The organism is Patescibacteria group bacterium, from assembly GCA_041675205.1.
GTDB lineage: Bacteria > Patescibacteriota > Patescibacteriia > GWA2-46-9 > GWA2-46-9 > JBAYUF01.
Window position 1 is genome coordinate 1 of sequence record JBAYUF010000001.1, and the last position, 57671, is coordinate 57671.

49 protein-coding genes and 4 tRNA genes (1 of these 53 running past the window's edge) are annotated in these 57671 nt (G+C 49.1%); 37 read left to right on the plus strand and 16 right to left on the minus strand.

Annotated features, from left to right (window positions below; genetic code table 11):
• Together WC052_00005 and WC052_00010 are read left to right on the plus strand one after the other, a co-directional pair.
• Positions 1–1675: sodium-translocating pyrophosphatase (locus tag WC052_00005; protein MFA7286044.1), on the plus strand; the 1675-nt coding region annotated here is incomplete at its 5' end.
• A gap of 137 nt (positions 1676–1812) precedes the next feature.
• Entirely contained in the window at positions 1813–2283 is a 471-nt protein-coding gene (locus WC052_00010) for a hypothetical protein (GenBank protein ID MFA7286045.1), read from the plus strand.
• A 72-nt stretch (positions 2284–2355) separates the two neighbouring features.
• Here the strand turns inward: WC052_00010 and WC052_00015 are convergent, their stop codons facing one another.
• From WC052_00015 to WC052_00060, 10 genes are all read right to left on the minus strand, one after another.
• Positions 2356–2772, minus strand: a complete 417-nt coding sequence (locus WC052_00015) for a hypothetical protein (GenBank protein ID MFA7286046.1) — start codon at positions 2770–2772, stop codon at positions 2356–2358.
• Between the two features lies 1 nt (position 2773).
• The gene (locus WC052_00020; GenBank protein MFA7286047.1) at positions 2774–3187 is read right to left on the minus strand and encodes a pilin; all 414 of its coding nucleotides are present in this window, start codon (positions 3185–3187) and stop codon (positions 2774–2776) included.
• A gap of 4 nt (positions 3188–3191) precedes the next feature.
• Entirely contained in the window at positions 3192–3644 is a 453-nt protein-coding gene (locus WC052_00025; protein ID MFA7286048.1) for a hypothetical protein, read from the minus strand.
• Positions 3645–3648: 4 nt separating this feature from the next.
• Positions 3649–4062 (minus strand): hypothetical protein, encoded by a 414-nt coding sequence (locus tag WC052_00030; protein ID MFA7286049.1) that lies wholly within the window; start codon positions 4060–4062, stop codon positions 3649–3651.
• 4 nt (positions 4063–4066) lie between these two features.
• Positions 4067–4498 (minus strand): hypothetical protein, encoded by a 432-nt coding sequence (locus tag WC052_00035; GenBank protein MFA7286050.1) that lies wholly within the window; start codon positions 4496–4498, stop codon positions 4067–4069.
• A gap of 65 nt (positions 4499–4563) precedes the next feature.
• On the minus strand, positions 4564–4986 hold the full coding sequence (locus WC052_00040) for a hypothetical protein (GenBank protein MFA7286051.1): 423 nt from the start codon (positions 4984–4986) through the stop codon (positions 4564–4566).
• A gap of 97 nt (positions 4987–5083) precedes the next feature.
• A complete protein-coding gene (locus WC052_00045; protein ID MFA7286052.1) occupies positions 5084–5527 on the minus strand; it encodes a pilin in 444 nt (147 codons plus the stop codon).
• Positions 5528–5530: 3 nt separating this feature from the next.
• Complete coding sequence (locus tag WC052_00050; protein MFA7286053.1) at positions 5531–6772, minus strand: extracellular solute-binding protein; 1242 nt, start codon at positions 6770–6772, stop codon at positions 5531–5533.
• Positions 6773–6946: 174 nt separating this feature from the next.
• Complete coding sequence (locus WC052_00055) at positions 6947–7807, minus strand: UTP--glucose-1-phosphate uridylyltransferase (protein ID MFA7286054.1); 861 nt, start codon at positions 7805–7807, stop codon at positions 6947–6949.
• A 22-nt stretch (positions 7808–7829) separates the two neighbouring features.
• Positions 7830–10700 (minus strand): lamin tail domain-containing protein, encoded by a 2871-nt coding sequence (locus WC052_00060; protein MFA7286055.1) that lies wholly within the window; start codon positions 10698–10700, stop codon positions 7830–7832.
• A gap of 122 nt (positions 10701–10822) precedes the next feature.
• On the opposite strand from WC052_00060, the gene WC052_00065 reads away from it, so the two are divergent.
• The 18 genes from WC052_00065 to WC052_00150 all read left to right on the plus strand — a co-directional run bounded on the left by WC052_00065 (position 10823) and on the right by WC052_00150 (position 22909).
• Positions 10823–10909, plus strand: a tRNA-Leu gene (locus tag WC052_00065).
• Positions 10910–11185: 276 nt separating this feature from the next.
• Positions 11186–11860, plus strand: coding sequence for a hypothetical protein (locus WC052_00070; protein ID MFA7286056.1), 675 nt, complete (start codon positions 11186–11188; stop codon positions 11858–11860).
• A 15-nt stretch (positions 11861–11875) separates the two neighbouring features.
• Positions 11876–12274, plus strand: coding sequence for a DUF1761 domain-containing protein (locus WC052_00075; protein MFA7286057.1), 399 nt, complete (start codon positions 11876–11878; stop codon positions 12272–12274).
• 338 nt (positions 12275–12612) lie between these two features.
• Positions 12613–12738 (plus strand): hypothetical protein, encoded by a 126-nt coding sequence (locus WC052_00080; protein ID MFA7286058.1) that lies wholly within the window; start codon positions 12613–12615, stop codon positions 12736–12738.
• Between the two features lie 162 nt (positions 12739–12900).
• On the plus strand, positions 12901–13500 hold the full coding sequence (locus WC052_00085; GenBank protein ID MFA7286059.1) for an MBL fold metallo-hydrolase: 600 nt from the start codon (positions 12901–12903) through the stop codon (positions 13498–13500).
• A 2-nt stretch (positions 13501–13502) separates the two neighbouring features.
• Positions 13503–13859 (plus strand): hypothetical protein, encoded by a 357-nt coding sequence (locus tag WC052_00090; protein ID MFA7286060.1) that lies wholly within the window; start codon positions 13503–13505, stop codon positions 13857–13859.
• A 2-nt stretch (positions 13860–13861) separates the two neighbouring features.
• Entirely contained in the window at positions 13862–16351 is a 2490-nt protein-coding gene (gene gyrA / locus WC052_00095) for a DNA gyrase subunit A (GenBank protein MFA7286061.1), read from the plus strand.
• 33 nt (positions 16352–16384) lie between these two features.
• Positions 16385–16621, plus strand: a complete 237-nt coding sequence (rpmF, locus tag WC052_00100) for a 50S ribosomal protein L32 (protein MFA7286062.1) — start codon at positions 16385–16387, stop codon at positions 16619–16621.
• Positions 16622–16633: 12 nt separating this feature from the next.
• Positions 16634–17098, plus strand: coding sequence for a transcription antitermination factor NusB (gene nusB / locus WC052_00105; protein ID MFA7286063.1), 465 nt, complete (start codon positions 16634–16636; stop codon positions 17096–17098).
• Positions 17095–17787 (plus strand): ribonuclease III, encoded by a 693-nt coding sequence (rnc, locus tag WC052_00110; protein ID MFA7286064.1) that lies wholly within the window; start codon positions 17095–17097, stop codon positions 17785–17787. The genes nusB and rnc overlap by 4 nt, the downstream gene beginning before the upstream one ends.
• A gap of 9 nt (positions 17788–17796) precedes the next feature.
• The gene (locus WC052_00115) at positions 17797–18837 is read left to right on the plus strand and encodes a type IV pilus twitching motility protein PilT (protein MFA7286065.1); all 1041 of its coding nucleotides are present in this window, start codon (positions 17797–17799) and stop codon (positions 18835–18837) included.
• Between the two features lie 65 nt (positions 18838–18902).
• Positions 18903–18976, plus strand: a tRNA-Arg gene (locus tag WC052_00120).
• A gap of 184 nt (positions 18977–19160) precedes the next feature.
• Positions 19161–19237, plus strand: a tRNA-Lys gene (locus WC052_00125).
• A 95-nt stretch (positions 19238–19332) separates the two neighbouring features.
• Positions 19333–19887, plus strand: a complete 555-nt coding sequence (locus tag WC052_00130) for an MFS transporter (protein ID MFA7286066.1) — start codon at positions 19333–19335, stop codon at positions 19885–19887.
• 159 nt (positions 19888–20046) lie between these two features.
• Positions 20047–20607, plus strand: a complete 561-nt coding sequence (locus tag WC052_00135; GenBank protein MFA7286067.1) for a LemA family protein — start codon at positions 20047–20049, stop codon at positions 20605–20607.
• A 26-nt stretch (positions 20608–20633) separates the two neighbouring features.
• Positions 20634–21503, plus strand: coding sequence for a TPM domain-containing protein (locus tag WC052_00140; protein MFA7286068.1), 870 nt, complete (start codon positions 20634–20636; stop codon positions 21501–21503).
• Between the two features lie 260 nt (positions 21504–21763).
• Positions 21764–22510 carry a hypothetical protein gene (locus WC052_00145; GenBank protein ID MFA7286069.1) on the plus strand — a complete coding sequence of 249 codons (747 nt, stop codon included), beginning with the start codon at positions 21764–21766 and terminating at the stop codon, positions 22508–22510.
• A gap of 63 nt (positions 22511–22573) precedes the next feature.
• Positions 22574–22909, plus strand: coding sequence for a hypothetical protein (locus tag WC052_00150; GenBank protein MFA7286070.1), 336 nt, complete (start codon positions 22574–22576; stop codon positions 22907–22909).
• 11 nt (positions 22910–22920) lie between these two features.
• On the opposite strand, the gene WC052_00155 is transcribed toward WC052_00150, so the two are convergent.
• On the minus strand, positions 22921–24087 hold the full coding sequence (locus WC052_00155; protein MFA7286071.1) for a hypothetical protein: 1167 nt from the start codon (positions 24085–24087) through the stop codon (positions 22921–22923).
• Positions 24088–24157: 70 nt separating this feature from the next.
• Between WC052_00155 and WC052_00160 the strand changes: the two genes are divergently transcribed.
• Both WC052_00160 and ruvB read left to right on the plus strand, forming a co-directional pair.
• Positions 24158–24730, plus strand: a complete 573-nt coding sequence (locus WC052_00160) for a class IV adenylate cyclase (protein MFA7286072.1) — start codon at positions 24158–24160, stop codon at positions 24728–24730.
• A 341-nt stretch (positions 24731–25071) separates the two neighbouring features.
• Positions 25072–26091 (plus strand): Holliday junction branch migration DNA helicase RuvB, encoded by a 1020-nt coding sequence (gene ruvB / locus WC052_00165; protein ID MFA7286073.1) that lies wholly within the window; start codon positions 25072–25074, stop codon positions 26089–26091.
• Positions 26092–26206: 115 nt separating this feature from the next.
• On the opposite strand, the gene WC052_00170 is transcribed toward ruvB, so the two are convergent.
• From WC052_00170 to tig, 3 genes are all read right to left on the minus strand, one after another.
• Positions 26207–28153 carry a SpoIID/LytB domain-containing protein gene (locus WC052_00170; protein MFA7286074.1) on the minus strand — a complete coding sequence of 649 codons (1947 nt, stop codon included), beginning with the start codon at positions 28151–28153 and terminating at the stop codon, positions 26207–26209.
• Positions 28154–28307: 154 nt separating this feature from the next.
• Positions 28308–29165, minus strand: a complete 858-nt coding sequence (locus WC052_00175; GenBank protein MFA7286075.1) for a deoxyribonuclease IV — start codon at positions 29163–29165, stop codon at positions 28308–28310.
• A 5-nt stretch (positions 29166–29170) separates the two neighbouring features.
• Positions 29171–30469, minus strand: a complete 1299-nt coding sequence (gene tig / locus WC052_00180) for a trigger factor (GenBank protein MFA7286076.1) — start codon at positions 30467–30469, stop codon at positions 29171–29173.
• A gap of 230 nt (positions 30470–30699) precedes the next feature.
• Between tig and WC052_00185 the strand changes: the two genes are divergently transcribed.
• Both WC052_00185 and ruvC read left to right on the plus strand, forming a co-directional pair.
• Positions 30700–31416, plus strand: coding sequence for a YebC/PmpR family DNA-binding transcriptional regulator (locus tag WC052_00185; GenBank protein ID MFA7286077.1), 717 nt, complete (start codon positions 30700–30702; stop codon positions 31414–31416).
• Positions 31391–31894, plus strand: coding sequence for a crossover junction endodeoxyribonuclease RuvC (gene ruvC, locus WC052_00190; protein ID MFA7286078.1), 504 nt, complete (start codon positions 31391–31393; stop codon positions 31892–31894). The genes WC052_00185 and ruvC overlap by 26 nt, the downstream gene beginning before the upstream one ends.
• A 12-nt stretch (positions 31895–31906) precedes the next feature.
• Here the strand turns inward: ruvC and WC052_00195 are convergent, their stop codons facing one another.
• The gene (locus WC052_00195; GenBank protein ID MFA7286079.1) at positions 31907–33202 is read right to left on the minus strand and encodes a peptidoglycan DD-metalloendopeptidase family protein; all 1296 of its coding nucleotides are present in this window, start codon (positions 33200–33202) and stop codon (positions 31907–31909) included.
• An 85-nt stretch (positions 33203–33287) separates the two neighbouring features.
• Between WC052_00195 and WC052_00200 the strand changes: the two genes are divergently transcribed.
• The 11 genes from WC052_00200 (at position 33288) to WC052_00250 (ending at position 55017) form a co-directional block, all read left to right on the plus strand.
• On the plus strand, positions 33288–34235 hold the full coding sequence (locus WC052_00200; GenBank protein ID MFA7286080.1) for a DNA recombination protein RmuC: 948 nt from the start codon (positions 33288–33290) through the stop codon (positions 34233–34235).
• A gap of 2 nt (positions 34236–34237) precedes the next feature.
• A complete protein-coding gene (locus WC052_00205; protein ID MFA7286081.1) occupies positions 34238–35155 on the plus strand; it encodes a hypothetical protein in 918 nt (305 codons plus the stop codon).
• Between the two features lie 5 nt (positions 35156–35160).
• Positions 35161–36504, plus strand: a complete 1344-nt coding sequence (locus tag WC052_00210; protein MFA7286082.1) for an O-antigen ligase family protein — start codon at positions 35161–35163, stop codon at positions 36502–36504.
• Between the two features lie 104 nt (positions 36505–36608).
• Positions 36609–36902, plus strand: a complete 294-nt coding sequence (gene groES / locus WC052_00215) for a co-chaperone GroES (protein MFA7286083.1) — start codon at positions 36609–36611, stop codon at positions 36900–36902.
• A gap of 21 nt (positions 36903–36923) precedes the next feature.
• Positions 36924–38561, plus strand: coding sequence for a chaperonin GroEL (groL, locus tag WC052_00220; protein ID MFA7286084.1), 1638 nt, complete (start codon positions 36924–36926; stop codon positions 38559–38561).
• Between the two features lie 77 nt (positions 38562–38638).
• Positions 38639–39070, plus strand: a complete 432-nt coding sequence (locus tag WC052_00225) for a hypothetical protein (protein ID MFA7286085.1) — start codon at positions 38639–38641, stop codon at positions 39068–39070.
• A gap of 15 nt (positions 39071–39085) precedes the next feature.
• The gene (locus WC052_00230) at positions 39086–39442 is read left to right on the plus strand and encodes a DUF4870 domain-containing protein (GenBank protein ID MFA7286086.1); all 357 of its coding nucleotides are present in this window, start codon (positions 39086–39088) and stop codon (positions 39440–39442) included.
• A 155-nt stretch (positions 39443–39597) separates the two neighbouring features.
• Positions 39598–45093 carry a hypothetical protein gene (locus WC052_00235; protein MFA7286087.1) on the plus strand — a complete coding sequence of 1832 codons (5496 nt, stop codon included), beginning with the start codon at positions 39598–39600 and terminating at the stop codon, positions 45091–45093.
• A gap of 139 nt (positions 45094–45232) precedes the next feature.
• On the plus strand, positions 45233–50860 hold the full coding sequence (locus WC052_00240; protein ID MFA7286088.1) for a hypothetical protein: 5628 nt from the start codon (positions 45233–45235) through the stop codon (positions 50858–50860).
• A gap of 134 nt (positions 50861–50994) precedes the next feature.
• Entirely contained in the window at positions 50995–51444 is a 450-nt protein-coding gene (locus WC052_00245; protein MFA7286089.1) for a hypothetical protein, read from the plus strand.
• Positions 51445–51480: 36 nt separating this feature from the next.
• Positions 51481–55017: a fibronectin type III domain-containing protein gene (locus tag WC052_00250; protein ID MFA7286090.1), complete on the plus strand. Its 3537-nt coding sequence runs from the start codon at positions 51481–51483 to the stop codon at positions 55015–55017.
• A 3-nt stretch (positions 55018–55020) separates the two neighbouring features.
• On the opposite strand, the gene WC052_00255 is transcribed toward WC052_00250, so the two are convergent.
• Positions 55021–56073 (minus strand): sugar phosphate nucleotidyltransferase, encoded by a 1053-nt coding sequence (locus WC052_00255; GenBank protein ID MFA7286091.1) that lies wholly within the window; start codon positions 56071–56073, stop codon positions 55021–55023.
• A gap of 139 nt (positions 56074–56212) precedes the next feature.
• Between WC052_00255 and WC052_00260 the strand changes: the two genes are divergently transcribed.
• Both WC052_00260 and polA read left to right on the plus strand, forming a co-directional pair.
• Positions 56213–56287 (plus strand) — tRNA-Cys (locus tag WC052_00260).
• Positions 56288–56311: 24 nt separating this feature from the next.
• Positions 56312–57671, plus strand: partial view of a DNA polymerase I gene (gene polA, locus WC052_00265; protein MFA7286092.1) — the 5' portion only. It continues 1355 nt past the right edge of the window; the window shows 1360 of its 2715 coding nt (coding positions 1–1360); the start codon lies at positions 56312–56314; its stop codon lies off the right edge, out of view.

The following is a 57671-nucleotide window of genomic DNA, read 5'->3' on the forward strand; positions in this document are numbered from 1 at the left end:
AGCCGAGGCGGCGAAGGTAAACATGGGCAGCGCTTTTCAAGTAGCTGTTCGTGGCGGTGCTGTAACCGGATTCTTTGTAGTTGGTCTTGGGCTACTAGCACTGGCTGGCTTTTATCTAATTACGGGAGACATCTATGCGCTCCTGGGTCTTGGTTTTGGTGGTAGTTTGATATCGATTTTTGCCCGTGTTGGTGGGGGCATCTTTACTAAAGCAGCTGACGTTGGGGCAGATTTAGTTGGAAAAGTTGAAGCGGGTATTCCTGAAGACGACCCAAGAAATCCAGCAGTTATCGCTGACAATGTGGGTGACAACGTGGGGGATTGCGCGGGTATGGCGGCAGATCTTTTTGAGACGTACGTCGTTACCTCTGTAGCCGCAATGTTGTTGGCCGCACTATCATTCCCCTCACACCCAACGGTGGTGTTATATCCAATCGCTCTTGGTTCTGTTGGTATCATCGCCTCTATTGTTGGCAGCATTTTTATTCGACTGCGCGGTACTAAAATAATGGCCGGCTTGTATCAAGGGCTTGGTGTGGCTGGGGTGCTGGCTGCTATCGGTTTTTGGCCAGTAACGCAGCGCATGTTGGTTGGTGTCGCGGAGTTATCGGCAATGAACGTGTATCTCACAGCCATCATTGGTTTGCTCGCCACAGCGCTTCTCATTGTCATTACCGAGTACTATACCAGTACGACGTACTCACCAGTGCATAAACTAGCAGAGGCTTCAGAGGGCGGTCATGGCACAAACGTTATTGCCGGTCTTGCCCTCTCCATGCGAGCTACAGCCGCACCCGTTATTGTTATCGTTGGTGCGACGTTGTTGGCGTTTCAACTTTCTGGTTTGTTTGGTGTTGCCATAGCGGCCATGGCCATGCTCTCGCTCGCTGGCATTATTGTTACTATCGACGCTTATGGTCCTATTACGGACAACGCCGGTGGTATTGCTGAAATGGCTGAGCTGCCAGAATCTGTGCGAAGCATCACTGATCCGCTCGATGCAGTTGGCAACACAACAAAGGCAGTAACCAAAGCGTATGCCATTGGTTCAGCGGGACTGGCGACGCTCGTGTTGTTTGGTGATTACCTGCATGCGGTGGACGCCGCTGGCGCGCAACTTGATTTTGCCATTGGCACCCCAGCTGTTATTGCCGGGTTATTTGCTGGCGGTATTGTGACGTACTTATTTGCTGCTATGTCTATGGAAGCGGTGGGTCGGGCAGCGGGGAGTGTAGTTGCTGAAGTGCGTCGACAGTTTAAAGAAATTCCAGGCATCATGGATGGCACCGGCAAGCCAGACTACGGCACAGCCGTAGATATCGTTACTAAAGAAGCGATTCGTCGAATGATTCCACCAGCGCTTCTAGCGGTGTTTGCACCACTAGTGATTGGCTTTGGTTTAGGGGCCGAGGCTTTAGGTGGGCTACTCATTGGTTCCATTACAACAGGTCTTTTCATGGCGATAGCCATGACCACTGGTGGCGGTGCGTGGGATAACGCCAAGAAATATATTGAGTCCGGTGCGCATGGCGGTAAAGGTTCATTTGCACACCAAGCTGCCGTTACAGGAGACACCGTGGGGGATCCCTACAAAGACACAGCCGGCCCGGCTATTAACCCGATGATTAAGGTGCTCAATATCGTGGCTCTGCTGATTGTTTCGTTTATCATCTAAGACCTAATTTTCACGTTCGGTTTTTTACAACGCTGCCCTAATGGGCAGCGTTGACTTTTGGCTCGTTTTTGGCTAAGATGTGAAACTCTCTAAACAAAGGGGTCGCTCGCACAGCGTTACCGTGCAGGAGGTTTCCCATGAACGTCAGAGTGCTCATTTTTGTCGCCAGCTTGTTCGCGGTCGGCTGCGCTGGTCGGGTGACCACCGTGGCCATCGACGGCCGGCTGCTGACGCCCCACGCGCCAGTGTCGTCCGAGGACAAGAGCGTCGCGGAGAAGCTGTTTCTCCCGGTCGTTCCTGTCGCCAGCGGGTCAGAGGCAGCGGTGAGCTGTTACACGACCGGGTTTTTTTCCACTGGCGCCAAGTCGTGCGCTGCGGCTGGACAGGCAATCGCCGTCACGACGGCATGTCTCGAACCCGGCAACGCTGCACTGCCGCAGTGCGTCGAGTTCATATCCTCTCAGGGCGCTCCCGGCATGGAGAGTCATGAGAAGAAAGCCGACGGGGCGAGAATCGACACTCGAGTGAGAGGCAGCGGCTCCACAGGAGGTGGGGGCTCGAGGTCGTCGTTCGACCCCATGGCCTACCGGGCGCGCTGGCACTACTGACGAGTGCGCCAAAAAAGAAACGAACGGGAGCGACCAACTGGCCGCTCCCGTTTCCCGTTATTTTAGAAATTTTTAGCTGGTCGTTTCACGCAGCAGCAAGCTAATAATCGTGGCGGTTAAAGCGTACGAAGCGATGATTATAACTAGACCAATGCCGGCGTTTTGTAATGTATCGCGAGCGGTTTGTACGAGGTCTTCGTTCCCACGGGCGGTCATCCATCGGGCCCCAGCGTAGACGATAAGTACAACGAAGATGATGCCGAGTAACGTAAGGGCTGCTCGAATAACACTGGCGACTCGTCGGATGAGCTCTTGTTGGGTGTTCTCTGTTTCAAGTAAGTTTCCCTGATTGTAGACTCGCCCCACAGGGTCGAGCCATTGGTACATTGAATCAAGTGGGGCGACGGCTGCGTTCGTTATGACTGGTATGACAGTGAGTGAAGCGCAGGTGAGAATAGTTGCCGAGAGAGTAAGAAAGAATGTTCGCATATTAGTAGAATAGTGGGTCAAAGGCAGCCTCGCCAATTCGTTGGACAACAAAGGCAGTAATGAAGTAGGCGAGGAATATAATAGTGGCTCCAATAACTGATTGAATGATAAGTTCTCGAGCTTTTGTTGCCTGTTCCTCATTTCCTCGGGCGGTCATCCAGAGGTAGCCTGCATAAATCATCAATATTACAAAAATTATTCCAACAAGACTAAGAGCAATTTGAATGATATTCGCCACAATTAGTTCCGGTGGTTTAGTGTTGCCATCGCCAACCGCCGTATCTTGAAGTAAATCGTAATTTTTAATGACTCGCTCAAAGGCGCTTGGTGTTTCTTCGGCGGCTACTGCCGGCAGTGGCATCACAAAGTTTAGAACAAGTAATCCAACCGATAGCGTTGTTAGTAGTCGCCGCATAGAATTAAAAGCCGATGGCACCAGAGGTAACTGCATTCGTAACTTGGAATAGCGCATATTGCGTTATGGTGAAAGCGGCAAAGGTAATGATGATGCCAATGACGGCATTTCGAATATACTGCTGCGCTTGTTGCGCCTGTTCCTCATTTCCTCGGGCGGTCATCCAGAGGTAGCCTGCGTAAATAATGAGAATCGTAAAGATAACACCGGCGAAACCAAGGATGACATTAATGACATTCCCAACAATAATGATAATTGCATCTTCGGTGGGGGCGTCATTTTGATAACTTGCTAGTAGTCCAGCATCACAGGCAACACGATTTAAAATGTCACCAATTTTTGGTTTGTATTCTTCAGGCCAGAGACAGGCTTCATTTACTGCCAGTGCTGCTGGTGCTGCTAGAAAACCAAGAAACACAAGAGCGACGACAGCGCGGTGATAGAAAGCGAGTGGCATAGAACTAGACTTGAATTTCGAGCGATTCACCAACGAAACGAATGATGAATGCGGTGACAATATAGGCAGACAAAATAATACCCGCGCCAATTGCACCACTGATAACCTTGTGTCGAGCTTTTGTAATCTGTTCTTCATTCCCTCCAGCCGTCATCCAAAGAAAACCACCATGGATTACCTCAACAATGAATAGGATACTTAAAAAACCAACTATTGTGCTGAGGTATGTACCAAAGACTTCAATAGGTGAGATTCTGTCAGTACTGGCTCCACTGCGTAGTTCTGAAATATCGCCGACTTTTTGAAAGTTTTTTGTGACGATGTCTTTCAGTGTGCCATCACCTTCTGCTGCGTAGACTGGAATAGTTGCAAGAAAAGTGTAGAAAGTAAAAATGAGTAGCCGTATTTTTTGATACATAAAATTAGGCGCTACCAAGTGATTCGAGCAATAGGGTGAGTAAGTAGTTAGTGCCAATATAGGCGCTAAAAACAATGAGCAGGCCTACCGCGGCATTAAAAATTGATTCCCGTGCTTTAGTAATTTTTTCTTCATTTCCTTCAGCGGTCAGCCAGACTTGGCCGGCTCGAAGTAGCATGCCCATAAAGAGCATGCCCGTAAGGCCAAGGACCGTTTTGATAAGTGTTCCAATGATGAGGTTGAGATTTTCCTGCCCCTTCTTGTTTGTATCGGTTACTAATCTCGCTGCTGTGGCTGTTTCTTTAAGCCCATAGAGACCCTCGCTGCTTGATGGTTCTGCTGCCAAAATATTTTTTGGCGCCACGCCAATGACCAGTGCGCCCAAGATGGCGATCGTAAGACAGGGGAGGTAAAGTGTCCTGAATAATTGCATCATGCAACATAAATACTACACCCCCAGGCCATAAATGGCGAGGGGGTGTAGGTGAAACTAATCAGTACTTAGGCTGCTGAACTAGTCTCAGAAAGGAGTGTCGAGATGATGAAGCTGGCAATGGCGTAAGCTGAAAGGATGATAATCAAACCAATCAAACCTGCCGTGAGAGTAGCGCGAGCCGAAGAGACGCGCTCTTCGTTGCCGGCTGCTGTCATCCATTGAAAGCCGCCGTAGAGAACGATCAACACCGCAATGATACCGAGGAATCCGAGAAGTACACGGACAATTCTCGCGATAACAGTCTTAATATCTCCGTCTTGTCCGCCAAGTCCGATATTCTCAGATATTGTTCCGCCCTCGTTTATTCCGAGTTCAGTGTCAGTGATTGGACCGGTGTTGCCAAACTCTTGTGCGAAGGCCGCAAAAGGAAGAATCAGTGCTGCCACAGCGCCAGTCGCGGCGAGTCGTTTAATGAAATGTTTCTGCATGGTATCACCCCCTTTCACAATTCCCTTACGGGAGGTAGATAAAACTATTTACTTGTGCGTATTTTACCAGGTACACAGTACCCCGTAAAGGATTTTTTTAACCACCCGGTAATTGAAGAGGCGCTCGTTCTTCTTCACCATCAGGGAATAGCTTCGTTTCTTGCCCGAGTGGTGTACCGGTGAGTGACGCGACGACGAAGTTAATGATGAGCCAAGAGCCAAAAATAAGGGCAAGACCAGCTAGGGCTCCTTCAAAAACTTTTTTTCCATGCTCAACGCGTTGTGAATTGCCACCAGAGGTGAGCCAGACAACGCCCCCGTACATGAAAATTGCAAGCGCTACACTGCCAACTATACCAAGCAGGTACTCGTAGATATTGACACCAACTTGGAGAAATGAAGAAATGTTGTTGCACCCCGAAGCGTCACCAGTTGCACATTCAGGAGGAATAATATCCTGACCCAGGACCAGCGACGGTAGGGTGAGCGTAAAGACCGTGAGCGTGACAAGACTTAAAAATGTACGACTACGCGACACCATACATTAACGGATAGTTTGATTAATGCGCTGCACCGCCGTTCCTACAATTGTTTTTAGGTCAGTCGGCTTTTCTAGAGTGGGAATAGCCGCTACGAGATCACGAAAAGCTTTTTCGGCGGCGGCGGCATCTCGACCGCGGTACCAACTTTTTGCGGTAAGCAATTGCGAGGTGAAGGGGCCACGGACTGGATCACTTTGGTACTCACCAATGAGTGAACGCAGCGCAGGAGGTTTACCAGTTGCGTCGAGATAGGTTTTGGCCTGTTCATTTTTTGCCGCGAATTGTAAGAAGTCCCAAGCGACCTCTTGGTTGGGTGAGCTCTTCGCAACCACTTCCGTCCAATAGTTTGCAATGTTCACTGTATTATTGGCGCGGTCTGCTTGCGGTAATTGGGTGACGCCCCAGTGAAGTTGCGGCGCACGGGCGCGAATGGTTGGAATTTGATAACTGTAGCCGAAGAAAAAAGCGCTACGACCAGTGATGAATGCTTCTAAGGCGTCAGGCATTTCATCATTCCAACTGTATGCTTCACGGGTCGGATTAGCGAAGTCTGTATAGAAACGAAGTGCTTCAAGGCCAGGTGAGAAAGAGCGGTCCGGGAATCGGTCTGGGGTGATATGAAAAGTAACAAAACCGTTGGCATCGATCATGTCAGCGCCATTCTGCATCATGAGCGCAGCAATAATATCGGAAAAACGAGGGATATTGTCGGCCGTTCCAAGTGAAGCGCCGGAAACAATTATTTGTCCTGAGGGGTCGAGTCGTGAAATTTTAGCAACAGCTGCCAAGAATTGCTCCCAATCCGTTGGTGGGGTGGCGATGCTGTTACTGTTTAAAATGTCTTTATTATAGAACAGCGCTAATGTGTCGACCGCTAAAGGTAAACCGTAGACGGCCTCTGTTTTTGCTTCGTTCTTTCGAATAACATCATTTCCAACAACGTCAATAAATGCTTGCCGGACGTCGCTCGGTGTTAGTGACCGATTACTCCGTTCTTCAAAACCAGCTTTACTAAAATATGATTCAGCGGCAATGATTTCTGCCGTTGTTGTAGTGGCCGGGAGTGCCGCCAGCCGTGATTGATATTCGCCGAACCACGTGTTGTGAATTGAAAACAAATCAGGGCCGCGGTTTTCCGCCATGGCCTGCAGGAGCTGCTGCTCGTACTCTTCATAGCGAAGGAGGCGATAGTCGATAGTAACGTAAGGATGGGCTTGGCGGTAGGCACTTATAATGGGCGCCATTGTATCCTCGCCATCAAACACCCGCCAGTATTTTAAAGTGACCGGTTCTGGGGTGACTCGTTGCTGGCACCCTAACCCTAGTAGTGGGAAAGCAAGCAGCAGCAAACCGAGAAACAAGTAGCCACGTGTTTTTTGGGAGCTGGAATGGTTTGCTGAAAATAGCATGGCTTCAGTTTATCGCTGCTTGAGGTATTGAGCAAAATCTTTTCGAGTTTCTTTATTGGCGAGGGCGATATCGACCGTAGCTTTCAAGAAACCCAGTGGCGTGCCGCAGTCGAGGCGAGTACCGCTGTGCAGGTGCGCATATAGAGGATGTTTTTCTAAGTATGGTTGAAAGGCATCAGCAATGCGAAGTTCTTGATGTGGCTTTCGGGGTAGTCGTTTCAATGTAGATAGAAGCGCTGGGGTAATGATGGCGCGACCAATATTTGCGTAGGTCGATGGCGCACGTGATGGCGACGGCTTTTCAACAAAGCGAGTTACCCGTTGGAGGTTTTTTCGTACTGGTTGACCACCAATAATGCCGAAGCGAGATACGTCTCGTTTCGGAACTTTTGTTACCGTAATAACGGGTGCTTCAAATTCTTCATAAATGCGAATGGCTTCAGCTAGCGTTGGTGTATCGCTTAAAATTATTTCGTCGCCATACAGCATTGCAAACGGCTCATTTTTGAGCAGACTATAGGCCTCCAGAATGGCGTGCCCATCACCGAGGGGTTCTGGTTGGCGAATGTAGATGAAATTTGCTAGATCTGAAATGCGACGAACTTCTTTGAGTTGTTTTGTTTTCCCTGCTTTCTGTAATCGGGTTTCCAGTTCAAAATTACTGTCGAAATGATCTTCGATGGCTCGTTTTGATTGCCCCGTGATAATTATTATGTCAGTGATGCCAGCCGCTACAGCCTCTTCAACCACGTATTGGATAACTGGTTTGTCGACGAGGGTGAGCATTTCCTTCGGCTGCGCTTTTGTCGCCGGTAAAAAACGAGTGCCGAACCCTGCGGCAGGTATGACAGCTTTTGTAATGCGTTGCATGCGACCAGTGTAGCAAATTTTTTTATTCGCGTCCGTTTTCAATGACAAACGGTAGGTCCGCAATCTTTCGTTGACGGAGTCGCCAGACAATAATGAGCAGTACCCCTGCCAGACCAGCAACAGTAACTGGTAAGTAATCTAGCTGGCTAGTAGCCGGTACTATCGGCGCATTTTCATTTTTAAGCGGCGCAGCATCTACGGTTAAGTCCTCTATACCTCGCGCCAATAACCGAATGCCGGCAGCTGTTTGGCTGAGCAGGCCGACAGCAGTCACCGTTGTCGCTGGTGGAAAGGGCTGTCGGTCACTTACTTCAGCGGGTAAAATAACTCGAAAAGTTTCACCATCGTCAGTTTCTAAGTAGAAGCCACCGGTGGTTCCTTTCCCAACTGTTCCATGCACGCTCACTAATCGACCAAGATGATCTGCTGGGGTGAGTGCTGCCAGCGGAACTGGAACTATGGGAGTATCGTCAACGCCAAGGGGCGAGATAGTTTCTGCGGTTAGTCGTGCTTCGCCAGCTACAGTTTTAAGAGTGCCGCTAATTTGTAGAAGATCGTTGCTCGCTATACTGGCTGCCTCGGTTGGCGCTATGTCGATACGCAGATTTTCTGGAATACCGGTTGCAGAAATACGACCCAAGTAGAAAAATGTGTCACTCAGCGTGCCCGGTGCTGCCGTAACAGTTCCCGCAACCGTGACTTCGCCACGGAGGAGTACCGGTGGTGGTGCATCGCTACTGTTTGGTTTGTTTGGTGTTGGTTCCGTTGTCCATTGCCATTCGTCGTCTTCGTTTCGGCTGTAGCTAGCAGCTGAGTCGGCAGAATCGTACGTCACTTCGTCTACATCGTCTTCAGCTTCATTACTGAGTGTCAGGCTGTCGCCGGTGTTGTTGAGGGAAATTTTCGTTTTGGTTTTTTCCAAAACAAGAAATCCTCGGGCTGGCAGCGTGTCGTTTTCAGTGAAAGCGTACCGATGACCACCTTTGTCTTCTATGGCCCAGCCGAGAAGGTTGACGGGTGTGTCGTCGGCGTTCCAAAGTTCAATCCACTCTTCCCCAGTTGCTGGTCGTGGGAGAAGTTCATTGAGGCGCACCATTATTTTTTCAGTGCTGCGCCCGAGCACTTTTCCCTCGTTCCCAATGGTGAGGGTATGTTCCGTTGTTGCCGTTTCGCGCCGTGCTGTAGTGGCGGTTACTTCCACTGTATAGACGCCGGGCGAAGCGTACGTATATACAACCGTTCGGCCGGTGGCAGTTGACCCGTCGCCAAGTTGCCACGTAAACCAGAGTTGCTCATGGAGGTCATCTGTTGTGTCTTCAGTACTAAGGATAATCGGTGTCCCAACCGGTGCCTGTGCTGGAGCATCAAGATGAAGGTGAAGATTACTTTTCGTAACGGGTGCCACGGTTGCTGCTATATTTGGCGTTGGGTCATGCCATTCCCAATCGGTTATTCCTTTGGTGTAGGCCTTTCCAAGTGGTGCCGCAACAGTGTAGCGGACCGTTTGGCTTGCTTTAGTGCGGTTTGGCGGCGTAATGGTGACGGTGTCACCCAAAAAATTGTTGAGGGCAATGTTGGTTTCTGACCGGTACAACGTCACATAGCTATGAGGAGGCAGCATGGCAGGAATCGATTTTGAAGGCTGCAAAGTGAAGCGAGTCGTTGCGTCGGCGAGCACCCAACCGGCAAGCGGCACCGGTGCGTCGCTTTCGTTGAAGAGCTCAATAAACTCACCATCGTCGTCACCCAGTGGGTTCGGAAAAATTTCCGTAATAATAATTGCTGTGGGCAGAGGTGCAGCGTCCTTACTTGTCACCGTGCTCACCCCATTCGCCTCACCCTTGGTGGGGTTTGTGGCTACAGCGAAATCAACAGCGTCATTCCCTGTACTAACACCATCAGCGTTGCGTGCAATGCTTTGGCCGTCACTTGCCGTTGGTGCAGTTTTATTTGAATCGTCATTCGCGTTACCGTAGGTAACTGCGTCAATGACACGACCAGTTGCGTCGCGGAGCGTGATAGTATCGCCAGCGTTGTTCAGTTGGCCTTTTGGATTTGTCACAATTATGAATCGCTTTTCGTCAGTGCCAATGACACCGGTCAGATTTGTGATAGCGCGAGATGCATCAGTTAACGTCCAGCCAGTAAGCGACAATTCAGACGACGTCGTATTGATGAGCTCAACCCATTCGTCATCATCCGATTCGGGGTCAACAACAAGTTCATTGATGCGAATGTCTCCCCCGTTGTACTGCGCTGTCCCACTGCTGCCACTGCCACCACCAGTAGCCGGTGGTGGACTAGCTGGCGGCGGCGGTGTTTCTGTTGGTGTTAGCGTGACGACACCGGGGGTTGAAGGAACAATGGAAAAATCTGCGGCGTTATTATCGGTATCAGTGATGCCTGTTTCGGTTGCGGTGCGGGTGAGGCCAAAATTTTCGTCAGGGTTCGGTGCGGCGGCAGTCTCTACAATGCTGGCTGCGCCAAGGCCAAGTATGTCAACGATTGTTTCGCCAGCGTCGCTGTAGAGAACGATACTATTGTCTTTAGCGACTGAGGTTTGTGTTGAGTACGTAGCATCCGCCGGTTTTGAACCGGTGTAGCCAGTTGGATGGGCAATTAAAAAAACGCCGCCGGCTGGTAGCGTTACGTCAGGAAAAGCAGTCAGTAGATTTGATGCCGTACCACTGGCGGTGTGGCGAGTGAGCCGCCAATTGAGAAGTGAAACAGCCGTACCACCCGCATTATAGAGTTCAACAAATTCATCCGTACTGGTTGCGCCAGAAATTTGCACCTCATTAATCACTACATGTGGTGAAGCGGCCGTAGTGAATGACGCACCAAGGAACAGGAGGAGCACCCCAGTCGTTATAGAGAAGACTATTTTTTTCATGGTAACCCCAATACCATGCAGAGTAGTATATAGGTCGGAATAAATTTTTGAAATGGGAAAACAGCTCAGGCTTGCAGTGTGTATTTGTTTCCTCGCTAGCCGCGAGCTATACTCGTCTCGTCGCCGGAGTGGTGAAATTGGTATACACGCAAGGTTTAGGACCTTGTGGTCGCAAGACCGTGTGGGTTCGAGTCCCTCCTCCGGCACCAATAACGTTCATTATGACGAAGTCATAATGTATATAATGTCCGTAGTCTCGCGCAGGCGGGACACCAAGGAGCTGTCCGTAGTCCCGCGCAGGCGGGACACCAAGGAGCTGTCCGTAGTCCCGCGCAGGCGGGACACCAAGGAGCTGTCCGTAGTCCCGCTACATAAACTTTATTCCTGCTTGGCAGGAATGGATATGAAATCAGTTGTCCCGCGCAGGCGGGGCGCAGGCGGGACACCAAGTGAGCTGTGTTAGTCCCATTCAACCTCTTCGATTCATGAAATATCATAAGGAACTTACTGCGGCAGAGCGTGTACAGTACTTTTTGAGTTTGCTATTGCAAACGTCATTGCTCGTTGCCATTGGGTATGCTTTGGTGCTGAATAATTGGCATGTGCTTTTTATTTCCACTCTTTCATATTTTCTAACACTCCTCCCGGCGTTTATCAGTCGGAATGTCAGTATTCATCTACCGCTCGAGTTTGAGCTTGCGCTTATTGCTTTTGTCTACACCGCTATCTTCCTTGGCGAAGCAGGTAATTTTTATGCACTTTTTTGGTGGTGGGATGTGTTCTTGCACACACTGTCTGGACTTTTTTTTGGGTTCGCTGCGTTTCTCATCCTCTACACATTGTGGGTTTCAGGTCGGCTGGTGGCGAAACCGTATATCGTCGCAATTTTTGTTTGTGCCTTTGGTTTGGCGCTCGGCACTTTATGGGAAATATTTGAATTTTTTATTGATGCCACGCTCGGCACGTTTACCCAGGGCGGGAGTCTGCATGACACAATGTGGGATTTAATAAATGACTTTCTTGGTGCCATTACTTCTTCGCTCGTAGGGCTACTGTATATGAGGCGAGAAGGCATGTCTCGGGGTTTTTTTCATGTGCTCGTCCAGAAGTTCATTACTCGGAATCCAGAGTTGGTTCGTCTCATTGAAAAGAATTTATAGAAAGGAGGTGATTACATGCAGGTAAATATTTTCGCCGTTATCGCCGCGGCCATGGCAAATATGGTCATTGGTTATGCGTGGTATTCAACGGCACTCTTTGGTCAAAAGTGGATGGGGGCACTTGGATTGAACAAAGAGGTTGCTAAGGCGGGTATGGGAAAAGCCATAGCCCTTGGTTTTGTTACCGCCCTCATCACGTCGTACGTCTTAGGGGTGGCGATGATTTTGGCTGGTATCACGACGGCTGCGACTGGCGCGTTGGCTGGCTTCGTTATCGCAATTGGTCTCGTGGTAACCACAATGTACGGTGCAGTTATTTGGAGTGGTCGTTCACAAACGGCTTTTATAATTGAAGCCGCCTATCAACTCGTTACGTTCGCAGCTATGGCCTCGCTACTCGCCGTTTGGGGTTAAAATTTTTCGCGCAGAACTATTGAAGCAGCCCTGACAACAGGGCTTGCTTTTTTGTTCAGTTTTTATCATAATACCGACGTTCCCAGTTAGGAGGATACGTTGAAAAGCAACAAGAGTGGCCCTTAAAAAGGCCGAGTAGAAGAATCCAATCAGCGGGTAGTGGCAGAAGTTGAAGAGGAGTCGAAGGATTGGAAACGCAAGAGTCGCCCGGTACTTTGCCGGGCATTCACAATCGGGGTGAGATTCCCCGAATTGTCATGGCCCTGAGTGGTTCAAACGCCACGAAGGGGTGGGCTAGGTTCTATCGTGTCGGTTGCGGCGGCCAGATGGCTGTTGAAATGAGCGTTGAAGACGCTCGGGCTAAAGCCGCGATGATACTCAGTAGCTGGCCTTTTGGTGGTGAGGTTATCGAAGAGCGTCGAGAACGCCGTTTTTATCTCTTCATCATCAAGAACCAGCCGTAGGTCTGAGCCCTACTATAGGGGGCTCTGGGGGATGCGCACGGAGGAACTCCTCCACTCGTGCGCATCCCCTCAAAATTTAGTAATTTTTTATTTGGTTTCTCCCTTTCAGTTGTGCGTCGGATGTGGTAAAATTGACTCATTCGTTGAACTAGAAAATTACCTATGACACTCACCTGGCTTGGCCAGAATTGTTTTAAAATTGAAGGGAAATCAGGGAGTCTCGTCTTGAATCCGTTCATAAGCACGAAGACTCAACGGCTGCCTAAAAATGCGGATGCCTTTTTATTCGTTCGACCAATGCCTGAGAAAGATGTCGCTGCTATCACCGGTGAATCACTCAGCATTACAACACCGGGAGAATATGAAATTAAGGAACTGTTAATCGCTGGACAGCCGGCCGGGGACAAAGGGGAAACAGTTTTTCGCATTGTGGCAGACGGTGTGCACGTTGGGTACATTGGCGAACAAGCAACATTTGACGAGGCCGCGGCCGATCTACTGGAAGGCGTTGACGTGCTTGTCTTGCCAGTTGGGGGAGGGGTAGTGCTTGATGCCAGTGGCGCGGGTGCGGTAGTGAGTAAAATAGAGCCGCGCATAGTTGTTCCCATTGAAACCGCTGAAATGGTTGGCGGGAAGCAAGCGTCAGTTGAGCAGTTCTGCAAGGAGTTAGGCATTACAAAGCCTGATGCAGTAAAGAAATTGTCATTGCTTCGAAAAGATTTGCCAGCAGACGAGACCATGCTCGTTCTTTTTGAATCCTAGGTATGCCGACAGTAGTCAAAGGAGACAATGAAGCATCTCGTCGCATGGCCGTATGGGCCGCTGCGGCAGTTTCTATGTTTCTCGTTGTAGGAGGCTGGGCGTGGTCTTTTCAAACAAGTATTCCAGAAGCTTCAACCACAGTTGACCAACCATTTGCGGAGTTGAATGCAGATTTATCCACACTCTTTGCTGAAACGAATGGTGCGCTAAATTCGCAGAACATCAGTGAACAGTTAGACGAAGCATCGGGTAATACTTCTTCAGTGGCAATTGACCCACTGGTCATTGAAATGTTGAAAGAGAAGGTTCAAGCACCAACACCCACGACTACATTACCTGTGCAAGAAACAAAAGAATAACTATGGCAAAACGAGAAGCAAAACAGACGGAAGAGGACATAGTGGCCCATGGTCAAATTGAACCACGTGGACTCGTGGTGGAAATGGAAGAGTCATACCTCGACTACGCTATGTCGGTCATCGTTTCGCGCGCCTTGCCTGATGTGCGAGATGGGTTGAAGCCGGTGCAGCGTCGAATTCTTTACGCCATGTGGCAGACCGGACTTCGCGCCAGTGGCAAAACAAGAAAATCAGCGACGGTGGTTGGTGAAGTCATGGGTAAGTATCACCCACACGGTGATAGTGCTATTTATGACTCTTTGGTTCGATTGGCGCAGCCGTTTTCAATGCGTGAGCCGCTCGTCACGGGCCAAGGTAACTTTGGCTCTATGGATGGCGATAGCGCAGCGGCCATGCGTTATACCGAGGCCAAGCTGTCGGCTATTGCTGAAGAACTGTTGCAAGATATTGAAAAAGAAACAGTAGCGTTTGTTCCAAACTACGACGGTTCACACGAAGAGCCGCGGGTACTTCCAGCAAAATTGCCGAACCTGCTCATTAACGGCACCACAGGCATTGCCGTTGGTATGGCCACTTCTATTCCACCGCACAACATTGGGGAAGTTGTTGACGCCGCCGTACACCTTATTGATCATCCCGAGGCCACCGCCGAAGATCTATTCGCTATTGTGCCGGGCCCAGACTTTCCTACTGGTGGAATTATTTACGACGCAAAGGCTATTCGGGAAGCATACGGGACCGGCCGTGGTGCCATTGTAACGCGCGGTAAGGCGGAAATTGAGGAAGAATCAAATGGTGCGTTCCGCATCATTATTACGGAGATTCCGTACCTCGTGAACAAGGCAACACTCGTTGAGCGGATTGCCACCTTAGTGCATGAAAAAAAGATAGAAGGCATTCGTGATTTGCGTGACGAATCAGACAAAGCTGGTGTACGGGTTGTGGTTGAGCTGAAGAAAGATAGCTATCCAAAGAAAATTTTAAACCAGCTCTACAAGCATACTGAGTTGCAGCAGACGTTTCACTTGAACATGCTGGCCCTTGTTGATGGGGTGCAGCCGCGCGTGCTGACATTGAAGTCAGTGCTGGAAGAGTATGTGAAGCATCGAGAAGTTGTTGTGCAGAAGCGTGCCGAGTACGACCTGGAAAAAGCAAAAGACAGAGCGCACATTTTGGAAGGACTGAAAATTGCCGGTGACAACATTGATGCGGTTATTAAACTCATCAAGCAGTCGGCCGACAAAGACGTTGCTCGGTTAGCCCTCATGAAGAAGTTTAATTTGTCTGAGCGTCAAGCCGTGGCAATTCTTGAAATACGGTTGCAGCAATTGGCCAACCTGGAGCGCATGCGAATCGAAGAGGAGTTAAAAGAAAAGCGACTTCTCATTAAAGCACTCACCGAGTTACTGGCTTCGGCAAAAAAAATTCGCACCGTTGTGAAAGATGAATTACTAGCGCTTCGAGAGCGCTACACCTCACCTCGTCGTACGGCAGTGGTAAAAAATGCTGTTGGTGAATTCACGTCGGAAGATCTTATTCCTGACGAGCCTACTGTCGTGACCGTCACCGCCGCTGGGTACGTAAAGCGCATTCCACCGGACACCTTCCGAACGCAAGCCAGAGGTGGGAAGGGCGTTGTGGGACTCACCACAAAAGAAGATGACTTCGTGGCACACCTTGTTTCTACCAGAACGCATGCCGACTTACTTTTCTTCACTACGTCTGGCCGTGTCTTTCAAATCAAGGCGTACGAACTGCCGGTTTCATCTCGTACCGCCAAAGGGCAAGCCATTCAGAATTTCTTACAGCTCGCACCAGAAGAAACAGTTACCGCCGTTCTCCCATTAGCGACCGATCGTTCAACCACTCGCTACCTTGCAATGGGTACGGCACGTGGTGTGGTGAAGAAAGTACCGGTGGATCAATTCGAGAATGTTCGTCGTTCAGGGTTAATAGCCATACGACTACACAAGACCGATACGCTTCGTTGGGTGCTACCAACAACCGGACAAGACGAGTTCATTTTCGTTACCAAGCGGGGGCAATCGATACGCTTTAAAGAAAAGAGTGTGCGGGCAATGGGTCGCTCAGCTGCCGGAGTCATGGGAATTCGGCTAAAAACCGGAGACGATATTATGTTGATGGAAGTGCTTCCTTCCGGGAAATCAGCCAACGCCGCAGAACTTGTGGTCGTCAGTGAGCATGGTTTTGGTAAACGAACTAAACTTTCGCAGCACAAGGTGCAGGGTCGCGGCGGTAGTGGGGTGAAGGCGGCGGATGTCAGTAAGAAAACTGGTTCGTTGGTTGGTGGAGCAATTGTTGTGCCAGATGGGGAGTTAGTACCGGACCTCATCATCATCTCTAATGCTGGTCAGGTTATTCGCATACCGTATAAATCGGTCAGCCTGCTGGGTCGGGTAACCCAAGGGGTGCGAATCATGCGATTTAAAGGGGATGCTGACCGGGTTGCCTCAGTAACGATTGTCGGGTAAGATAGCCGAACTTCATTCCCCTTATATTTTTCTATGCCAGTACCGTCATTTCGTCGCAGTAAATCACATGGTCGTCGTCGTCGCAGTCATGACGCCCTGAAACGGCAAACGCTCACAACGTGTGCTAAATGTAAGCAGCCAAAACCACAACATCAGGTGTGCCCGAGCTGCGGGACATACCGTGGTCGTCAAATTATGCCTGCCGCTTCAACAAAAACAGCCAAGCGTTCTATTCGTCGCACGAAGGCCGTGTCTGAGAAGAAAGCGTAGCTTACCAGTTGCATGTCGAACCGGCACCTGGCCCGTACGGTCGCAATGCAGACATTGTACGAGGTGGACTTTAATCGACCATTTGCCGGTCGATCGGCCACACCTGCAGACATTCGTGAAGTTGACCAATTGGTGCACGTGAACTTTGAAGAGTTTGCTCCCGGTGCCGAGGATGAACGGTTTTCCCTGGCGGTAGTTCATGGTGTGCTTGAAAATCTAGCCGCTATTGATCCATATCTCACCAAGTACGCGACGGAATGGCCCATCGAACAGATTACTGTAGTAGACCGAAACGTTTTACGTATCGGCATCTTCGAGCTAGTAGTTGGTAAAACCGTGCCGGCGAAAGTTGCTATTAATGAAGCCATAGAACTCGCCAAAGCGTTTGGCGGTGAGTCTTCCGGTCGGTTTGTGAACGGTGTACTCGGTGCTATTTATAAAGATATGCCCAAAGTGGCAGTTGCAGGCGTCGTATGACAAGGGACCTATCAAAACTTGAAACTATCTTAGGGGTAAGCTTTAAAAATAAAGATTTATTAGAGCAGGCGCTGGTGCATCGGTCGTATTTGAACGAGAACCCAGCATTTCCTTATGGCAATAACGAACGTCTAGAATTCTTGGGTGACGCCGTGCTTGAGCTGGTCGTTACCGAATACCTTTACGATCAGTATGAGAATCCAGAGGGGGACCTCACCAATTGGCGCGCGAGTTTGGTGAATACAAAAATGCTCGCTGATGTGTCGCGCGGTCTATCAGTGAATGATTTTTTACGGTTGTCGCGTGGCGAAGCGAAAGAAGATCAAGCGAAGGCTCGCACGTATATTTTGGCGAACGCTTTTGAGTCAATTGTTGGCGCGCTCTACCTTGATCAAGGGTATGACGTTGTAAGGGCGTATTTGCATCGGGTACTGCTCCCTCGATTGCCGCATATTCTGGAGCACGAATTATATCGCGACCCAAAGAGTACGTTTCAGGAAGTATCGCAAGAAAAAGTTGGGGTTACTCCTAATTATAAGGTGCTCGGAGAAACAGGACCGGATCATGCAAAAATTTTTACCATAGGCATTTATTTGGGGGACGAGATTGTTGCAAAGGGGGTTGGCGCAAGTAAGCAGGAAGCGGAAGAGGCAGCGGCGCGTGCAGCATTGAAAGAAAAAACGTGGTAAACTTTTTCCATGGCAGCTATTGATGCATTTCTAAAATCAACCGTTGAACGAAAAGCATCTGACCTTCATTTGGCGGTTGGTGTTTCTGCTATGCTCCGCATTGATGGCGAACTAGTTTCACTAGACGAGAAGGTGCTTACCCAGAAAGATGTTGAAACGTTAGTGTACGGAATGATAACGAGTGCGGCGAAGCAGCGGTTTACAACGGAGCGGGAATTAGATTTTGGTTATTCAGTCGTTGGTGTCGGTCGCTTCCGAGTAAATATTCATTTCGAAAAAGGAAACATTGGCCTCGTGGCTCGGGCTATTCCGTCTGAGATACCTTCAATGGAGGCGCTTGGAATGCCGTCAGTGCTTTTTGATCTGGCCCGAGAAGAGCAAGGTTTGGTGCTGGTGACTGGTCCAACTGGACAAGGGAAATCAACAGCGCTCGCCGCAATGGTAGAACTACGTAATACGGAACGGGCAAATAATATCGTGACGCTTGAAGACCCAATTGAATTCGTGTTTACACCAAAGAAAAGCATTGTGAAGCAGCGAGAGCTCGGCGTAGATATGCTTAGTTTTGCCGAGGGTTTGAAGCACGTGCTTCGCCAAGATCCCAATGTCATCATGGTTGGTGAAATGCGTGATCTGGAAACTATTGCCGCAGCTTTAACCGTTGCGGAAACAGGGCATTTGGTGCTCGCGACATTGCACACCTACAGCGCCGCTCAAACAATCGACCGCATTATCGACGTGTTCCCACCGCATCAGCAAGAGCAGGTTCGTATGCAGGTGTCGATGGTTTTGAAGGGTGTTATTTCGCAACGCCTGCTTCCTAAAAAGGACGGGGGGCGAGTAGCGGCACGAGAAATCATGTTAACCACGCCAGCCGTTGCGACACTCATTCGTGATAATAAAGTTTCACAACTTAATACCGCCATGCAAACTGGCCGGGCTGGTGGTATGCAAACTATGGACGCTGACCTGGCACGACTTGTTTCTGAGGGGGTAGTAGAAGCGGCGGTTGCTAAGCGGTACCTGTCTGACCCAGACGTTATTAAGTAGACTCGACATAGTGGTGGGCTTCACGGTATAGTGTTCGCTACTCGTGGTATGCACCACGACCATATGCGCTCGTAGCTCAGCTGGATAGAGCACTAGGCTTCGAACCTAGGGGTCGGGAGTTCGAATCTCTCCGGGCGCAGAGACCTTTAAGGAAAACCTCCCGTTTTTCCTTAATATTCCTTTCCCTCAGCAAAGGGCGTTCAAAAATTATTCCGTGCGTCAGCGAACAGAAGTTCTACGGCCGACGTACTCATAATTTTTTCACTCGCCGAAAACTTTTCTTTCCTAGCCATTTGCTATAGGCTATTTGCAATTTGCTACATGGGTCGCTAGCTCAATTGGTTAGAGCAGATCCCTCTTAAGGATAAGGTTCCGGGTTCGATTCCCGGGCGACCCACCAGAAAAAAGTGAGTGCCCTTGCGGCAGTCACTTTTTTCTTTGTGCCTTGTTAACGATCGGGTCAACCATCGTTTCATGATATAATACCAAAGTCGTATGCAGATTTTACAAAATAAAATTGTTGGAACATTGCTTGCTGCTGAAAGTGTTTGGTCTTTTGGAGCCGGTTTATTTTTCCCAATCTTTGCAATCTACAGCACAAATCTTGGCGGCGATATTACGGACGCAGGGATTGCTGCGGCTATTTTTATTTTTGTTACTTCAGCGCTAGAATATCCAATTGGCAAACTGCTCGATCGTTACCACGAGAAATTTTTCATTGTAGGAGATTATTTTCTCGAAGCGGCGGTGTTCATTGGTTATATTTTTGTCGAAAACACTTTTCAACTCTTTTTTCTCCAAGTCATACTCGGCTTTGCCAACGCTATCGGCGATCCGGCCTGGGAGTCGCTTTACGACCGCTCAACGCCTAAGAAAAAATCCGGAAGCTATTGGGCAAACTCACATTTCTTTGTGGGCATGTTTAATGCCACCGGAATACTTCTAGGCTCTTTCTTGGTAAGCGCCTATGGTTTCTCCTCTGTTTTCTTGCTTGGCGCTATTTTTTCCGGTTGTGCGGGATTCCTCGCTCTTGCCTATCTTAGAAAATAGTTCTGATACGTTCTCTTCATTAACGAAAGCAAAGTTTTTCTGGCGTCACCGGGCGACCCAAATTAAAAACAAGACCCTCTCAAGGGGTCGTTGTTTTTTACTTCTTGAGCTTTCTTTAGTATTCCGTCACACTTACCACATAATTCTTTACATTTGTTTATGAAAAAAGCACTTTTAATTGTCGTGGCGGTAGTTGCCATCGTTGGCCTCTATTTCGTTAGTTCTTATAACCGACTCGTTTCTGGCAATAACGGCGTCGATGTGGCTTGGTCACAGGTTGAAACCCAGCTGCAACGTCGGTTCGATCTTATCCCGAACCTTGTTGAATCAGTTAAAGGTGCGCAGATTCAAGAGCAAACTATTTTCGGTGATATCGCTGAGGCCCGAACTCGTTATTCTGGCGCTACTTCAGTAGACGATAAAGTGCAGGCTGCAAATCAATTAGAATCAACATTAGCGCGCCTCCTCGTGATTGTAGAAAGTTATCCGCTACTTACTTCCACGGAAACGGTAAAGAATTTAATGGTTCAACTGGAAGGAACCGAGAATCGTATTTCTACTGAACGTGGGCGTTACAATGAAACAACTGGCACCTTTAATTTACTTGTTCGCCGATTCCCCACAAATATTTTAGCCGGGTTGTTCGGATTTTCTGAACGGAATCTATTCGAGTCTGAGACGGGCGCTGAGGTTGCCCCTAAGGTTGACTTCACTAACTAGTTGCTGAAAATCGGTCGCGACTATTTATGCGCGCCCGCATAGTCTTGCTGGTCGCTAGTTTCCTAGCGATACCATTCGTAACGTTCGGCTACACCTCTCCCGGTGCTGCTACTGGATACGTGAATGATTTTGCAGGTTTACTTTCGGAAGCAGAAAAATCTGCACTCGAAAAGAAACTTTCTGATTTTGATGGCGAGACGAGTAATCAGATAGCAGTCGTTAGTGTCCCGTCACTAGCGGGTGATACCATTGAAAATTTCGCTGTTAGGCTTTTTGAAGAGTGGGGCATTGGCGACAGTAAGAACGATAACGGCGTGCTGCTCCTCGTTAGTCGCGATGATCGCCAGGTGCGTATTGAGGTTGGCTACGGCCTAGAAGGCGCACTGACGGATATTCAGGCTAATGACATCATTCAAAACGACATCGTGCCAGCATTTCGGAATGAACTCTACGCAGACGGTATCAACCGTGCGACGGACGACATCATGGCAGCGACGATTGGTGAATACCAGACCCAGGTAAAGCCGACCACGCTTTGGCAAGATATTGTGCAGTATGGAGAAGTCCTCTTCTTTTTTGGCTTCGTTCTTTTGCAGTGGTTAGCTGCAATTTTAGCGCGTTCAAAGTCGTGGCTGGGGGGCGGTATCGTTGGGGGCTTACTCGGGGCACTCATCGGTTTCTTTCTCGGTTGGCTCTATTGGGGTCTCTTCGCCTTACTTTTCCTCGTTCCTTTGGGTTTACTGCTTGATTACGTTGTTTCAAGTACGTATAAGAAAAAAGGGCGAGGTGAATCCTTGCCGTGGTGGACTGGTGGTGGTCGTGGTGGTTCAGGCTCAAGCTTTGGTGGTTTTGGCGGAGGGAGTTCAGGCGGCGGCGGAGCCAGTGGCAGCTGGTAAGTACCCATAACAAAATTATTTGCATGGAGTATGAAGTAAAGTTTTTTACTTCTGACCCGGAAGTTATTGAAGTGAGTTGAGTAGGATTAAGCGCACGCATCATTTAGTCGGGCAGGGGCAGGACCTCTATTAAGAATGAGGTTCTGTGCTCGATGCTTAGCCAGCCTACATTAAAAGTGACCCCCACGAGGGGTCATTATTTTAATATTTTAATTTGTGGCTGTACTGATTAAAAGCACGATTTTGTGTATGCTTACTTTATGATTCCAATTATTGCCATCGCCAACTTAATAAATGGCATCCTTTCAGCATTTCTTACGTTGCGACTCTATATTCGCTATCGATTACGAGCGAGCGAAAACTATCCAACTGCGGGTGTCCGTTATTTTATAGCATTCTACGCTACATTAACCATTTTATGGTTGCTGTATGCTACTCCCGGTCTTGTCACAAATAATCTTACGCTCATAATGTTTTTTCAGTCGCTGGCAGACTTGGGCGTTCTCGTTGGTGCGATGATTGGCATTCAGATTGCCTGTTTTGCACTCAATAAAAAAAATATAGGAATATTAGCCTCGATTGTTATCGTAACGTGTGGCCTGGTGTATGTTACTGGTCTGCTGTTTTCTCACCCGCCTTCAATTCAAGAGTTGGTTCCTCCATACGTCTATTGGCATCCAGCAACACCACAGTGGCTTCGCGTGATGAATGGAATCGTGGCAGCGTTTGGATCACTGACCTTCATTATTACCTTTGCAGTACTCGGTTTCAAAACAAAAACCAATGAACTTGTACGTCGTCGGTCTTTCTTGTTGGCGACTGGTATGTTCTTTTTATTTCTTGCGTCACTGGTATTTTTTGTTTTTGCGACGAGCGGATTCATGCTTACGTTTACAGCTTCAATATTGGGGATTGCTGGGCTGTTCTTCATGTTGCGGGGCATTCCATATCGTGATGAGTATAATGAACAGATGGCAACATACCGTAACGAAAACAGCATTAGGTAAAACAGTCAGTCGTCGGTAAGCAGAAACGTACAGTATAAAAAATTCAGATTAACAAAAGCCAGTATGCTGAAAGAGTACAAAGCTTATTTGAAAGATAATCCGCAGGGATATTGGTTCAAAGCGAAGCTTTACGGCTGGGGTTGGACGCCTGCGAAGTGGCAGGGGTGGCTAACCATACTGGTGTTCACGGGACTCATTATTTTTAATGCGTACAGAATTGATTCTGATTTACGTTCGGCAAGCGATACATTTATCAACTTTATTCTACAGACTGTCATTCTCGTTTTGTTGCTCATCCTCATTGGTTATAAGACAGGAGAGAAACCGCGGTGGCAGTGGGGCATTAAAAAAGAAAAGACGATTTTAGTTGAAAAGGCGGATACTGCAAAAGGCAACTGAGCAATACGACTTCATTCTTTAGAACCATTTCTAATTGAGTATCTCGGTTGAACATGAAGAAATTGTTTAATATCGTCTAAACTTTCTGGTTGTGAAATGGCTTTTTGTTCTAAGTAAAAGAATACTCGATCAATAGCATCTTCAGAGTTTCTTTGAAAGATGTCTTCAATTTCTTGATACGTAAACTGTTCAGCAACCTTTCGTACGTAGGGAACAATAAAAAGATTTTCGTTTGTTGCGTCCAGTATAGCTGTTCGAATAAGATGGCTCAGCATGGTTTCAAGTAGCGCTGAAGCAACAAGTTCTTTGCTGACACTCTTATGAAATAAAAAGCGACGTACGACTTCGTCATCATAGCTATAAATTGTTGGCATTCCGGTGTGCGTCTGTTTCGTGTCTTGGTCTTTCCGTTTGAGTGCGTGAAAGATACCCGTGTGGAGCGAACCAATGGTTATTAGCCCTCGGAGTGAAGGTTTTTCCTTTAAGTCTGGACGGTCAATAGTGGCATCTTCGATTGCCTCCTCAAGGTGGCTGAGCATATAGTCTTCACGACGTTGTTGCAGGTCAGCAAGGGTTTTTAAGTGGGCCATTGCTTCAACAATTTTTTTATCAAAAGGCACTTCGCTCGTTGGACTGCAAGTCGATGCATCCATTATGTTGTCATGGAGCTCCCACAGGTGCGGGTCGTCGTATGGATAGTCGGCAAATACAATAGGCTTATTTGAACCGTAGATTATTTTGAATAATTCAAGAAAGAATTCTTCAAAAGGAGTTTCGTCATCGTTTCCCATTGTTGAACGCAGCTCCGACAATGCTTGTTCGGGTGTAATACGCGCCAGAGACACATTTCGCCACAAGCTCTTCAGGCTGGGTGTCCATCCAGCATTCTCAACTACAAATAGGTCGGCTTCATTGAATCGGTCTTGAACACCGTGTAAGTCTACCGCATTGATATGGGTAAGAAGAAACACCTCAAAATGGACAGGCGGAAGTTTTTTCTCTTTTCGTTCACTATTTATTGACTCTTCAATATTGTGCTGTATCTCTACTGCATAGTTAACTTCGAGCTCGTCTACGCCAGCCGTGTCCTCCATTCTTCTAGGAGAAGCCTCTTCTTCCTGTCTTTGAGTGGTTTGTTGATTTATTTCTGGATAAGTTTCTGGTCGTCGTTGAAGCATAGTAAGAGTATCCTAGCATCGAAATAGAGTACTGAAAATGTGAGTTTTTATGTTTTGCTATACTGATGTTATGGAATACGAAGTGAAATTTCTCAATATTGACCCCGAGGCCATTCAAGAGAAACTGGCAGGAATTGGGGCAGAAAAGGTTGGTGAATTCTTTTATCGGCGCAGCGTGTTTGATTATCCAGATTGGCGACTTGATAAAGAAGCCTCATGGTTGCGGCTTCGCGACGAAGGCAATCAAGTTACTCTTACCTTCAAAAAACGCATTGGTGTCAAAGCGAGTGATGGCTCCACTCAAGATGAAGGTATGGAAGAGCTTGAGGTAGTGGTAAATGATTTTGCGGAAATGCATAACATACTTTTGCGTCTCGGCTTTATAGAGAAGCACTACGTTGAGAATCGGCGCATTCGGTGGCGCAAGGGCGATATAGAATTTGATATCGATACCTATCCCGCTATTGCTACGTATTTAGAAATTGAAGGGAAGAGTTGGGAAGCAGTCGACGGTGCCATTCATGAACTTGGTCTTGACCCTAAAGACAAGAATATTTTTTCGGCGAACCAAGTATACGCATTGAATGGTATACAGGTTGCTGACTATACGCGGCTCACTTTTGACGAGCTTGTAAAGCGATAATTGGGTTACTTTTCAGTGGTACTTTTTTCGTTCTTAACAGTTGACACAGTGACACTACGGTAGTAGTGTACTTGAACCACGGCAGTTCGTGGTTTTTGTTTACTTATTCATTATAGCGATAAAGCCATGATGTATTCAGATGGTGACGAGACGACAGGAGACGAGAACGCAGTCGAGCCTGCTACTGAGGAAGTAACCGAAGCTGGTGCTGACTCAGCAGACGAAGCGGCAGCCGAGTAAAAGACTTTCAGTCTTGCAAAGACGGACCCATCGGGGTCCGTCTTTGTTTTATTGCTCGGCGAAGTTCAGCATGCTACGCTCTTCACTGCATGAATTAGTCTATGGAAGAACGCCAAGTAGCCCCAGAAGAACACAATGAAGATGAATCTTTAGATAAGACGCTGCGACCTCGCGAGCTGAAGGATTATATTGGGCAAGAAAAGGTCAAAGATAATCTAGCGGTACTTATGGAGGCGGCCAAGAAGCGGCATGAGCCGGTTGAGCACATTCTTTTGTACGGTTCTCCCGGTTTGGGGAAGACAACGCTCGCCCACATTATTGCCCGAGAAATGTCGGCAGGCATTCGAGTAACCTCGGGTCCGGCGCTTACCAAAGCGGGTGACTTGGCTGCCATTCTGACGAATCTTGAAGCCGGAGACATTCTTTTTATTGATGAAATACATCGACTAAATAAAACCATTGAGGAGGTGCTGTATCCAGCCATGGAGGAATTTGCATTGGACGTTGTCCTCGGGAAAGGGCCAAGTGCGCGTACGCTACGATTAGATTTACCAAAGTTCACCATTGTTGGGGCTACGACGAAGGTTAGTTTATTGTCTGCGCCCTTACGTGACCGGTTTGGAGCTACGTACCGACTTAATTTTTACGAACTCGGTGACATCGAACGCATAGTTGGTCGTTCTGCCCGGCTTTTGAATGTGGCCACTGACGACTTAGCGGTAACAGCAATTGCCGAGCGTTCACGCCGCACGCCCCGCATCGCAAATCGTTTATTAAAACGCGTGCGCGACGTCGCCGAGGTGCGTGGTACCGGCAGCATCACAGTGCCAATAACAGAAGTAACGTGGCAGATGCTCGACGTCGACCGCTATGGACTGGACGACGTTGACCGAAGAATTCTTCGAGCAATTATTGAAATATTTTCTGGTGGTCCGGTGGGGGTTACAACATTAGCAGCGGCCACAGCCGAAGAGGTCGCCACCATTGAGGATGTCTATGAACCGTTCTTGATGCAAATGGGTTTTTTGCAGCGCACCCCTCGCGGTCGTGTTGCTACTGAACTTGCCTACAGGCATCTCAACCTTCCGCCGCCACCTGACCTACAGCAGCGACTTCTGTAGCTATACGGCATACGCCGTAGGTTTACGCCTTACGCAGTACGCTATACGGGGATAGAGGCTCGATAACACTATGGGGCTGTACGGGAAGTCCCAGTCGTGCGTACTGCGTACGTCTTTATTTATACCACTGCGCCACTTCAGTATTCACGTAGAAAAATTTTAGGATGTCGATATATTTCCAGCCTTCTTTTGCCATATCATTTGCGGCAAGTTGTGAGAGGCCGACCGCATGGCCGAACTTTTGACGGTTTGCATCCCATGGCACTGCTTTCCGGGTGAGCCACGGTTTCGCACTTCCACCCCAAACATCTTCCCATGATTTAGTCATGCCACTGGTACTGGCTGAGTATGGTGTAACGACGACGTTGTTTTGGTAGGTGACAACCTGGCCACGAGTAGCGGCGACTGCTTCTGCAACTTTTGGTATACGTTTTTCCGATTCGTATCCTCGGTAGTACTGATCACCAACAGACGCAACGACATCGAAGTAACGGGAACGATGTTTCGTGCCAGTGTCGTGGTGGTAGAGTGCGTAGCTTCTCGCTGCTACAATGAGCGCCTTTTGATACTCGGGTTGGGATGCATTTGAACTTTCGGCGAGACCCTTAAGGTAATCTTCCATGGGTAGTTCATTGATAATCCAGACCTTCTCATCCTTCTCAGACCAACGAATTTCAATGACGCCACGGTAGGAATTATCATTCCAGCCAGCATTGTAAGCAACAGGATTTTTAAATGTAGGTAGCGTTATGATAGCTGCGGTATCGGCACCACGGATACGAAGTGGTAATGGTGAACGCACCACTGGACCTAGCCCAATGGCCACGTACGTGCGGTCCGCTGGGCTGTAAGAGAAGTAGGTTGGTATTCCGGCCGTGAATCTGCCATAGCTGGTACCACCATTGTCTTCGACGATGTAATCAACATTCGCCGTGACACCAAGTTGTCCGTCAAGTTTTTCGATACCAACACGCATAGTTGCCTCCTCGTGTTTCGGCTGACAAAATCCTGGTCCAACCCCTGGGTCTTGCACTTCATCAGCAGCAATGCAAACAATACTTGCTGCGGAGTTCGTAGGAGTTGTTGCTGGTAGTGCGGTTGGTGCTGGGCTAGCGACACCGACAGGAATACGGAAACGCCCACCATCCAGTAGTGTGGTTCCGTTCATGGCAAGGTAGAACTCTGGTTGGTACTGCCCACCTGTTTGTGGGGCCGTGATTCGAAAGGTAATGAAACTAATTTCACCAACGTTTACAAGGCTGGTTGCTTGCGTGCCGACAATGGTGTCACTTAACCATGATGGCGCACGAAATGTCGTCCCGCTAGTTGAAGCCGGGTCGAACATGAGCTGAACAAGACTGGGTGCAGTATTTCTCCAACTTCTCTCGCCGGTATTTTTAAAACCGATAGTGAAGTCACTACTTTCCCCGGCCGCAAGCGTTAGTGATTGTGCGGATCGAATGAGGACGGTCGCTTTTAGTGAAGCGCTTCTTTGAGCTGTGGTGTTCGTGTTCGCCGCGCTCGTTATCGGAAGTATGGCTGGTGCGGGGGTGGGAGTGGTGGTTGAAACTTTCGTTTTGCCCGGAATAAATTTTTCTCCGGTAACGGTCGTAGAAATACTAAATTCGGTACCAGGAATCTTTTCTGCACCCGTGAATACCGCAAAGTACATAGTAAATTTTGCCGCTCGCAGTGGTGCTTCGAGTGGTAAGTTGAAAAAACCAATTTCACCCGGGGCAACTGTACCAGGGGTTAGCGCCGTAACCGTGAGGCGGTCGAGCCATTTATCGCTCGTGAACCAGTGCTCGTACTTAATAGTCTCAGTTGTTTTGATTGTGACGTTACTTTTTCCAGTGCTGTACCAGACAGATTTTCCCGCATTTTTAAAACCAATTCGATACGTCAGCGGCTCACCTTGTTTCAATGTCGTTGGTACTGCTGACACTAAGGTACGCTCACCTGCGTATTGTATCGTTGGAGCAGCAGTGGCGATATTTGCGTACGAAAATACACCTGGTGACAGTAGCAAGAGAACCAACAAACGTATTACTATTTTTTTCATAGAGTTCACAAAAACTAACTGAGACGAGTGAGAGATGAAGACGCCCCGTTCGTGCTAGTGCGTGAACAGGGCCTGAGAGCGAAAAATGAAATGTGGAATTGAACAATCTACGTTTCTTTACTTGTCTCAGTATAGCATAAAAAATGCGCTTCGTCTATGCCGAATCACGCATTTTTTTTAAGAGTTTGAGTTCGCGAATAACTTCTGTTCCCTTTTCATCTCTCGGCGTTTCAAGAACACCAGGAATGGTGCGAAGACTCGGAGTTTTTAGTAATGCCGCAAAGGCAAGGCGGCCAAGTTTCCCTTGGCCAATATTTTCGTGTCGATCGACGTGCGAAGCAAAATCTGTTTTAGAGTCGTTGAGGTGTAAAAGTTTAATACGCCCCTTACCAATGGTTGCCGCACACAGTCGCAAGGTTTTAGTAATACCGGCAGTGGTGCGTACATCGTATCCTGAAGCAAAGGCGTGTTGCGTGTCCAGGCATACGCCAAGTCGGAGTGTTGGATGTGCCGCTTCAACAGCATGGATAATATCTCTTAGCTCCTCGAAGGTGTCGCCAATAGTTGCACCAGAGCCGGCGGAAAGCTCGAGGAGTAGCTGAGCCGTACCCGTATAACCAGTCAGTAATTTTTTTATACCAGCGATAGTCATTGCTACACCAGCAGCTTCGCCAACCGCTTTCGCTGAACCAAGATGCGTTACAACACCCACGCACCCAAGCAAGCTGGCGCGCTCTAATTCTTCACGAATAATTGCTGACGAACCATTCGCAATGCGCGGTAGGGGTGAAGCGAAGTTGATGAAGTAAGGGCTGTGAATGTAGGCGGCACGAATGTTGTTTTCCTTCATTGCCTTCCGAAAGCTCGCAGCTAGTTCTGTTGTAATTTTTGGTGCTGGGCCACCTTGCGGCGGGCGAGAAAAAATTTGCATTACTTCGCACCCCCAAGCGGCCGCTCGAGCAGGCGCAAGCCCGACATTGCCAGCCGCGGAAACGTGCGCGCCCAGGTACATACGTATTATGTTTTTCCGCTGGCCAGTATCGACAGAAAGCTCATTACTTTGCGGGTGAGAATGAGGTGCTTCAAGTGGCTATCGTATTCAGGATTTTGAACCTCTTCTCGTAGGTGTGCTTCATCCTCATTTTTATAGTGCTCAAGAATAGTATTTCGCTCAGCCGAGATTTCTTCCTCACTGACGGTAATGTGTTCAGTGTCAGCAACAGCTCGGACAATTAAAGCGGCTTTGACTCGTATCTCCGCTTCGGGTAGCCACGTTTTTTTGAGCGCCTCAACGTTTGTGTTCAGGTGTTCTAGATAATTTGACCACTCAATACCCTGGGAAGCGGCGCGTTCTTTGGCACGAAATAATATTTTTTGTAATTCTGCTTCAACGAGCACATCCGGAATATCACCAAAAGTTGTTTTTGTACTAATCGCTTCGATTATCGCTCGTTCTCGTCGGGTTGTTTCTTCGGTAGTTTTCATTTCACCAAGATTCATTCGCAGTTGGTCACGTAATGCGGCAATGGTTCCGAAATTGCCCAAAGATTTTACGAAAGCGTCATCAATTGGTGCTTTGACCCGTTCAATGACGGTCGTTATGGCGACGTCATAAGTGACGATTTGGCCAGCGAGGTTTTTATCAAAGTGGTCTTTTGGGAAAGGGAGTGAAAATGCTTTCTTTTCAGTTGCCTTGAGACCAACCAGCTCTTGGGTAAAGCCATCAATGAGGTACGGTTTGCCTAATTCAACACGGTGATCCTTAGCGCTGCCACCCTCAAGTGGAACGCCATCTTTGGAAATAGTTAACGAGACGGTAACGATGTCGCCATCCTTCGCCGCTCGGTCGACGATTTTTTCTGTGGCGCGCATTTCTCGCAGATCTTCAATGACTTTGTCTACTTCTTCATCAGTCACCGACGCATCCGTTTCGGGCACCCGAACAGCGTGGTAGTCGCCAAGCGTCACTGGCGGGAGAACAGCAACCGTCGCTGAGAAAATAATTGGCTGTCCTGGTATAAGCTTCGTTACCTGTATGTCAGGTTCGCCAATCGTTTGTAGATGTTCTGCGGCGACAATAGCCGCATACGAAATGGGTACTGCAAAACGAACTGCTCGCTCCAAGAGTGCCATTTCACCGTACGCATGGCGAACTTGTTCCACTGATGCCTTACCAGGTCGGAAGCCGGCTAGAGGACGACTTTGCTGCAGCTCTCTGGCAGCGCGTTCGAAGTGTGATGGTAATTCGTCAACGGGAATGAGAATGTCGAGCGTCAGTAGGCCCTTTGTTAATTGTTGTGAGTTTAGTGTTGCCATAATGAGTTGGTACTGTATAGAAAATTTATGTATTCCGCAACACTCCTTAATTTTTGCAATGCTCCATTTTTTACTGTGTGGTATACTCGCAAATATAAATAAGTGCTACGTATATGCCGATTGTTATTGTTCCGAGCGCACCCGTTATTCTTTGTTTTCTTCTCTCGCTGGGGTCGGTTTGGCTGACCACGTTTCTTTACGCATTCTCATTCGCTTTTGTGTAGGTCAGTATGTCCGGTCATTCGAAATGGGCGACAACCAGGCGTCAAAAAGCGGTGGTGGATGCGAAGCGAGGCATACAATTTACAAAATTATCACACGCCATCACTGTTGCTGCTAAGGAAGGCGGTGGTGATTTAGCTGCGAATACTCGATTACGCTTGGCAGTTGAAACTGCCCGTGCGTCGAGTATGCCAAAAGATAATATTGAACGTGCCATTCATCGCGGCACCGGTGCACTCGCCGGCATGCATGTCGAATCGATTACCTATGAAGGTTTTGGACCAGGTAGCACGGCACTGTTTATTGAAGCGTTAACCGACAACAGAAATAGAACAGTTGCTGAAGTAAAAAATATTTTTTCAAAGCACTCAAGTACCCTAGGTAACCCCGGCAGCACGGCCTGGATGTTTTCGCGTTATGGCATGGTTACGTTGTCGCGACCCGAAGCCCTTATTGATGAGCTGGCCTTAATCGACCTTGGGGCGGACGACCTCATGCTAGAAGACGAGGCAATTCTATTACTAACAACAGTCGAAGGTTTGGTGGCGCTTGCTGACCGAGCACGCTTAGCAGGATGGACCGTTACTGAGGCAACGTTGACCTACCTGCCAAAGATACCAACTGAGTTCCCAACCGGTAAAACAGGAGAGCAGTTACTTTCATTACTCACCACCCTGGACGAGCATGACGATATTGTAAATGTCTACTGTGTCGCAACAGCGTAACAACACAATTCTTGGCATAGACCCTGGCTATGGACGTTTGGGGTACGCCGTTATTGCAGGGACAAGTAGTGCGCCCAGTTGTCAGATCTTTGGCTGTCTTGAAACCGACATGCACAGTAGTGTGCCCGAACGGTTACTTATGATTCAACAGCATTGTTTACACTTAATTAATCAGTATCAGCCGCGGGTACTTGCGATAGAAACATTAACCGCCAGAAAGAATGTGTCGACAGTTATCAATGTGGCAGCAGCTCGTGGCGTCGTTTTAGCAACGGCCGCTGCCGCCTCGCTGCTCGTTGTAGAGGTTACTCCAAATCAGGTAAAACAGGCGCTGACCGGTAATGGTGCTGCCAACAAATCACAAGTTCAGCGTATGGTGCAACGCATTCTAAAATTGCAACTGCCAATTACCTCAGATGATGCTGCTGACGCTCTCGCCGTTGCCTTAGCGGTGCAACCGCAGCTTCGTCGGTTGTAGGTAACGAACGCACTAGCGAGTATACCCAAGAGGGTTCACTCGTTTACCTCGAGAAATTACTTCAAAGTGTAGGTGCGGGCCAGTAGAACGACCGGTTGAGCCCATGAGTGCAATAGTTTGCCCACGATCAACACGTTCGCCGGCTTTCACGAGATTCTTCGTGGCGTGTCCGTAGCGCGTAACGAGTCCGTTGTCGTGACGAATGAGCACCATGTTCCCGTACGCTCCTGCCCAACGTGATTCAATGACAACGCCACTTTCTGCTGCATAAATAGGAACGCCGAGCTTCCCCTTAATATCGACGCCGGTATGACGGTAACCGAAGTATTGGTTGATGTGATGGTCGACAGTTGGCCAGAGGAGGTCAGCACCGTCGTCACTCGGCGCACGAGCGGGAACAGTGCCGGACGTTGTTGCTCGTGTTGTTGGTCGACGTACCACAACGGCTGCGGGTGGTGTGCCCCCGGGAATAATGAGTTGGTCACCCGGGCGCACGGTACTGGTGCTGGTAATGTTATTGAAAGAAAGTACCGCCTGTTCAGTTACGCTGTATTTTTTAGCAATGCCCGCCACCGTCTCTCCTTTTAGAACGGTGTGTGAAAGACCATCGACGGGTAGAATTGTAATTGTTTGGCCGGGTCGAATGAGAGAACGAGCGGTTAGAGAGTTTGTGTAGAGTAGGGTGGTTAATTTTAATCTAAATTTCGCGGCAATGCCTGCCAGCGTATCGCCATCAGCGACGGTGTACTTTTCTATGTGCGTACGGGTGGCAACGCTTTCTTCGGTGCCAACGATATATGGTTGAAAGATGGCTTCGCCAGTTGGGCTAGTGAATGTTCGGGCTGATGTTTCGTTTGTGTCGTCGCCGTCTGTTTCTAGTTCTGCAAGTAAGCTTTCTGGCAGCGCAGGGATACTGTTTAATTCTTCACCACTATCTGTTCCCACAATGTCGAGTATAATCCGTCCTTCACCATACTCAGCGGCGTTAGCAGAAGAGAAACGAAGATTACTATTTACTGCAGTAACGGCAATGAGCAGCAGTAAAGCATGGAGTAGGTAGCGGTGTGAAAATGGACGAAGCCAGCGCGAAGGGGCTGTGAGTAATACTCGTTCAACACCACGTCGTAAGCGACGATACCAACCATAGATTGGGGTGACGACGGTTAGGAAGCTCAAAAGGAGGCCTTCGGCAATCCTGGAAAAAGCGGGTAAGAGGAAAAAACTACTACTGCGACGACGAAAATAAACAAGGCTCTTGGTGGCCAAGAGCAGAAATCGCACGCCGAACGCTTTAAAGTTGCGGCTCATACTATTTCTGCAGTTTACATTGGCGAGAATTGAGGGTCAATGAAAACTGTTCGGTCCTATACGCTGATGCTACACTGTCCTGACTATGGACCCACGCCTCGCACTCCTAATCATTGTCGTCGTTCTCGCCATCATCGGGCTCCTGCTTGATCGTCGATTACGTTCGCTTGTGCAAACACAGAACAACGTCGCTGACCCAGCTATGATGCTGTTAAATCAAAATGTGCAAGGCATGCAGATGCGTATCGATGAATCGACTCGGGCGCTCAATACCCGGCTGGACCGTGCGGCCGAGGTTATTTCGGGTGTTGGCCAGGAGCTCGGTCATGTTAAAGAGATTGGTCGTTCAATGAAGGATCTGCAAGATTTTTTGCGATCACCGAAGTTACGCGGCAATATTGGCGAGCAGGTTATGAACGACCTGCTGGTACAATATTTTCCTAATGCTCATTTTGCGTTGCAGCATACGTTTCAAACAGGAGATCGGGTCGATGCTATTTTGAAGACAGCCAATGGACTCATCCCGCTTGATTCAAAGTTTCCTCTAGAAAATTTTCAACGCATGCAACGAGCGCAGGAAGAAGTAGCGGCGGCAACATTTCGACGTGAATTTAGAAAAGATACAAAAAAACACATTTCAGACATCAGCCGTAAATATATTCTACCGGCCGAAGGGACGACCGACTTTGCCATTATGTACGTTCCTTCCGAAGCTATTTACTATGAAATTATTCGAGACGACGAAGAGCTAAATGCGTTTGCTAATGAGAAACGAGTTTTTCTCGTTTCACCAAATAGCTTTTACTATTTTTTGAAAGTTATTTTGATTGGCTTAGAAGGAAAACGAGTGGAAGAGAACGCAAAACGTATTTTGGAAACAATGCGAGCGATTCAGCAGGATGCCGTTCGATTCGGGAGCGAGCTTCGAGTGCTCTCAACGCACGTGACGAACGCGAAGGCGACCATTGATCGAGCAAATATCGAGTACGGTAAATTGGCCGGTCGCATTGATGATGTTCGCCTGCTCAAGTAACTATGATTGGCGAAACCAAGATAGCTCGTGCCGCCGTGCAGACGGTATCGTACTTACATCTATTCCACTATGCGCCAACCAGTACTGAAGTGTGGCAATTATTGTGGCGAACGCCGGCTGAACTTTCTGAGGTAGAGGCCGAACTATATGATCCAGCCACGGATCGTTTTTCTGTTGCGGGGGCTTTCGTGTCGCTCGTGGGTAATGAGTCTTTGCCTGCGATACGTTTGGCGCGCTACAGAATAGCAGAACTGAAGTTGGAACGCGCCCGACGGGCCGCTCGTTGGATTGGATTCCTCCCATGGGTCGAAGGAATTGCCGCTTGTAATTCCTTGGGGTATCAAAACACAAAGAAAGAAAGTGATATTGATTTCTTTATCGTTGTTAAACCAGACGCATTGTGGTTGACGAGGTTCATTGTGGTCGGTATTGCAAAACTCATGGGGGTTCGTCCGACGGCGACACATGCGGCCGATACGCTCTGCTTTAGTTTTTGGACAACAACACGGCAATTAAATTTGTCGAAACTGGCGCTACCGAGTGAGGACCCATACCTAACGTTTTGGGTTGCTCAGATAACCCCACTGTTCGGCCGAGGCGATATTTGGTCTCGATTTTGGCTGGCGAATAATTGGGTAAAAGAATTGTTGCCGAACGCAAGTGGTTATACGACATTGCCGCATGCTCTTTATAGGGCTGCTGGCGTTACGCGGCCCGTGAGTCGTTTGGTGCAGTGGCTAAACGAAAAAGTAGGTGTGTGGCAACGACATCACCTTCCCGAGTCGATACGAACAGCGGTACCAGATGATTCGCATGGTGTTGTTATTGAGGATAATATACTTAAGTTCCATACACATGATCGCCGTGCGCAGTATCGAGATGAATGGCATAGTGAGCGGCAGGCGCTCGGTGTTGACTAGATTTTATGAAACTAAAAATGCAACAACTTGTCGCCGTCCTTACCGTACTGTTACTTCCTTGGCAGACAGTATGGCTGCTGTCGCCTGTCGTTTTTGGTGTCGGTTCGTCATTCATGACGCTCAGCATTTATCTGGTCGATGTACTTCTCTTTGTGTGTTGCCTACTGCTGCTTCGTCGAACTACTTTTTCGTTTGCTAGACCAGCGCAGGAACGTTGGTTATTCGGTATCGCCTTCATCGCTCTTTTTATCGGAACTTTCCTTTCACCCGTCCCTATACTTGCCGTGCAAAAATTTGTATCTTTTTTTCTTGTCGGATTCTTCACATGGTTTGCCATTCGAATTTTGCCTAGAAATCTTATATTCGTCACGGTCAGTGTCGCTGGCGTCGTCGCTGCGGTTCTCGGCATTGGCCAATTTTTACTCCAGACAATTCCGGGCAGTAGTATTCTCGGCATCGCATCGCAGTCGGCGTCGATTCTTGGTACGGCAGTTGTTGAAACAGTGCAAGAAAGGTTTTTGCGAGCGTATGGTCCATTTCCTCACCCGAATATTCTTGGGGGGTACCTAGCCCTAACGCTCGTGTTTACAGTCGCATACTACTTTCAGTTGTATGAAAAATTTCAACCGTGGTGGAATACCATTGGTCAAACGGTATCGAAAAAAAAACTTTGGCATCAGCCGATAGTTCGACAAACTGCACTTGCAGCCGCGTTTAGCTTGGCGACGTTTGTGCTCCTTATCACCGGTTTACTTGTGTCGTTTTCTCGCTCGGCAATGCTCGGCGCGGTAGTGGGTGTTGGATCGTTTCTTAATAAAAAAATTCATCAGAACCCAATTCGTGGTGGCGTATTAAGCGGAAAGCTTTTTCTTATCGCCTGCCTCACTATTACGGTTTGGGTACTGAGCGTGCCAGGACTTTTCCAGGGTCGGTTAACGGCGAGTGGTCGACTGGAAGCGTATTCCGTTGCTAGCCGTTTAACGCAATATAAAGAAGCGAACACTTTATTTATGAGCAATGCATTGTTTGGCGTTGGCGTTGGCAACTACGTTCCGGCACTCATGCAAACGTTTCCAGGTCGCGCGGTCTACGATTATGAACCAGTTCATAATGTCCTCGTACTTGCTGTTGTAGAAGTTGGAGCAATTGGTAGTCTGGCTGTTTTGCTACTCCTTTATCGTAAACGAGAAATGCTGCGGCAATTGCTCCTAACACCAACTGGTGCTGGGGTGATGTATACCTTGCTTCCGCTTATGTTGCTCGACCATTATATATGGTCGCTCCATGCCGGTATTGTGCTCTTAGTTTTGGTCGGTCTGGGTCTTAGTAGTAAGGAAACGGTATCTTGACACGTTAGCACTCGCTTTTGTAGAGTGCTATCACGGTCGACGACACCACATACCTGTGGTGTTTTCCGACAGCCGTAACTATCGTTATTAATACATCATTCATTATGAAGCTAAAACCATTAGCTGATCACGTAATAGTGAAACCAGCGAAGGAGGAAGAAGTAACCAAGTCGGGTATTGTTTTGCCAGATACCGCAAAAAGCGAAAAGCCAGAACAAGGTGAGGTGCTGGCGGTTGGTCCAGGGAAGCTTTTAGAAAACGGTACTCGTGCACCGATGACTGTCAACGTTGGCGACAAAATTGTTTTTAAGAAATACAGCCCCGACGAAGTAAAGATTGATGGTGAAGAGTATTTGGTGGTCAGTGAGTCAGACATCATCGCCGTGGTAGCCGCGTAACATAACTCAATTCATTAAATTATGGCAAAAATAATAGAATTTAGAGAGGATGCTCGCGCGGGGTTGAAGCGCGGAATCGACAAAGTCGCGAACGCCGTAAAGGTAACACTCGGTCCATCTGGTCGACACGTGGTACTCGATAAGGGGTTTGGTTCACCAACCATAACGAATGACGGCGTTACTATCGCCAAAGATATTGAACTGGAAGACAAGATTGAGAATGTTGGTGCGGCACTTGTTCAAGAAGTTGCCAGTAAGACAAATGACGTCGCTGGTGACGGGACGACAACCGCCACCGTACTCATTCAAGCGCTGGTTGGCGAGGGCTTTAAGCAAGTTGCCGCTGGCGGCAATCCAGTTACCCTGCAGCGGGAGATTCATGAACGAGTTCGTGAGGTCATAGCAGAACTGAAAGCCATGTCGAAGCCCGTCACAACTGACGAAGAAATTGCCCAGGTGGCGACGATTTCCGCTGGTGACACCGAGGTTGGTTCACTGATTGCCAAGGTAATGAAGGAAGTTGGTAAGGATGGCGTCATTACTGTTGAAGAGTCACAGACCATGGGGTTGGATCACGAAGTCGTAAAGGGTATGCGATTCGATCGTGGGTATGTATCAGCGTATATGGTGACCAACGCCGACCGGATGGAGGCTGAATATCATGACCCGTACATTCTCATTACCGATCGTAAGATTTCAGCGCTCAGTGAAATTCTTCCACTCCTCGAGAAGTTGGCCGCAACTGGTAAAAAAGAACTCGTTATTATTGCTGAAGATGTGGATGGTGAAGCGCTTGCCACGCTTGTCGTGAACAAGATCCGAGGCACCTTTAATACCCTCGCCATTAAGGCGCCGGGTTATGGCGATCGTCGAAAAGAAATGTTGGAAGACATGGCGGTGCTTACTGGTGGGCGAGTCATCTCAGAAGACATTGGTTTGAAACTAGAAAACGCTACAGTCGAAGATCTTGGGCAAGCGCGTCGGGTTGTCTCTCGGAAAGAAGAAACCGATCTCGTCGAAGGTCGTGGCGACGAGCAAGCTATTAAAGACCGCATCGCAAGAATCCGAAAGGAACTAGAGAACACAGACAATGAGTTTGATCGGGAGAAGTTGCAAGAACGATTAGCCAAGTTGGCTGGTGGCGTCGGGGTCATTAAAGTTGGCGCTGCGACTGAGACAGAAATGAAAGATCGAAAGTTTAAGATTGAAGACGCATTGAATGCTACGAAAGCAGCGGTAGAGGAAGGCATTGTCCCTGGTGGTGGGGTGGCGTTGGCGCAGACATCAAACGAGTTCAAGAATCTTAAAGAAGGTAATGAGAAGCGCCCAGTGTCCATCATCGATAAAGCGCTCCTTGAGCCAATCAAACAGATTGCTGCGAACGCCGGTCGCGACGGCTCGATTGTGCTTTACAACGTTATCGAAGCGCACAAGAAGCATGGGGCGACGTATGGGTATAATCCAATGACCGATGGGTACGTCGATCTCATGAAAAAAGGCATCATTGATCCTTTGAAAGTTACTCGTACCGCTCTCGAAAACGCTGCTTCGATTGCCGCCACCTTGTTGACGACTGAGGCGGTTATCACGGACAAGCCAGAGAAAGGTGAGAAACCGAGTCCGGCTGGTATTCCTGGCGGGGACATGGGCATGTACTAACGCGCACCGTTTTGTGCCAAAAAATCCTCCGCCCACACGGAGGATTTTTTGTTTATGTGTCGTGCTATACTTTTTCTATGCGTTTTGTACCAAGGGTCCCAAAGATAATCATTCAAGATCTGGGAAGGTCGCGCATCGCGCCTGTGGTTATTTTGATAGTAGTGCTCTGTGCTGCTGAGTATGGCTTTCGGTATTACTTTTCAGTGCCGGCGATTATTGGCTACCTGACGTACTGGCTTGGCTTAAGTTTCTTTTTTTACGTTGTTACGAAAAATCTTGTCGTCAGAGAGCACGATGATATGCTGCTCTTCGTTACCATAGGAATGACAGGTGCGGTGACGGGTCTTTTTTTGGCACTTTGGAAAGTGTATTTGTATCAAGAACTTTGGACAGCGTTTAATTTGATCGCTGAACCTGTTCGTACTGGCCTCTATGGGTTTATGATTGCCTGGCTTTTCGTGCGAGCGCAATCAAACGTTCGGCAAGCAACATTTTCATCCCCGAATTAATAGCATAATGCTTCTATGACCAGTAAGACGTCCAAGCGTGAACAACGCGAAAAAATAACCGACGTAGCCCCAGCCCAGGCAGACAGAGTGTTGGCTGTCTTGTCGTACCTCTGGATTTTCTTTGTCGTTCCTTTGGTGTTGCGTCCGGAAAGTGCCTTTATACAGTTTCATGCTAAGCAAGGAATTGTTGTTGCGCTTGCCTGGTTCATGCTTTGGGTAATCGGTATTGTGCCACTCCTTGGTTGGCTACTATTCCCCGTTGGGAGTCTTCTTCTTTTGGCTGTTAACGTGCTTGCCATTGTAAAAGCATGGCAAGGCGAGATGTGGAGAATTCCTTATTTGCATCAATACGTTGCTAGACTTGGTTTATAAAAATTTTAACTTCAGATTTTGTCGTTTTTGTGTTATAAAATAGGTAGTAAATTTTAATTCGTCGTGGTTACGGCGTACGTACTGCAAGCATAGAAAACGTGCATTTTTTTCTGATAAGAAAGCAAGCTGGTATAAGGAGAAGGATTTCGTCCTTTGTGATTGTTGTTGCGCTTGTGGTAACTGGTTTTACGCCAGGGAACATTCTTGCGGCAACAGGGGTACCGAACATTATTAATCATCAAGGGAGGTTACTTGACGCAAGTAGCAACCTCATTGGCGGCTCGGGGACAAATTATTGTTTCCGCTTCTCTTTATATTCAGATACAACGGTTGGTGCGCCTGATACAAAATTGTGGCCATCCGGCACCCCCTCGACCATGACGGTTGAAGTAAAGAATGGCATTTTCAACGTTGGTATTGGCGACACGGCAGCCGGCGGCGACACGTTAGATTTTGATTTTCAGACAACAGACACAAGCTACTTGAACGTTGAGGTTGCGCCACAAGTTTCAAGTTCTTGTGTCGGTGTTAGTTTTGAAACGCTTAGCCCTCGGCAACGGGTGGTTGCTTCAGGCTACGCCATCAACGCAGAAACTGTTGGTGGTTTTACTCCCGCGCAGTCCGCCACAGGCAGTCAAATTCCTGTGCTCACCTCCGGCAATCTATTTCTTGGTGGCACAAACCCGCAATTAAATGTTACTGGTGCGAACACGCTCACGTTGCAAGGTGGTGCCGGGACTGGTGCCATTCAATTTTTTTCTTCCTCAAACGCCATCACGTCGGCTGGTGCGCTAACTATTGCGGGGGTCTTTGATACCGCGAGTACTCTGCAAGCCGGTTCCAGTAACGTAACACTTACCCTCGCAACCGGTTTTATCGATGCCGACGCATTAACACTGTTCGCCGGTGCAGATGGAGCAAGCGCAACAACGTCTACTGGTTCAGGCCTCGAAGCGGCTGCTGATGGGCTTAGCTTATTGCAAGGGTGTAGTGATTCTGAGGTATTGAAATGGAATGAGACGACCGATGTCTGGGCGTGTGCGGTTGACGCTACTGGCGGTTCAGCGTCACTCCAAGGAGCGTACGATGGCGGTGCCGCCATTACCTCTTCAAACGCTCGTGACCTGGCCTTTACTCTGGCCAACACAGCAACTGATTCTAATTTTGCAATTTCTATTGCCGCCGATTCAACCTCAACCGTATCAATTAGCCGTGCCGATGGTGGCGCCACAAGCCCCGCCCAGCTTTTCTTACTTGATAATCTTGACACCGATACCGCGCAACCCATTGCTCTTAAAATTCAGTCCTTGGCTGGAACTATCACTACTGCCCTCGATGTATCTGACGCCGAGATTGGTACTGCTCTGGCAATTGGGTCAAATAGTATCACGACGAGTAGCGGCACTATTGCAGCAACCGAACTTGATCGTCTAACAGGCAAAGACGCACCACTCGTTGACACCAATGATGCAGTTGCCACCGCCATCACTGGCACAGGCACCATCACTTCCGGCATCTGGAACGCCGGGGCGGTGACATCTTCGGGCGCCATTCAGGGCACCACGCTGACCGCCACTGCTGCTGGTGGCGTTATTCTGCAGAACGCAGAAACCATTACGAACGCCATTGATGGCCTCATCACCTTCACTCGTACAGACGCCAACGCCGACACCATCAGCATTTCCCCAGCAACCGGTGGCGCCGCGACGTTTGCCGGTATCTTCACCTCTGCCGACCTCACTGCTGACCGAACATGGACTCTGCCAAACGTTTCTGGCACGGTCATCACCACTGGCGACACCGGCTCAGTGACGAGCGCCATGATTCTAGACGGCACCGTAGCAAACGGTGATCTCGCCGCTGGTACGTTCACCAACATCACTGGCACGGGCGCCTTAGATGCTGGTTCCATCACTGCTAACTTTGGTGCCATTAACGTTGGTGCCGACAGCATCACCGGCGGCGCTATGCAAGGAACATTCCTCACCGCCACAACCGCTGCTTTCGGCCTCGTCATTGGCACTGGAGTGAACGCCACCACGCTTTCCTCCACCGCTAGCGCCGCCCGTGCCATCTCTTTCCCGGATGTGGCCGGCACACTCATTAGTACTGGTGACACCGGCACCGTCACGAGCACTATGATTCTGGATGGCACCGTGGCGAACGGCGACTTAGCCGGCTCCATTGCCGCTTCTAAACTTGTGGGTTCCGATATCGCCGCCGTTGGCACCATCACCTCCGGCATCTGGAACGCCGGGGCAGTGACATCTTCGGGTAACATTGATGCCACCGGCACACTGCAAGCTGGGTCATCGAACATTACTATCACCGTTGCGGCTGGGTATCTTGATGGTGATGCTCTGCAACTTACCAATGCTGGTGCCGGTGCCACCTCCTCTAATTCAGGACTTGAAGTTATTTCTGATAAGATCGGGCTCCTCCAAGGTTGTTCTGACGGAGAGATATTAAAATGGACAGAAGGCACGGGGGTCTGGGCGTGCGCAGTGGATGGTGGTGGAGCTGCTGGAGATAGCGTTTCAATTAATGGTTCGGCAACGACCGACAGTAATTTTATTGATGTGGTTGCTTCAGCGACTGCCGCGGCTATCAATTGGAGTTTGAATACAGTACCAGCTCCAGACGAAATTTCTTTAGCGATTGGTGCTGCTTCCGGTACTGACGCTGGTATAGTAACCGCCAACGCTCAAACACTTGGTGGAACAAAAACATTTGCTAATGGCCTCACCATCACTGCCGGCCAAACATTCACCATGAACAGTGATGCATTCACCGACCTCACTGGCACAAATCTTGAAGTTGCGTCAAACGCGCTTCGTGTCATTGCTAATCCTACGTTTTCAACCTCAGTTACAACTCCTCTACTGCAGTCGGCCGATAATGGTTCGACATTAACACTTAACATGCCGGTAAGCGGGGCTGATGCTGGTGCACACACACTTGCTCTTCAAGTTGATGGGAACACCGCTATCTCGGTAGCGGCGACGGGGGACGGCGCCGGTGCAGTTGGTGCTCGAACGATTCAAGTTGGTGTTTCGTCTGCTGCGGACACCATTACCATTGGCGACGCCAATGCAGACGTTTCACTAACTGATGCCAACTGGTCGGTCAGCGCCGCTGGTGCCGCCAGTTTTACTTCGGCCCTCGTGAACGGCACGCTCACGCTGCAAAATAGTGAAACACTTTCTACCGGTACTGACGCCACATTCCTCTTTGGTCGAAATGATACCGGCACCGTAACCATAACTGCAGCTGACGACGACAGCACGGCTGCGCTCACCATTCTCTCTGGCGGCGCTGCCGCACTTGGACTCGACACTGGCGGCGCTGCTGCGGTGAATATTGGTAACACGAACGCTACATCAGTATCGCTCTGCAACAGTGCTGCTTGCGACACAATTGAAATTGGCACCAACACCGACGCCGATACCATTACCATTGGTGAGGCTAATGACAACGTTGCTATAACTGATGCCCAGTGGAGCATCAACGGGAGTGGCGCCGCGAGTCTCGTTACTGTAGTTGGCTCGACCTCAGTTAGCTCTCCAATTTTCACGTCAACCGGCTCCATCGCGATTAAGCCTGGCGCAAATGCCGTAACGGCAATCCAAATTCAGCAGACGGATGGTACGAATATTTTGAACGTTGACACCACCAATAAACGTATTGGCATCGGTAATGCGGCCCCTGATTCCGTGCTCCACATTACTGGCTCAACGGCCGGCAATGGTGCCACAGCCATAGCGGGCATGAAGTCATCGCTCACCATTAACCCTTCGGGTGGCGGTTATCAATTTGGTAATCGTATGGAAGTGTCGGTGGCGAACACCTCGACCGCCACAACTGCTGATGGTCAATTTATTCGTATGACCGACAATACGGGCCTCGCCAATACGGTTCGTGCCCTTGAAGTTCAAGCTGATGGCGGCACCAACACGACGGGCGTAAACACTGGTGTCATTGCCTTTGGAAAAACGTTTGGTATTCAGGGCGTTACCTACGGTTCAGCCGCCGGTGTTTCGGTGCCGGCCGGCGTGTATGCGGAAACCGCCGGGACGGCGAATGGAAATGCGCTCAGAGCCTATAGCGCCACCATTACTTCTGCCGATCTTGTTAGTTTTTATACCCAAAGCAGCGTGTTAACCGGCAATGGTTTAACCATGGACTTAGGGAATGTTGGAACTGGCTCAGGTAGCTTTTCCGGTAATTTTGTCAGCTTAAAAAATGCGAGTGTTAGTAAATTTACCGTTGATGACGACGGCAGCACTTTTGTTAGCTTGACCGGTACGGCTACCACGAATGGGCTTTGTCACACCTCTGCTGGTGACGCGACAAATGACGAAATCGTTGATTGCTCAGGCGCCCCTTCAGACTTAGCCGAAAATTTTGGTACCACTGACCCAACGATTACCGCCGGAGATGTCGTTGTCGTAACTGGTACGGCAACTGTCGCAACGGTTGACGGTCTGTTTACCACAAAGGCATGGGTGGAGAAGTCGACCGCTGCGTATGCCCGTTCGGTCATCGGCGTCATCTCGACACAACCAAACCAACTGTATGCAGACAATGTATTTTCGGAAGCAGAAAATCCACGCCCGGTAACCTTGGCTGGTCGAGTGCCAGTTAAGGTGAGCACACAAAATGGGGCAATCCAAACTGGCGATCTCCTGACGTCTTCATCGATTCCCGGTGTGGCCATGAAAGCCACGCAACCGGGCATGGTGCTTGGGCAAGCGTTGTCAGGGTTTGACGGTAGCGACATCGGAACAGTCATTACTTTTATTGCTCCGTTCTATTTTGACCCCACAACGGTTGTTGATCCGGATGGTAATGTGACCGTGCAGCGCGGTGCAGCAACGACAACGTTGTTGGTTGATGCAGTGACAACCGCTTCCATTATTAATCAACAAGGAAGCGGGGACTTGCTGCAGTTGCAGACTGACGGGGTAAATCGCTTACTCGTACAAAATGATGGCGCGTTTTCGTTAAATGTTCTGACGACCGATATGACCCTTCCGGTCTTTAGTGTTCAGAATGCCGACACAACGTTACTGACATTGAACGCCCAAGGGGATCTGGCACTCCGCGGCGTACTCGTTATCGAGAACGATAGTTTCGCTGGCAGCATTGACACCGATGCCACTGGCGAAGCTCGCATTGATTTTGAATACTCGCTTGGTACTGGTAAGCCAGTGGTGCAATTAACCGCCGAGGGCGAAATGCCAGTTCACGCGCAGGTGCTTCGTTTACTGCAAGATGAACAGGAAAATTATACAGGGTTCGTACTACGCACTACGTCGCTTGACGGGGCATTAGTAAGCGGCGCCACGGTGCACTATTTGGTTATTGCTAAACCGGCTGACTATGCGCCCGTGGGCATAAATGAGAGTACGTCGATTGTTGTCTATGATGCGCCAGCGACTAGTCAAGAAATTACCAACGTCCCGCCAGTAGAAGAAAGTGTAGTGGTGGAGAATGAAGAGGCGGTTACCGATGTTGAATCGGTCGAATCAGTAGAGGGTACGGATACTGTTACTCCCGAGAGTGTAGCGACAGTCGAACCAGAAGTTCCGAGTGCAGAAATTGTGGCACCAGCAGATGAACCAGTTGTCGAAATAGTTCCCGAAAGTTGAGTTTCGCCAGAGCGTATACTAGTTGCGTTAGAAAGACGGCAGCCAGCCGTCTTTTTTGCTATTGAAAAAAGTTGAGAAACGTGTTACAATGTATGCAGAAAATCAAAAAAATAAAGAAAAAATCAATATTATTACTTTTATGATACAACGTTTTCTTGGCGGTCACCTTTTTCATACAGCAGAGGAGTTGGCGGTAGGCCGAAAAGTTTCGGCTAGAAATTTTGAAAATTCAGTAACGGCTAAATCTTACTTAGCTCGTTCGTTTTTTGTCGTTGGGTTACTTGTGGGTCTGGGTTTTATTTTTGCCGCGCCGACGCCAACCTATGCCGCAGCAAAAACATGGGATGGTGGCGGTGGTTGTGGCTCCGGCACGAACAGGTACGCATCCTGCGCAGGCAACTGGAATAGCAACACACTCCCAGTAGACGGGGATTCAATTAATTTTACCGATACAAATGGGTCGCAAGAATTCTTATGGGACAATAATACATACGGGACCCTGCCAACAACGGTTGCCTCCTTTACTACCAACTACTATGGCTCAACAAACACCCTAACATTTCAGAAGTCATTAACAGTTACCGATGAATATCACGCCACGTCTAGTGCAGATAATGTAACGATTAATAGCGGGGTTACGCTAACGGCCGGTTATTTTTTTATAACAGATGCAACGGTTACAAATAATGGAACGATTAAATTTACTTGTACCTACGGCACCACCTGTGGCGGGACTAGCCATGACGCTGCATTTTATGGTTCTGGCGCACTTGCCTCATCAGCTTCAACTTCAATTGCTGAATATGCAGGTACAAATCAACCCGTATATAACGCCAATTATTACCATCTAAAAATATCTGGAACAGCCGTTAACTACGGTTTTCAAATTGCAAGTAATGGTCAAATATCAGGGAGCGGGACACTAACAGCTGGTACGGGGACAACCACGTTTAGTGGTAGCGGTACCATCAATCTTCCTAACGCTGGATTTACAACGTTGTGGGTAGGTACCAGCGGTACGTTAACAGTTAATCAGAATATTTCAGTGTCAACTAGCATTGGTGCGGGTCCGTTTACTAGTGGGAATACAATCACCTACGGGGGTACTCCGACCCTCACTATGACCGGCGGTACAATTGCCGCAGCTTCTGTGGCAACCATGAATCTTTATAATGTAACCATCGCTGGTGCCGGAGTGACCAGCACAGGGACCCCTAACATTGCAAACGCGTTTGTAGTTAATTCTGGAGCGACCTTTAGTGGTTCTATGGCGAAGACCGGTGGTTCAATAACGAACAATGCTGCGACATCGAGCGCCCTAACGATTACGACCCTAGCGCTTACTTCAGGCACGATAACCACTGGTTCCAATTTTGATTTGTCGACGAGTATTTCTGGGGCGGGGAATTTCACTGCCTCGGCAGGTACCATTACCATGACCATGACAAGTGGCACGGCGATAGCAGCGGGTGCCGGCACACTGACATTCAATAGCGTTGCTATTGCTTCTGGCGCCACCGTTGCAACAGGTCGTAATTTTAGTGTGGCCGGTAACTGGACGAATAGCGGCGGAACATTTACGCCAAGCACGTATACCGTTACGTTGAGTGGGGCGGGCGGTTCTACCCAAGTCATCGCAGGTAATACAACCTTTTATAACCTTACGGCGACAGCTGCTGCGGCTCGCACCATTCGATTTACCGCTGGCACTACCACTACAGTAACTGGCACGTGGACTGTCACTGGTTCAGCTTCTCAGTTAATAACTTTACAGTCTTCAACGACGAGTGCTTGGACTATTAACCCCACTGCGGCAAGCGTAAGTTACGCAAGCATTTCTTATTCGACCAATACCGGCGTGGCATTTTGCGCTACCTATTCTACCGACGGCGGCAATAACACAAGCTGGTCAATTGGAAGTGCCGCCAGTTGCGGCGCAACGATATCTGGTACGGTGTATTCGACCGAAGGTGGAGCAGGCATCACCGGCACACCAACGGTGCGTATTAAAGTAAATGGTGCTGGCACGTATAGCACAACGGCTAGTAGTGGCGTATTTAGCGTTTCTTCTGTCGTTGTAAATTCAGGCGATGTAATCACTGTCTATTTGGACACTAACGGTGGTAGCTCAGCAGCCCTCGTTACGGTTTCTGATGGTAGTAATACGTCGAGCCTCTCCCTCTATCAAAATCAGTTGGTCGTTCGTTATGAAACTGGTTCATCCATAACGAATACGAATCTTGGGCAATACGACAAGGATAACGATTCAGACATTCATTTTACTTCCAATGCCGGTGTACTGACCGTTGATAGCGATTACGAGTTGCATATTTGGACGGGTAAGACATTTGCACCAGGTGGCACCGTCACGGCTAATGGCGATGTGCACATTATGGGTACCTATACCGCACCAGCGACTACGACCGTGGCTGGCAGCTTCACTAACGCTGGTACTTTTACTCCCGGCACGGGAACACTGACCTTGTCTGGTACGAGTAAACAAATTACTGGTACCCCAACCAGTGAATCGTTCTATGACCTAACCATTTCAGGCACTGTAGCAAGTACTCGTAGTTTCACTGTTTCGCACACCATGACCGTAAACGGCACCTTTACACCAGGAGCAAGCGACGTTGTTACCTTAACGGGGGCAACGCTCACGGGGTCGGGGACAGTTAAAGTTACAAGAACGACAACTATCCCAGCATTCGTTAATCAATATGCCTACACCACCCCAGCGCCAACCTTAACAAATTTGACGGTTGACTACAGTGGTACTAGTCAAATAGTAACGAACCTAACGTATTCGAACCTCATCGTTTCCGGAACTATTACAACAGGAACGCAAACAGCAACAGTGAGTGGACTCTTTACTGTTTCGGGTACGTTTACTCCATCAGCCGGAACGATAACGTTAAGTGGGACAAGCGGCACTGTTTTAACCGTCAGTGGTACACATGCACCAACCGGCACGGCTACGACCGTCTACAGTGGCGCCAATGCTGGCGGCAATACAAACGTTGCAGCGGCTACCTACAACAACCTTCAGGTGACCGGCGCTGACACCTACGACCTCGCTGGGGACACAACTGTTTCGGGTGTCCTTACTATCGGCGGCTCAGCTACGCTCGACGGAAAGACTCGTACCATCACCCTCTCCGGCACTTCTGGTACACCCTTCGTCAAAACTGGTACCTTCACTCCTTCAACCTCAACCGTTGTCTACAGTGGTGCCAATGCTAGCAGTAACACCAACGTTGCAGCGGCCACGTACAACAACCTCCAGGTTACTGGTAGCGACACCTACGACGTAGCAGGAGACACAACTGTTTCGGGGGTCCTTACTATTGGCGCAAACGCCACCCTAGACGCCCAAACATACACAGTAACGCTATCTGGTTCTGGTACACCACTTGTAAAGACAGGTACATTTACCGCTTCAACCTCAACCGTAACGTATAGCGGTAGTTCACCTACCATTGCAGCGACTACGTATAACGTCTTGAATCTGTCTGGCTCTGGCACAGCAGTATTGCCGAGCGGTACCCTGGCAGTACTAGACTTAAATGTAACTACTGGAACAGTTTCTGCCGCGAGCAATAACCCAACCATTAACGTCAGTGGAAACATTGCATTGTCGAGTGGTGTTACCTATACAAAAGGTTCTGGTACTACGACGTTTTCTGGTGCCTCGAAGACAATTACTGACAGTACGGCTAGCGCACAGGATTTGGGTGTAGTTTCAATTTCTGGGACCTATGCTCTCTCGTCGAATGCTAAAATGACCAGCGTAGCCGGAGCCGGAGCATTAACAACGAATGCCAATACCCTAACGTTGACCGGTTCTGGTACCGTTTTGTCTGTTACGACATTTACCGCTTCGACTGGTTCTACGGTTACCTATACCAGCGGAAGCGGTGCTTCTGTTGGTGCAAGGACCTACTACAATCTGACCATCAATGGTACGGGTACGTTCGCTGCGGCGGGTGCTATCATTGTGAATAACGATCTGACGGTGACCAGTGGAACCTTGGCCATGGATACGAGTAACCTACAAGTTGGTTTATCGAGTATCTCAAGTTCTGGTAGCGTTAAGGTTGCGGCAAGTCAATCGCTCACTCAATCAGCCAGTGGGACCACAACAATTCTTAGTTCGTCAGCCGGAGCAAATTGTATTGGCTCCAATGGCTCCAATTGCAGTGGGACGGCAGGAACAATTACTCTTGGTGGCTTGTCGATTGGGGATGGAGTGTCAGGCAACTTCACAACAACTCTTGCCGGAGATGTCACTATTGCTGGTGTCCTCACTATTGCTAGTACAAACACGCTCGACGGTTCGACTCGCACCATAACCCTCTCTGACACCTCTGGTACACCGTTCGTGAAAACCGGTACCTTCACCCCTTCAACCTCAACCGTTGTCTACAGTGGTGCCAATGCTGGCGGCAATACAAACGTTGCAGCGGCCACGTACAACAACGTCCAGGTTACTGGTAGCGACACCTACGACGTAGCAGGAGACACAACTGTTTCGGGTGTCCTTACTATCGGCGCCTCGGCCACGCTCGACGGTTCGACTCGCACTATCACTCTCTCCGGCACCTCCGGTACACCTCTTGTCAAAACCGGTACCTTCACCCCTTCAACTTCGACCGTTGTCTATAGTGGTGCCAATGCTAGCGGTAACACCAACGTTGCAGCGGCTACGTATAATAACCTCCAGGTTACTGGCAGCGACACTTACGACGTAGCAGGGGACACAACTGTTTCAGGGGTCCTTACCATTGGCGCCTCAGCCACGCTCGACGGTTCGACTCGCACTATCACTCTCTCCGGCACTTCTGGTACACCGCTTGTCAAAACCGGAACCTTCACTCCTTCAACTTCGACCGTTGTATTTACTGGTGACAATGGTGGTGGAACAACAACCATTCCAACAGCAACCTACTACAATCTTACAGTGAACAATGCGAGCGAAACGTATGCGCTTGGTTCGGGGAGTCCAGTGGTGAACAATGATTTAACTATTACTGCCGGTACCCTTGACCTCGACGCAAGTGACCCGTCGCTCTCAGTAAAGGGAGACGTGGTAATTGCCGGTACGCTCCTTGGTTCGGCTAGTAGCCCCCTCAATGTTGATGGTGACTGGACCAACAATGGTACATTCACTCATTCAAACGGTACCGTTGCATTTACGAACAGTGCGGGGTTACTGGAAACGTCAAATATTGGTGGCTCAAACGGTACGAACTTCTACTCACTCAGCGTCACTGCGAATGGAAAGTATCTTCGATTTGCGGCCGCCAAAACGTTTGGGGTTGCTGGTGTGCTGACGATTACGGGTGGTCAAGCTATTCCCGACAACATTCGTATTTTCTCAAGTACTGTCGGGGCTGGTTCAAGTAGTGATCAGTGGCTGCTTAATCTCACTGGTTCCTCGAATGTTCTCTTCGCGATTGTTCAGAACGCTGGCTGTGCGCCAGGGTCAAGTTCTGTGGCCTCGCACTCAACGAATACAAACGCCGGGAATAACAGTGCGTGTTGGCCCTTTGGTGTTCCTGGAGCGCCTGATGTGACTGGTGGTCGTTTTGATCAACCCGGCGGGGGTACGGCTACAACCGGCGGTACAAGCCTTAGTGGAGGTATTAGTGGTGGCGGAGGCGGTGGCGGAGCACCAAGTCCTGACCGACTTGATGAACCGGGTGGTGGCGCACCGACAACGGGTGGAACTGATCAAGGAAGTGGTGGTGGAGCACCTGCTCCGTAGAAGGTATAAAGAGTAGACGAAGAAGTTGGGTGCCAGTGGCACCCAACTTCGTTTTTTGAAAAAGAAATGCTACACTTTCTTTACATTATTAATTTTTTGCTACTTGAATTATGCCGATTTTACGAACGGCGCCAATGAGCAGTGACGATAGTCAGCAGCGCCAATTATCGCGGCGAGGATTGCGTTCACTATTCACAACATTTTTACTCGTCATAGGTGTGTTGGTTGCTGGCTACGCCGCCTACGCAGTGAATGCAACGGGTCCATTCCCGAGTCGCGGCAAATGGCAAGCCGTCTTTTTGGCCAACGGCCAAGTGTATTTTGGAAAGTTGTCTGGGATAAATCGTCGTTACGTCACCCTTTCCGATATCTACTACTTACAGGTATCACAGGGGTTGCAGCAGGCAGCCACACCGGAAGGTGCGCCACCACAAGGACAGCCAAACATAAACTTGATTAAGCTTGGTCAGGAGCTTCACGGACCGGAAGATGCCATGCACATTGAACGAAGTAAAGTTTTGTTTTGGGAGAATTTGAAAGACGACAGTCGGGTGGTCGAGGCAATTTCCCAGACCAAGCAGTAAGCGGTTTGCCAGAACGGCAGCCGGGGCTAAGGTAGTATGAACAGGCAGTATGGTAAGCCGCTGTTTCTGTTGCTCTCAGCGGTGTTTACTGTCTGTACTACAAGTGCTGCCCTTGGGATTGATTACAGTAGTACCAGTTTTATATTGCGCGATCCTGTCGTGAGTGTTGGTGGTGGATATTCCTCTTCTTCTAGTTTCCAGTACACCAGCGTTCTTGGCCAAACAGTTATTGGTGAAAGCACCGCCGCGTCTACGATTGGTCGGTTTGGTTTTTTGTACTTCCCTTCGTTTATAACCGCCCCTCTCGTAACGCCAGTGGCTGGAGTTGAAGAAGTGGTGCTCTCATGGACGGCAGCTTCAGGAACGGTGGCCGTAGACCACTATGAACTTGGCACAGGAACTATTTCCGGTAGTGAAACGTATCAGAACGTAGGGAGTGTGCTTACGTTCACAAAAACTGGACTCACTGGTGGTACGCTCTACTATTTTACCGTTCGAGCAGTGGATGCTACGGGCGAGGTACTGCTTACCTCGTCTGAGGTAAGTGCCACGCCCACCGCAACGACGACTCCACCGCCTTCGACTCCGACCGGTGGTGGAGGCGGTATTATTCCGTCAACAGTAGGTGATGCGGCGCTTCCAGCTGCACCCCGCGCACAATTTGGTGAAGCGTTGGATACGGAAACTATTCGTTGGTATTTTTTTGATAGAGCAAATAACGAAACTGGTTTTCAAATTCGAGACAGTGACGCCAACATCCGTGCCACGACACCACCGTGGGTAACAGAAGACAGTACGTATCTTGATGAAACTAGTTTAGCGGCAAACGTCGTGGCGGCAGGTCGGCGAGCGTATGCTACCAATGTGGCTGGGGTATCCGCCCCCTCAGACGTCTATGCTCCAGTGTATACGGCAATAGAAAGACCAGTGGCGCTCGAAAGTATCCTTACTGACGGCGTCCTCTACCTACGAGCCTCTTCAGAAGGGTACAGTGGTGGGTTCAGTAATATGAGTAGCGGCCGTTCAGGGTTACTGTTTGAAGATGAGACGCACGGCATTGCTTCGGGCTGGGTAAAGGCTGAGACATTCGCCTTTGCAAGTTTACCGAGCGGTACGTATCAGTTTCGGGTTCGAGCTCGGAATGGTGACGGCATAGAAACGAATACGAGCGCTTCCATTGCAGTAGTCGTGCCCCCGTATACTCCGCCAGTGGATGCCGAAAAACCAATCATAGAAATTGTATCGCCTGCGAACGGCGCAACGATTACCACCGATACGCTCACTATTACTGGACGAACAAAGCCCGGGGCACGAGTAACGCTTCGGTATGGAAATGTGGAAACCTTTACTGTTGCAGGAAGTAACGGTATTTTCCGTTTCACTTTAGCGAATCTAAAAAATGGTACACAGCTGGTGCGTTTCATGGCACGAGCGCAGAATGGTGCAATGAGCGATAGTGTTTCTCTTACCTTTGTGGTAGCGCTCCTTGATGATGAACCGGAAGTACCAACGGTAGTTACGCCTGAACCGCCAACAGAAGTACCCCCTGGTGTCATCATTCCGCCTCGTGTTCCAGTGGAGCTGCCTGGACTGCCAACCCTGCCGCGTATAGAAGGATTGCCTGAAAATATTGTCGACGGTAGTAAGGTAGTTACTGGGGCTATTAAGGCGGTACGTGATTTTCTTAATGTCGAAGCTCCGGCCGCAGTCGCTCAGCTAGGTAGCGATGTTCGTTCCTTGGCGTCACGGGTAACAAGACCAACCTTGGCGCCGGTTGTTGCATTAGCTCGTTCTGTTGCTGCATCGGTCCGCGCTCGAGTGGCACTGGTGGCTGGTGAATTCCGTATTGGAGTTCGCTTGGTTACACGCGACGCGCCACGGGCATTCAGTAGTGCTTTCCGTACCTTTGCCGAGTCGACAGCGAATATATCCTTCTTCAAGAGCACTCAACCACCATATCTTGCCCGACTTTTTTTCTTCGCTCGCGCCGAGACTATACGTTCTATCGCGCAGCTCCGCGCATTCCGAGGGGTCTTCGTCCAGGGACTGCCAACGTTCGGTCGTGAGGTGCGGCAGCTCATTGTCGCCGTCAGTAAGCGTCTCCCCCCTGAAGAAACTAGTGCTGACCCCCTTATTGTGATGGTAATGCGCACTATTCGTGAAGATGTGCTCGTTGCTAGTACTGTTGCTCGTATGGTCGGTTCTCGAGCGGTAGTGCAAGTACCGGTGGCGCTGTCTGTTGCGCAGACGACGGTGCGTTCACTCTCTCCCGCACCGTACCTTCGTCAGGCATTTGAGCAAGGAACCCAAGATTTCTTGGCTGTTATCAGTGCCGCATTGCGAGCTGGCGATACTGCTCGTGAACGGCTGATTCTTTTGGCACGAGCATTGTCACCAGTACCTGCCGTGCGGCAGACCGTGGCACAGCTGCGACTTGATGCCGTTGCCTTGGCAGATGCCTTTGCCGTTAGTACGCGTAGCATCGTTACTGATACGAGAACGACAATTGGAGAATATCAGACAGCCGCGCAAGCTTTGGCCGCCGCCGTCACCCTACCGGATGTCGTAATTGATACGGAACAATTCCAAACCATCATTGCTTCTTATCTGACTGCGGGCACGGAAGCAATCACTCGAACGGGTACCTTTTTCACTACCGACGTTCCGAATATTGCCCGTACCTTTGTGGGTGATGTGCGGGTAGCTATTCGTCCGCCAAGTCGGGAGTCAATTATCGGATCCGGGCCGGACTCAGCTTCGCCGTTGGTTGCCCTGGTTCGTCCTCGACCAACCGAGGTGCCGTCAGCGCTTCCCGTTGACAGTGTCGTGGCAAAATCAAATTTTGGAAACGTGACGTTATTGGCAGCAGAAGATACGGCTTTGCGACTTCCGGCTGGGTATAGTTTTAAATTATTTGTTCGTCCGTCGAAGCCAGTTACGGAGATTACCGGTGAACTTATTTTGACCGCAGCGCAGGGGAGTACAGACGTAGAGGATGTACCAAGCAATCTATTCTTACGTATTCCCGCTGCCCAAGCAGCGGTCATAGCCCCCGTTGAGGCCCTGGCTTTGTCGGTCGCAACGTTTCCATACCGCCGTACAGAAACGGGTATTTATGCCGCCTATGCGAGTGTCCCCCCGCTTATTGGTAGTTATCAACTACTGACGCATCTGGCGTATGCTGATGGCACAGAGCGGACCATTGCTCGTGAAATTGAAACCGAGAGTTCAGGGTATCTCTATGCCATAACCGATCGCGGTCAACAAGAACGTATTCGTGGGGCCGTCGTTTCACTTCGAGTTGAACGTGAAGATCAATCAGGTTTTGTTTTGTGGCCCGGCCCACTGTTTGATCAAAAGAATCCAGTCAAAACTGATGAAACCGGTGCCTATCAGTTTTTGCCGCCACCAGGGACGTATCAACTACGTATTGAGCATCCAGATTATGAGTCTTATGAATCGGAGGTTATTAGTCTCGAATTTACCTCGCCGATTGCTCGCCCGATTGCGCTTACCCCGAAGCCACGAGGTTTCCTTGAGATTATCTCAGGGGCCATTCGCGATAGTCGCTAGGAACTAGGTTAGTTCTTCTCCTTCAGTTGTTTCAATGGCTGCAACGAGGGCACGAACATCTTGAGTCGCATTAGCATCGCAAATCAGCAAGGCGTCACCAGTGTCGATGATGATGAGATTATCAACACCAACAGTTGTTACCAGACGATTCGATCGATTGATAACAAGACTGCGTGTTGTATTAACGCCAATGTGGCGGCCTTCGATGGTGTTCGATTCAGTAGCTGTTCGTTGCCAATCGCGAACCGCCTGCCAGTGCCCGATGTCAGTCCAGGTAATTGGTGTGGGAAGAACGGCGAGCTTTATGTCGCGCTCGAGCACTGCTTTATCAATAGACTCAACCGCCGCCGCAGCATACGTTTGAGCGGTTACTGTACCTTGGAGTGTTGCGGCGATAATAGCACCTAAGTCTGGATTACAAGCAGCGATTCTTTCTAAAATAGTTTCAGCATGCCAGAGAAACATGCCGCTATTCCAAAGTGCGTTTCCCGCAGTTACGTAGCCAATTGCTGCATCTTTGTCAGGCTTTTCGTGGAATCGTCGAACAGATAGCACGCCAGGCGCTAGTTCAGCACCAACTTCAATGTAGCCGTAGCCTGTTTCTGGATAGGTGGGAACAATGCCTAGGGTGAGAAGATAGTCAGGATACGTAGCAAGAAAATCAAGGCCAACGAGAATTTTTTCTGCCAAGATTTCTGGGTTACTAATCAAATGGTCGGCGGAGAGAACCAAAACTGATTCGTTCGCAGGTACGCCACCACGAACCATAGAAGCCACACCGAAGCTTATTGCAGCTGCGGTCCCCCGTCCTTCGGGTTCTTGAAAAATGTGTTCTGGCCGCAGCCGTGGGAGTTGCTCGCGCACTTCAGTAAGCTGAAACTCATTAGAAACAACTACAAATATATTCGCAGCAGAAGTAAAAAGTTCAGCTCGCTCCGCTGTTGCCTGTAGGAGGCTCTGGTCTGATAAAATTCGTTGTAGCTGCTTAGGACTCTTTTTTCTAGAGAGTGGCCATAGACGAGTCCCTTTTCCGCCAGCGAGAATGAGAATTTGCATAGATATGCAAGAGTATAACATAGCCATTAGAATTGCCGATGTGATACTAATGACGTATAGTTTTGGGGCTTACAATAGTCCGGTTTGTTCCGATAATTGGCAGTTACTGTACTGCCCTACACCGAGGAAGTGACACCACGGCGCCGTGGTGAAGTGGTAACACTGCGGTCTGCAAAACCGCGATGCGGGGGTTCGATTCCCCCCGGCGCCTCCAGCTAATAATTCCAACAAAATAGGTATGTCATTTGAGAAGCCGCGTAGTCTAGTTATTTTTGACGGTAACGCGCTCTTACATCGGGCGTGGCACGCTTTGCCGCCACTCATGACTACCGACGGTCGCCTTGTGAACGCCGTTTACGGCTTCCTCCTCGTCTATTTGAAAGTCATACGGGAGTTAAAACCAAGTCATCTGGTTGTGGCATTTGATCGGCCTGAACCAACTTTTCGACACGAGGCCTACGAGGCCTATAAAGCAACTCGCGAAAAGCAGCCGGATGAGCTGTATGACCAATTGCCAATTTTGAAACAGGTGTTAGCGGCGATGCGAGTTACGGTACTTGACGCAGTCGGTTTTGAGGCAGATGACGTGATTGGTACTGTGGTAACGACGGCAAAGCGAGCAGGGTTAGCGAGTATCATTGTAACGGGAGATATGGACGAACTGCAGCTCGTTGACGAGCAGGTGCGTGTTTACACACTGCGTCATGGTTTGAGCGATACAATCCTCTATGACGTGCCAACAGTTCAGAGGCGCTACGGATTAGCGCCCAGTCAGCTTATTGATTATCGGGGATTAAAGGGAGACCCGTCGGACAATTTGCCAGGGGTGAAGGGTGTTGGTGAAAAAACAGCCACGTTACTTATTCAGAAGTTTCAAACCTTGGAAGGTTTATATGATGCACTAGAACGTGGTGAGCATGATGCGCCACTAAAACCAAAATTGATTGAACGTTTAGTCGAGCATAAGGCTGACGCTTTAATGACTCGTAAACTCTCAATTATTCGTTGTGATGTACCAGTTTCTTTTTCACTTGACGAGCTTGTTGTAGAAGCGCCTGATACAGCAACTGTTGTGGCGCTCTTTCAAGAGTTACAATTTTCTTCCCTCATCGCCAAATTACCAGGAGTGAATGATGCAGTTGTGATGGCGGCAGCGCGCGACAGCAAAGCCACTATCCCTGTCCAGTATAAAACAATAACCGATGACCAATCGTTGCAAACGTTAGTAGCAGTACTCTGCCAGGAGTCTTGTTTAGCCATTGCCACAGTTACTAGTGGTGATGAGGATGACTCAATTTTGCTTGGCATAAGTTTTTCCTGGGGGCCTGGTCTGGCGGCATATGTGGTGCTCCACGATGCGGCTCATCGGCTCGATGCATTGGCACCACTGTTAACAAATTCTGCACTTGCAAAGTGGGGTCATAATGTGAAGGATCAGTATAAAGTTTTAGAGCGGGCGGGGGTAACGTTGGCGGGCTTGGCTGGCGATACCATGCTGGCGGCATACCTTATTAATCCAGGCGTACGTGCCTACGACCTCAGTGCTCTGAGTTTTACTGAATTTGGTCATCGTCGAAGTCGAGCAGCTATAGCCAAGA

Bases quoted from the DNA above. Each gene is read 5' to 3' on its own strand.
- WC052_00045 (MFA7286052.1), bottom strand. From the start codon at position 5,527: ATGGTGTCGCGTAGTCGTACATTTTTAAGTCTTGTCACGCTCACGGTC.
- WC052_00205 (MFA7286081.1), top strand. From the start codon at position 34,238: ATGATTGGCGAAACCAAGATAGCTCGTGCCGCCGTGCAGACGGTATCG.
- WC052_00130 (MFA7286066.1), top strand. From the start codon at position 19,333: ATGCAGATTTTACAAAATAAAATTGTTGGAACATTGCTTGCTGCTGAA.
- WC052_00240 (MFA7286088.1), top strand. From the start codon at position 45,233: ATGATACAACGTTTTCTTGGCGGTCACCTTTTTCATACAGCAGAGGAG.
- WC052_00085 (MFA7286059.1), top strand. From the start codon at position 12,901: ATGACACTCACCTGGCTTGGCCAGAATTGTTTTAAAATTGAAGGGAAA.
- WC052_00055 (MFA7286054.1), bottom strand. From the start codon at position 7,807: ATGCAACGCATTACAAAAGCTGTCATACCTGCCGCAGGGTTCGGCACT.
- WC052_00080 (MFA7286058.1), top strand. From the start codon at position 12,613: ATGAGCGTTGAAGACGCTCGGGCTAAAGCCGCGATGATACTCAGTAGC.
- gyrA (MFA7286061.1), top strand. From the start codon at position 13,862: ATGGCAAAACGAGAAGCAAAACAGACGGAAGAGGACATAGTGGCCCAT.
- WC052_00225 (MFA7286085.1), top strand. From the start codon at position 38,639: ATGCGTTTTGTACCAAGGGTCCCAAAGATAATCATTCAAGATCTGGGA.
- WC052_00255 (MFA7286091.1), bottom strand. From the start codon at position 56,073: ATGCAAATTCTCATTCTCGCTGGCGGAAAAGGGACTCGTCTATGGCCA.
- WC052_00160 (MFA7286072.1), top strand. From the start codon at position 24,158: ATGGAATACGAAGTGAAATTTCTCAATATTGACCCCGAGGCCATTCAA.
- WC052_00140 (MFA7286068.1), top strand. From the start codon at position 20,634: ATGCGCGCCCGCATAGTCTTGCTGGTCGCTAGTTTCCTAGCGATACCA.
- rnc (MFA7286064.1), top strand. From the start codon at position 17,095: ATGACAAGGGACCTATCAAAACTTGAAACTATCTTAGGGGTAAGCTTT.
- WC052_00145 (MFA7286069.1), top strand. From the start codon at position 21,764: ATGATTCCAATTATTGCCATCGCCAACTTAATAAATGGCATCCTTTCA.
- nusB (MFA7286063.1), top strand. From the start codon at position 16,634: ATGTCGAACCGGCACCTGGCCCGTACGGTCGCAATGCAGACATTGTAC.
- WC052_00090 (MFA7286060.1), top strand. From the start codon at position 13,503: ATGCCGACAGTAGTCAAAGGAGACAATGAAGCATCTCGTCGCATGGCC.
- groES (MFA7286083.1), top strand. From the start codon at position 36,609: ATGAAGCTAAAACCATTAGCTGATCACGTAATAGTGAAACCAGCGAAG.
- WC052_00060 (MFA7286055.1), bottom strand. From the start codon at position 10,700: ATGAAAAAAATAGTCTTCTCTATAACGACTGGGGTGCTCCTCCTGTTC.
- WC052_00040 (MFA7286051.1), bottom strand. From the start codon at position 4,986: ATGCAGAAACATTTCATTAAACGACTCGCCGCGACTGGCGCTGTGGCA.
- ruvB (MFA7286073.1), top strand. From the start codon at position 25,072: ATGGAAGAACGCCAAGTAGCCCCAGAAGAACACAATGAAGATGAATCT.
- WC052_00050 (MFA7286053.1), bottom strand. From the start codon at position 6,772: ATGGCGCCCATTATAAGTGCCTACCGCCAAGCCCATCCTTACGTTACT.
- WC052_00150 (MFA7286070.1), top strand. From the start codon at position 22,574: ATGCTGAAAGAGTACAAAGCTTATTTGAAAGATAATCCGCAGGGATAT.
- WC052_00015 (MFA7286046.1), bottom strand. From the start codon at position 2,772: ATGCGAACATTCTTTCTTACTCTCTCGGCAACTATTCTCACCTGCGCT.
- WC052_00115 (MFA7286065.1), top strand. From the start codon at position 17,797: ATGGCAGCTATTGATGCATTTCTAAAATCAACCGTTGAACGAAAAGCA.
- WC052_00230 (MFA7286086.1), top strand. From the start codon at position 39,086: ATGACCAGTAAGACGTCCAAGCGTGAACAACGCGAAAAAATAACCGAC.
- WC052_00200 (MFA7286080.1), top strand. From the start codon at position 33,288: ATGGACCCACGCCTCGCACTCCTAATCATTGTCGTCGTTCTCGCCATC.
- WC052_00250 (MFA7286090.1), top strand. From the start codon at position 51,481: ATGAACAGGCAGTATGGTAAGCCGCTGTTTCTGTTGCTCTCAGCGGTG.
- WC052_00155 (MFA7286071.1), bottom strand. From the start codon at position 24,087: ATGCTTCAACGACGACCAGAAACTTATCCAGAAATAAATCAACAAACC.
- WC052_00185 (MFA7286077.1), top strand. From the start codon at position 30,700: ATGTCCGGTCATTCGAAATGGGCGACAACCAGGCGTCAAAAAGCGGTG.
- WC052_00030 (MFA7286049.1), bottom strand. From the start codon at position 4,062: ATGTATCAAAAAATACGGCTACTCATTTTTACTTTCTACACTTTTCTT.
- WC052_00070 (MFA7286056.1), top strand. From the start codon at position 11,186: ATGAAATATCATAAGGAACTTACTGCGGCAGAGCGTGTACAGTACTTT.
- WC052_00025 (MFA7286048.1), bottom strand. From the start codon at position 3,644: ATGCCACTCGCTTTCTATCACCGCGCTGTCGTCGCTCTTGTGTTTCTT.
- WC052_00195 (MFA7286079.1), bottom strand. From the start codon at position 33,202: ATGAGCCGCAACTTTAAAGCGTTCGGCGTGCGATTTCTGCTCTTGGCC.
- WC052_00035 (MFA7286050.1), bottom strand. From the start codon at position 4,498: ATGATGCAATTATTCAGGACACTTTACCTCCCCTGTCTTACGATCGCC.
- WC052_00210 (MFA7286082.1), top strand. From the start codon at position 35,161: ATGAAACTAAAAATGCAACAACTTGTCGCCGTCCTTACCGTACTGTTA.
- WC052_00135 (MFA7286067.1), top strand. From the start codon at position 20,047: ATGAAAAAAGCACTTTTAATTGTCGTGGCGGTAGTTGCCATCGTTGGC.
- rpmF (MFA7286062.1), top strand. From the start codon at position 16,385: ATGCCAGTACCGTCATTTCGTCGCAGTAAATCACATGGTCGTCGTCGT.
- WC052_00075 (MFA7286057.1), top strand. From the start codon at position 11,876: ATGCAGGTAAATATTTTCGCCGTTATCGCCGCGGCCATGGCAAATATG.
- tig (MFA7286076.1), bottom strand. From the start codon at position 30,469: ATGGCAACACTAAACTCACAACAATTAACAAAGGGCCTACTGACGCTC.
- WC052_00010 (MFA7286045.1), top strand. From the start codon at position 1,813: ATGAACGTCAGAGTGCTCATTTTTGTCGCCAGCTTGTTCGCGGTCGGC.
- WC052_00245 (MFA7286089.1), top strand. From the start codon at position 50,995: ATGAGCAGTGACGATAGTCAGCAGCGCCAATTATCGCGGCGAGGATTG.
- WC052_00175 (MFA7286075.1), bottom strand. From the start codon at position 29,165: ATGTACCTGGGCGCGCACGTTTCCGCGGCTGGCAATGTCGGGCTTGCG.
- WC052_00020 (MFA7286047.1), bottom strand. From the start codon at position 3,187: ATGCGGCGACTACTAACAACGCTATCGGTTGGATTACTTGTTCTAAAC.
- ruvC (MFA7286078.1), top strand. From the start codon at position 31,391: ATGTCTACTGTGTCGCAACAGCGTAACAACACAATTCTTGGCATAGAC.
- groL (MFA7286084.1), top strand. From the start codon at position 36,924: ATGGCAAAAATAATAGAATTTAGAGAGGATGCTCGCGCGGGGTTGAAG.
- WC052_00170 (MFA7286074.1), bottom strand. From the start codon at position 28,153: ATGAAAAAAATAGTAATACGTTTGTTGGTTCTCTTGCTACTGTCACCA.